Below are 55,184 nucleotides of genomic sequence, written 5' to 3'. Positions count from 1 at the left end.
CGCCCCAACTGAGCCAACGCCGAGCCGCTGTTGAACAGCCCTGCGTTGAAGAAATAGGGACTAGTGCGCCCGGACTTGAGGGTGAACTCACCGAAGCGCAGCACGCCGCGCTCGATGGCAAAACGAATGAAGTCGCGCTGGTACGCCTGCATAAAAAGCCCCAAAACACACGGATTTAGCTGAGGGTTTAGCTAATAAGGATGAGCTCGGGTATCATACACGCACGTGTTTTTGGGGGCCATTTATGCGGATCATCAGTGTGAACGTGAATGGTATTCAGGCTGCAGTCGAGCGTGGTTTGCTCAGTTGGCTGCAAGCGCAGAATGCCGACGTCATCTGCCTGCAAGACACCCGTGCCTCCGCCTTTGAACTGGACGACCCGGCCCTCCAACTGGATGGCTATTTCCTCTACGCCAGCGACGCAGAAGTACCAGACCAAGGTGGTGTGGCGCTGTATTCGCGGTTGCAACCCAAGGCGGTGATCAGTGGGCTCGGTTTCGAGACAGCTGATCGCTACGGGCGCTATCTGCAGGCCGATTTCGACAAAGTAAGTATCGCCACGCTTCTACTTCCTACCGGGCAGAACGGCGATGAGAACTTGAACCAGAAATTCAAGTTTATGGACGATTTCGCCCAGTACCTGGATAAGCAACGGCGTAAGCGTCGCGAGTACATTTACTGTGGCTCGCTGTACGTAGCGCACCAGAAACTGGACGTGAAAAACTGGCGCGACTGCCAGCAAGAGCCTGGTTTCCTGGCGCCTGAGCGGGCCTGGATGGACGAAATTATCGGCACCATGGGTTATGTCGACGCCCTGCGTGAAGTGAATCGCGAAGGTGATCAGTTCAGTTGGTGGCCCAACAGCGAGCAAGCCGAACTGTTAAACCTCGGCTATCGCTACGACTACCAATTGCTCACCACCGGCCTGCGCCGTTTTGTGCGTGGGGCGCGGTTGCCGCGTCAGCCTCGGTTCTCGCAGCATGCGGCGCTGATTGTCGACTACGACTGGACGCTCAGCGTCTGACCCGCACCCAGCGGGCACAAAAAAGCCGGCATCACTGCCGGCTTTTTTGCGTCTGCAATATGCCTATTTAACCGGGCGCCAGCAGAACGGATAGCGGTACGCCTTGCCTTCATTGGCCTTAATGCCGGCAATGATGGTCAGGACCAACGCCGCAATGCCCACCACCCAAATCAGGATGATGCCGATAAACACGAACATCAGCAGGAAGCAGACCAGCATGGCCAGCGCGACCGTAATCTGAAAGTTCAGCGCCTCTTTGCCCTGATCGTCGACAAACGCAGCGGTTTCACGCTTCAGCTGCCAAACAATCAGCGGGCCGAGCAGATTCCCGAACGGGAAAATCATGCCCAGAAATGCCGCAAAGTGACAAAACATAGCCCACTGACGCGCTTCTTTATCAGGGGTGATTACGGGTTCCAAATCCTCGGTCATGCTGCTTCTCCTTGGCCTGCGGGTTGAGTGAGACGGGCTTAATCGGCCAGCGCCACGCGTTGCATTTCGAACAGATCGGTCATGCCCTTTTGCGCGAGCGCCAGCATGGCGGTCAAATCTTCCGGCTGGAACGGCGCGCCTTCGGCGGTGCCTTGTACTTCAATGAAGCCGCCCTGACTGGTCATCACCACGTTCAGGTCAGTTTCGGCGGCGGAGTCTTCCAGGTAATCGAGGTCCAACACCGGCTCGCCCTGATACATGCCCACCGACACGGCGGCGATCATTTGCTTGAGCGGGTCGCCACCTTTGAGGCCGCCACGCTTTTTGATCACTTTCAAGGCGTCGATTACGGCAACCATCGCGCCGGTAATGGACGCGGTGCGGGTGCCGCCGTCGGCCTGAATCACATCGCAGTCGACGTACAGGGTCACTTCGCCCAGTTTCGACATATCCAGCGCGGCGCGCAGTGAACGACCAATCAAACGTTGAATTTCCAGGGTGCGACCGCCCTGTTTGCCGCGGCTGGCTTCGCGCTGGTTACGGTCGCCGGTGGCGCGCGGCAACATGCCGTATTCAGCGGTCAGCCAGCCTTGGCCCTGGCCCTTGAGAAAACGCGGCACGCCGTTTTCCACACTTACTGTGCAGATCACTTTGGTATCACCAAACTCCACCAGCACCGAGCCCTCGGCGTGTTTGGTGTAGTTGCGGGTGATGCGGATCGAGCGCAGCTGGTCAGCGGCACGGCCACTCGGACGTTTCATCAGGAATACCTATTCGGGACGGGAAATCTGCTCGGCATTATAGGGGGGCCGCGCGCCACTCACACGCCAAATTGGGAGCGAACGACGCACTGCGCTACAATCCTGCGCCTTTATAGGCCGTGTGAGATTGCCGCGTAACGCGCCACTTTCCTGCCGCCCGCTGATCAGCCCCATTTTTGCGAGGTCTTCCCATGGTGCACAGCATGACCGCCTTCGCCCGCGTCGAGCGGGCCACTGCCAACGGCACGCTGAGTTGGGAATTGCGCTCGGTTAACCACCGTTATCTGGAACCCCACCTGCGGTTGCCAGAGTCGTTCCGCGACCTCGAAGGCGGCGTGCGTGATGCGCTGCGCCAGGGTCTGTCGCGCGGCAAAGTGGAATGCACCCTGCGCTACACCGAAGAAACCGCCGGCAAGCCGCTGCAAGTGGACCGCGAGCGCGCCGCACAATTGGTCGAAGCCGCGGAAAGCGTGGCTCGCCTGATTGCCTCGCCTGCCCCGCTGAATCCCTTGGAAGTGCTGGCCTGGCCCGGCGTACTGGTGGCTGATGCCGCTGACCCGCAAGCCCTCAATAGCGCCGCCCTCGCGTTATTCAATGACGCCCTGAACGAACTCAAAGCCGGCCGCGCCCGTGAAGGTGCAGAGCTGGCCAAGCTACTCAGCGACCGCCTCGACAATATTGGTGAGGAAGTGGCCGCCCTGCGCGAACTGGTGCCGCAGATGCTCGCCGGTCAGCGCCAGCGCATTCTCGACCGCACCGCCGAAATGCAGGCCGAACTCGATCCCCATCGCCTCGAACAAGAGCTGGTGTTGCTGGCGCAGAAAAGTGATGTCGCCGAAGAGCTGGATCGCCTGGTTACTCACGTCAGCGAAGTGCGCCGCGTCCTCAAAGCCGGCGGCGCTGCAGGCCGGCGTCTGGACTTCCTCATGCAGGAACTCAACCGCGAAGCCAACACGCTCGGCTCCAAAGCCTTTGATACCCGCAGCACGCAGGCGGCGGTGAACCTCAAAGTGCTGATCGAACAAATGCGCGAACAAGTACAGAACATCGAGTAAGGCGGACCCTCTCATGCACGCCACCACCGGCACCCTTTACATCATTTCCGCACCTTCGGGCGCGGGCAAAACCAGCCTGGTCAAAGCGTTGATCGACGCCGAGCCGCACATTCGCGTCTCCGTGTCGCACACCACGCGCGCCATGCGCCCAGGCGAAGCCGACGGGGAGAATTACCACTTCGTCAGCCGCGAAAGCTTCCTGCAAATGCTAGAACACAACGACTTTCTTGAGCATGCCGAAGTGTTTGGCAACCTCTACGGCACGTCGCAGCGCTGGCTGGAAAAAACTCTGGCCGAAGGTTTCGACCTGATTCTGGAAATCGATTGGCAAGGCGCGCAGCAAGTTCGCCGCCTGCTACCCGACGCCCGCTCGATCTTCATTCTGCCGCCCAGCCAGGAAGCGCTGCGCCAGCGTTTGAACAACCGTGGCCAGGACAGCGAAGAGATCATCGAAACGCGTATGCGCGAGGCGGTCAACGAAATGAGCCATTACGTTGAGTACGATCACCTGATCATCAACGACGACTTTGCCGCTGCACTGGAAGACCTCAAATCGATCTTCCGCGCCAACAATCTGCGCCAAGACGTGCAGCAACAACGGCACAAAACCTTGCTAACCGAGCTGTTGGCATAGGGAATAAAGCTTGCCGTCGGGCTGCGTAGGGAAAATCTGCGCTTCCCTAACGGCTGGTTATTTTTTAGACTGCACAGTTCTTCCGCCCACCTGGGCTAAAGTTTTTTGCACTTCTCTTATTTAAGTACCTGTCGCTACGAGGAATACCATGGCCCGCGTTACCGTTGAAGACTGCCTGGACAACGTTGATAACCGCTTCGAGCTGGTCATGCTCGCTACCAAGCGCTCCCGCCAACTGGCTACCGGTGGTAAAGAGCCGAAAGTAGCGTGGGAAAACGACAAACCTACCGTAGTTGCCCTGCGCGAAATCGCTGCCGGTCTGGTTGACTATGACGTGATCGCTGCCGACGAAATCGTCGACGACGAACCGCTCTTCGCCACCTATGAGGAAGAGGCCAACGAGGCCCTCTAAGCCTATGCCAGGTCGATGCTTGTCTAACCAAAGCGACGCGGCGCGAACCTGCGCTTGGCACGGGGCAATCCCATGCCGAGCATAGACGCCCTCGCCGACAGACTTTCGACCTACCTGGGCGGTGAACAGGTCAACCTTGTTCGCCGCGCCTACTTCTACGCAGAGCAAGCCCACGACGGCCAACGCCGCCGCAGCGGTGAAGCCTACGTAACCCACCCGCTCGCGGTGGCCAATATTCTCGCCGATATGCACATGGACCATCAGAGCCTGATGGCTGCGATGCTGCATGACGTTATCGAAGACACCGGCATTGCCAAAGAAGCGCTCACCGCGCAATTCGGCGAAACCGTCGCCGAGCTGGTGGACGGGGTCAGCAAGCTGACCCAGATGAACTTCGAAACCAAGGCGGAAGCCCAGGCGGAAAACTTCCAGAAAATGGCCATGGCCATGGCCCGCGACATTCGGGTGATTCTGGTCAAGCTCGCCGACCGTCTGCACAACATGCGCACCCTGGAAGTGCTGGCCGGCGAAAAACGTCGGCGCATCGCCAAAGAAACCCTGGAAATCTACGCCCCCATCGCCAACCGGCTGGGCATGCACAGCATGCGCGTGGAATTTGAAGAACTGGGTTTCAAGGCCATGCACCCGATGCGCTCCGAGCGCATTCGCCAGGCGGTGAAACGCGCCCGGGGCAACCGCAAGGAAATCGTCAACAAGATTGAAGAATCGCTGACCCACTGCCTCGAACGCGAAGGTATGGAAGGCGAAGTGATGGGCCGCGAAAAGCACCTGTACGGCATCTACCAAAAGATGCGTGGCAAGCGCCGGGCGTTCAACGAAATCATGGACGTGTACGCCTTCCGCATCATCGTCGACAAAGTCGACACCTGCTACCGCGTGCTTGGCGCTGTGCACAATCTGTACAAACCGCTGCCCGGCCGCTTCAAAGATTACATCGCGATTCCCAAAGCCAACGGCTACCAGTCGCTGCACACCACGCTGTTCGGCATGCACGGCGTGCCGATTGAAATCCAGATTCGTACCCGCGAAATGGAAGAGATGGCCAACAACGGCATCGCCGCCCATTGGCTGTACAAATCCAACGACGAAGACCAGCCCAAAGGCACCCACGCCCGCGCCCGCCAGTGGGTTAAAGGCGTGTTGGAAATGCAGCAGCGCGCCGGCAACTCGTTGGAATTTATCGAAAGCGTAAAAATCGACCTGTTCCCGGACGAGGTCTACGTGTTCACGCCCAAAGGCCGAATCATGGAGATGCCCAAGGGTTCCACGGCCGTCGATTTCGCCTACGCCGTGCACACCGACGTCGGCAATTCCTGCATCGCCTGCCGCATCAACCGTCGCTTGGCGCCGTTGTCCGAACCGCTGCAAAGCGGCGCCACGGTGGAAATCGTCACCGCGCCCGGCGCGCGTCCGAACCCGGCGTGGCTGAATTTCGTGGTCACCGGCAAAGCCCGTACCCATATTCGCCACGCGCTGAAACTGCAGCGCCGTTCGGAATCCATCAGCCTCGGCGAACGTCTGCTGAACAAAGTGCTCACCGGCCTTAACAGCCACCTCGACAAAGTGCCCGCCGAGCAGGTGCAGAGCGTGCTGGCCGAATACCGCCTCGAGGTGATCGAAGACCTGCTTGAAGACATTGGCCTGGGCAACCGCATGGCCTATGTCGTGGCGCGTCGGCTGCTCGCCCATGAAAGCGAACAGCTGCCGAGCGCCGAAGGGCCGCTGGCCATTCGCGGCACCGAAGGCTTGGTGCTCAGCTATGCCAAGTGCTGCACGCCGATTCCAGGCGACCCCATCGTCGGCCATCTTTCTGCCGGCAAAGGCATGGTGGTGCACCTGGAAAGCTGCAAGAACATCAGCGACATTCGCCAGAACCCGGAAAAGTGCATCCAGCTGTCGTGGGCCAAAGACGTGGTCGGCGAGTTCAACGTCGAGCTGCGCATTGAGCTGGAACACCAGCGCGGCCTGATCGCCCTGCTCGCCAGCAGCGTCAACGCCGCCGACGGCAACATCGAAAAAATCAGCATGGACGAGCGCGACGGCCGCATCAGCGTGGTTCAGCTGGTCGTCAGCGTGCATGACCGCGTGCACCTGGCCCGCGTCATCAAGAAACTGCGAGCCCTTACCGGCGTGGTGCATATCTCCCGCGTCCGCGCCTGACCCCTTTCGTAACGACGGCCTGCGCTATGCAGGGCTAAACCTCAAGGAGCTTTTTCATGAGCAAGAGCGTCATCACTTCCGAACACGCACCAGCCGCCATCGGCACTTACTCGCAAGCCATCAAGGCCGGCAACACCGTGTACATGTCCGGGCAGATTCCCCTGGACCCGAAAACCATGGAGCTGGTTGAGGGCTTCGAAGCCCAAACCGTTCAGGTATTTGAAAACCTCAAGGCCGTTGCCGAAGCCGCCGGTGGTTCGTTCAAAGACATCGTTAAACTGAACATCTTCCTCACCGACCTTTCGCACTTCGCCAAAGTAAACGAGGTGATGGGCCGCTACTTTGAACAGCCCTACCCAGCCCGCGCCGCTATCGGCGTGGCCGCATTGCCGCGTGGCGCACAGGTCGAAATGGACGCCATTCTGGTCATCGAGTAACCGGACTTTCCAAGGAAGGAACCCGCCATGCGCAACGCCTTCGTCCTGCTCTTGTGCGCCGCCTTCCTGGGCGGTTGCAGCAGCCCTGCGAGCCACGACCCGAACGGCGTCTGGATCAACCAGGCCGCCATCGATGCCGCCTCGCAGGGCGGCAACTTGCGCGAGGCGTTGCTGGCCTATGGGCCGAATCTGGAATGGACCATCGACACCGCGCGCAAAACCGCCAACGTCAGCAATGGCTTTGAGCTGGACGAAGGCCAACTCGTGGACCAGCCCGACGGCCAATGGCGTGTCGACTTCTACGGCGACTTCCACGAACAACTGAACGTCGAGAACGACCGCATGGTTCAGGCCGAAAGCAAAACCGGCCCCGAACAGCGCTTCCAACGCTCGACCCTCGCCTTGCCGCTCGGCGCCCCGCCGGGTAGCAGTTTCGAACAGGCGCTGTACTCGGCCTACCTGGGCGGCATCTGGAAAATCAGCAAAGGGCCGGGGGCCAAAGGCCTGGTGCTGTTCCACCCGGACGGCAAAGTGGAAGGCCTGCCCGGCGCTGACCGCTACGCACTTTGTCTGGCTGGCGACTGCGCAGCCATGAGCGGCGACACCGACAGCCTGTGGCTGCAACTGGGCAACCAAGGCAGCGTGTGGCTGTTCAAACGCGAAGGCGATCAGCTGGAAATCTTCCGCGCCGTGAACCAGGCGCAAGCCAATGAAATGCCTGACTACCTGCCCGGCGTGACCACCTGGGTGTTGGAAAAAGACTAAAAAAGCGAGCCTGAAGCCCCTCCCACAGTCACGCAACCTCGTAGGAGAGGCTTCAGCCTCGATGCTTCTCAGCTCACACCGCCGCCACAAGCAAATAACCACCCAACACCAGCAGCATCCCACCGCACACTCGATCCAGAATCACCACCCGCCGCTGCAACCACACCCGCCACCGCTGAATACTCAACAGGCGCACCAGCGCGGCATCCCACACCAGCACCACCGCCGCCATCCAGGCCATGCACAATGCCAGTCCCCAACCCGGCATCGCCGCGCTATGCAGCACGCCAAACAGGCCGGCATAGAAGATCGGGCACTTCGGATTCAGCAGGCTGGCTGCCAACCCCTGCCAACAGCCGAGCCACCACCGCCCCGCTGCTTGCGCCCCGCCGACAGCCAGATCCAACTGCCGTCGCCCGATAAATGCCTGCGCACCCAGCCACACGAAATACGCGCCGCCCGCCGCCTGCAATGCCCGCCACACCCAACCGCCTTGCGCAGGCATGAGGCTCTGCGCCAGCAACACTGCCAGCATCACCACGACATTCGCCGTCGTAATGCCAAATGCGCAGCCGTAGGCTTGCCGTCGCCCTTGCAGCAAGGCCGTGCGCAACAGCAGAAAGAAGTCCGGGCCAGGCGAGAGCAGCGCGGCAAAGTGGGTGCTGGCAACCAGTAGAAACAACGCAACCATGACGACCTCCGAATGAACGCGGCGGTCAGTCTGTGGCGAAGCTAGAGGGGCGGTATTGGAAAAAACTCAGGTGTGCGCAGTGCGGCGAAAACGTCCGGGCGTCACACCAGTGAAGCGTTTGAAGGTGCCAATAAAATGCGCCTGATCGTAAAAACCCAACTGCAGCGCCACCTCGCTTAGCGGCGCGTCGCCCAGCAGCAGGCGCTTGGCTTCGCGCACCCGGCGTTGCAACAAATACGTGTGCGGCGGTACGCCATAAGCGCGGCGAAACGCCTCGATGAGATGCCGAGGATGACGCTCGCCCACCGCCGCCAATTGTTCCAGGCTCACCGCCTGCTGAAAGTTGGCCTCCAGGTATTCGCGCAGCCGCGCGGTGCTGCCGCCGTCCCGCGCCACGGTTGGCAATGGGCGCATACCGCCATGGCGGATAAACACCAACTCCAGCACCGCCAGCAGCTGACTTTCCAACGCCAGCGCATCGTGGCGCTCGAACTCCTGCACCAGCCCGGCCATACGCTGCGCAACGGCACCGTCGTCTGCCGGGTTGAGCTGATTGAAGCCGCGCGGCAAGCGCTTTCGCCCCAACAAAGCCGGCAGCCGCGCCTCTTCTACGTAAAGCATGTGATAGACCAGCCGTGAAGAAATGGCGTGACCGGTGTGCGGCTCCTCAGGGTTCATTAGCGACAACGTAGCGGCCGGCAAAGCGTGCCGAGCGCCCCGGCATTGGTAGCCGCCAACGCCCTCGATAATGGCGCCAATGGCGAAGGCGTCGTGGCTATGCCGACCAAACGGCTGACCGGAAAAATCGGCCTGAAACAGCTCGACCCCAGCCAGCCAGGGCTGCACCAGCAGCCGGTTGGCGTCCGCGCTCACTGCCCGGCCAATACCGCGGCGTACCCTTCGCGGAACGTGGGATAACGCGGCACCCAACCGAGCGCGCGGGCGCGGGCGTTGCTGCAGCGTTTGCTGCCGGCGCGGCGCACCGTGGATTCCTCGGCCCAGTCGGTCACGCCCATGTAATCGCGCAGCCAGGCCACCACTTCGTGCAGCGGTGCCGGCGCGTCGTCGACGCCGATGTAAAGGTCGTCGAGTTTCTTGCCCGCAGCGTCGGCTTGAAGCAGAAACGCCAGCAAGCCGGCGCAGTCGTCGGCATGCAGGCGGTTGGCGTAGAGCGGCGGCTCGCTGACCACTCGATAACCCATGCGCACTTGTTTCAGCAGCCATTCGCGGCCTGGCCCGTAGATGCCGGTAAGACGCACCACCGTGGCGGGAATACCACTGCCGAGTGCGACCTTTTCGGCTTCCAGCATGATGCTGCCGGAAAAGCGGGTGGGCTCGGCGGGCGAGTGCTCATCCACCCACACACCGCCGTCCTGGGCATACACGCCGCTGCTGGAGACGAAAATCACCCGTTTCGGCGACTGACCACGTTGTTTCAGCCAGCCAAGCACGTTCGTCAATCCATCTACGTAGGCGCGGCGGTAACCGGCTTCGTCGTGGTCGGTGGCAGCGGCGGCATACACCAGGTAATCCAGCGCGCCGTGCGGCCACGCCGGCGGGCAATCGGCAGCGCCCAAATCGCCTGGCACCGGCACGATCTCGGCAGGCAGCGCTGCGACCGATCGCCGCAAACCAAACACCTGCCAACCCGCGGCGTGCAGCTGCGAACCAAGGCGGCTTCCAACATCGCCGCAACCGGCAATCATCAGGGTGGGAACGGCGGACATGCGGCTACCTCAAGGCAAAGCGGCATTCTAGGCAGGCCGCGCGAAAGAAGGGAAAGACTTCAACGGTCATCCAAGCGTTACATTATCACTTTAACAAACAAGAATAGTTTGCAATACTAACTGCCCTTTTGCGCCAGGAGCCTTCGGGCTCCGGTCACCGTTTTTACCCTTTCAGGTCCGGCCAGCATGAATTTCAACGCCTACCGCGCTCCGTCTTTCCGTTTGCAGCCCCGCGCCCTGCTCACCGCTGGCGCGCTGCTTCTCAGCCTGCTGCTGCCAGTGAACAGCTTCGCTGAAGAACCTGCCGCTGCGGCGCCAGCTCCCTCGACTGCACCGGCCGCCACCGCGCCAGCGCCGGCCACCGCCGCCGTGCCGGCGCCCGCTGCCGAGACGCCCGCTGCCGCTGCCCTGCGCGAGAAAATCGCCAGCCTCGGCCCGGACGCGACCCCCGAGCAGATCAGCACCGCCACCAAAGAAGCCCTGGAAGCCAACGGCGCCACGCCCGAGGAAGTGAATCAAGCGCTCGACAACCTGGCCAAGGCCAACGAACTGATCGCCGACGACCAGCTCGCCTTCGCCCACGACCTGTCGCCCTGGGGCATGTACCAGAACGCCGACAACGTGGTGAAAGCCGTGATGATCGGTCTGGCCCTGGCCTCGGTCATCACCTGGACCATCTGGATTGCGAAAGGCTTCGAGCTGATCGGCGCCAAACGCCGCCTGCGCGGTGAGCTGGCCCTGCTGAAACAGAGCCGCTCGCTGAAAGACGCCGCTGACAAGGCGGACAAAAAAGGCAGCCTGTCCCACGTGCTGGTGCATGACGCCCTGGAAGAAATGCGCCTGTCGGCCAACGCTCGCGAGAAGGAAGGCATCAAGGAACGCGTCAGCTTCCGTCTGGAGCGCTTGGTCGCCGCCTGCGGGCGTGAAATGAGCCAAGGCACCGGCGTGCTCGCCACCATCGGTTCCACCGCACCCTTCGTCGGCCTGTTCGGCACCGTGTGGGGCATCATGAACAGCTTTATCGGCATCGCCAAATCGCAAACCACCAACCTCGCCGTAGTTGCACCGGGTATCGCCGAAGCCCTGCTGGCAACGGCCATGGGCCTGGTAGCGGCGATTCCGGCGGTGGTGATCTACAACGTCTTCGCCCGCTCCATCACCGGTTACAAAGCCCAAGTGGCAGACGCTTCAGCACAGGTTCTGCTGCTGGTTAGCCGTGACCTCGACCACCTGCCGGCTGAGCAACGCAGCCAGCCACACGCGGTAAAAGTGAGCTGACATGGGCCTGCACCTCAACGACGGCGGCGATGATCTGGTCGAATCCCACGAGATCAACGTAACGCCCTTTATCGACGTGATGCTGGTACTGCTGATCATCTTCATGGTCGCCGCGCCGCTGGCGACCGTGGACATCAAAGTAGACCTACCGGCCTCCAGCGCCGAGCCGCAACCGCGCCCCGACAAGCCGGTGTACCTGACCGTCAAAGAGGACAAAAATCTCTACCTCGGCGATCAGCAAGTCACCAAAGAACAGCTCGGCCAGGCGCTCGACCAACAGACCAAAGGCAAGAAGGACACCACGATCTTCTTCCGCGCCGACAAAGGCGTGGACTACGCCGATCTGATGGACGCCATGAACAGCCTGCGCGCTGCCGGTTATCTCAAAGTGGGCCTGGTCGGCCTTGAGGCGGTCGGGCAGAAATGACCCTCACGCTGCGCAAAGCTTCCGGTTGGACGGTAAGTTGGCTGCTGGTGCTCGCCCTGCATATCGGTATCGGTCTGTGGGCCTTGTACTGGAAGGCCGAGGCGATTCCGGTGGAATTGCCGCCACCGGCCATGATGATCGAACTGCCGCCGCTGCCCGAAGTGGTGCCTCCCCCGCCGGCTCCGGCGCAAATCATCGCGCCTGAACCTGAGCCGATTCCGGAAGTAGTCGAGGCGCCGAAGCCGAAGATTGTGCTGGAAAAGCCCAAGCCAAAGCCTAAACCCAAGCCGAAGATCAAACCGGTCGAGCCGCCTAAGCCTGCGGAAAAACCCGCTGAGCAGCCGATGCCCGATGCACCGCCCGCGCCGCCGGCGCCGCCCGCTGCGCCAACCGCGCCGCAGCCGAGTAGCACCAGCGCACCGTCGCAGGCGGAGATCACCTGGCAGAGCAAACTGCTCAGCCACCTGGCGCGCTACAAGCGTTACCCGGACGATGCCCGACGCCGTGGCGCCGAAGGCACCAGCCGCATTCGCTTCAGCGTCGATGCCGACGGCAAGGTGCTCAGCGCGTCGCTCGCTGGCTCCTCCGGCAACGCCTCGCTGGACCGCGCCACCCTCGCCATGATCCGTCGCGCCCAGCCGCTGCCCAAGCCGCCGGAAGACATCCTTAATGGCAACAGCGTCGAAGTGGTCGCGCCGTTCGTGTACTCACTGGATCGTCGCTAGCCGTTTTCGCGGTAAAACGGCCGCGCGCTCACCGGACCCGCACCCCGCCAGTGCCCGAAACATCGGGCACATTTAACCTGCGCTGCGGGTTGGTTCCATTGAATACAACCGCTATGCTTTGGCGCAAATCAATGGATAAACACTATGACCCTCACCGAACTGCGCTACATCGTCACCCTGGCACAAGAGCAGCATTTCGGACGCGCAGCCGAGCGTTGCCACGTCAGCCAGCCCACCCTCTCGGTCGGCGTTAAAAAACTGGAAGACGAGCTGGGCATCCTGATATTCGAGCGCAGTAAAAGTGCCGTGCGCCTCACCCCGGTCGGCGAAGGCATCGTCACCCAGGCGCAGAAAGTACTCGAACAAGCCCAAGGCATTCGCGAGCTGGCCCAGGCCGGCAAAAACCAACTGGCCGCGCCGCTCAAAGTCGGCGCCATCTACACCGTTGGCCCCTACCTGTTCCCGCATCTGATTCCGCAACTGCACCGTGTCGCGCCGCAGATGCCGCTGTATATCGAAGAAAACTTCACCCACGTGCTGCGCGACAAACTGCGTAACGGCGAGCTGGACGCGATCATTATCGCCCTGCCGTTCCAGGAAGCCGACGTTCTGACCAAAGTGCTCTACGACGAGCCGTTCTATGTGCTGCTGCCTAGCGGCCACCCGTGGACGGCCAAGCAAACCATCGACGCCGAACTGCTCAACGACAAAAGTTTGCTGCTGCTCGGTGAAGGCCACTGCTTCCGCGACCAGGTGCTGGAAGCCTGCCCCACGCTGCGCAAAGGCGGCGAAGAGCACGCCAAGCACACCACGGTGGAATCCAGCTCGCTGGAAACCATTCGCCATATGGTCGCCTCGGGCATGGGCATTTCGATCCTGCCGTTCTCGGCGGTCGACAGCCACCACTACGCCCCCGGCGTTTTCGAAGTGCGTCCCCTGACGGCGCCCGTGCCGTTCCGCACCGTGGCCATCGCTTGGCGCGCCAGCTTCCCGCGCCCACGCGCCATCGACGTGCTGGCCGACTCTATCCGCCTGTGCTCGGTAGCCAATCCGCTGCCACAAACCGCCTAAGGCTGTGCGCCCATGACTGAATTGGCGGCGGTGCCGGTAACCGCGCTGAAAGGCGTGGGCGCGGCGCTGGAAGAAAAGCTCGCGCGCGTTGGCCTGGAAAACCTGCAAGACGTGCTGTTCCACTTGCCGCTGCGTTACCAGGACCGCACCCGCGTGGTGCCCATCGGCGCCTTGCGGCCCGGGCAAGACGCCGTCGTTGAAGGCGTGGTGGCCGGCGCCGATGTGCTGATGGGCAAACGCCGCAGCCTGCTGGTTCGCCTGCAAGACGGCAGTGGCACCTTGAGCCTGCGTTTCTATCACTTCAGCCAGGCGCAGAAAGACGGCCTGAAACGCGGCACTCAACTTCGCTGCTACGGCGAAGCGCGCCCGGGCGCCTCGGGCCTGGAAATTTACCACCCCGAATACCGCGCGCTGACCGCCGACAGCGACAGTGGCGTCGAGCAAACCCTGACGCCGATTTACCCCACCACAGAAGGCCTGACCCAACAGCGTTTGCGCCAACTCAGCGAACAAGCGCTAGCGCGCCTGGGGCCGCACAGCCTGCCCGATTGGCTGCCGGACGAACTGGCTCGCGACTACCAGCTCAGCCCGCTCGACGAAGCCATTCGTTACCTGCACCGTCCGCCGCCCGACGCCGACGTCGAAGAGCTCGCCGAAGGCCGGCACTGGGCCCAGCACCGCCTGGCCTTTGAAGAGCTGCTTACCCATCAGCTGTCGTTGCAGCGCCTGCGCGAAAGCCTGCGCGCGCAAGAGGCACCGCAGTTGCCGAAAGCGAAAAAGCTGCCGGCGAAATTCCTCAAAAACCTCGGCTTCGCGCCCACCGGCGCACAGCAGCGCGTAGGCGCTGAAATCGCCTACGACCTGAGCCAACCCGAGCCCATGTTGCGCCTGGTACAGGGCGATGTCGGTGCCGGTAAAACCGTGGTCGCTGCGTTGGCGGCGCTGCAAGCGCTTGAGGCGGGCTATCAGGTCGCGCTGATGGCGCCCACCGAGATTCTCGCCGAGCAGCACTTCATCAACTTCACCCGCTGGCTAGAGCCGCTGGGTCTGGAAGTGGCATGGCTGGCCGGCAAGCTCAAAGGCAAAGCCCGCGCCGCCGCCCTGGAAAAGATCGCCGGCGGTGCGCCCATGGTTGTCGGCACCCACGCGCTGTTCCAGGACGAAGTGCAGTTCAAGCGCCTGGCGCTGGTAATCATCGACGAACAACATCGCTTCGGCGTGCAGCAGCGCCTGGCCCTGCGCAAAAAAGGCGTCGAGGGGCGCATGTGCCCGCATCAGCTGATCATGACCGCCACGCCGATTCCGCGAACCTTGGCCATGAGCGCCTACGCGGATCTCGACACCTCAATTCTCGACGAACTGCCGCCCGGCCGAACGCCGGTCAACACCGTGCTGGTAGCCGACAGCCGCCGCTTCGAAGTGATCGAGCGCGTACGTTCGGCCTGCCACGAAGGGCGGCAGGCGTATTGGGTGTGCACGCTGATCGAAGAGTCGGAAGAACTCACCTGCCAGGCGGCCGAAACCACCTACGAAGACTTGTCGGCGGCCCTCGGCGGCTTGAACGTCGGCCTGATCCACGGGCGCATGAAGCCGGCGGAAAAAGCGGCGGTGATGCAGCAGTTCAAAGAAGGCGCGTTGCAGCTGTTGGTCGCCACCACGGTGATTGAAGTGGGCGTCGACGTGCCCAATTCCAGCCTGATGATTATTGAAAACCCGGAGCGTCTGGGCCTGGCACAACTGCACCAATTGCGCGGCCGTGTGGGCCGGGGCAGCGCCGCCAGCCATTGCGTGCTGTTGTACCACCCGCCGCTGTCGCAACTGGGCCGCGAGCGCCTGGGCATCATGCGCGAGACCAGCGATGGCTTTGTGATCGCTGAAAAAGACCTCGAGTTGCGCGGCCCCGGCGAGATGCTCGGCACGCGGCAAACCGGTCTGCTGCAATTCAAGGTGGCCGACCTGATGCGCGACGCCGATTTGCTGCCCGCCGTGCGCGATGCTGCCCAAGCCTTGCTGGAACGCTGGCCGCAACATGTCAGTCCCTTGCTGGAGCGCTGGTTACGCCACGGCCAGCAATACGGGCAAGTGTGAAATAGCTCACAAACGCCCGTCGGCTGACCGGCCAGTCATAATCCCCGCTGGTTATACTCGGGCTAACACATCGCACCGGATCGCACGCTCATGACGGAAGTAGCCCTCGCCACCGATACCTCGCCCCAGCCGCCGATGGTGATTCTGCAGCTACTCGACAAGCTCAGCGTTCCGTATCAAGTCTGCTACGAGCAACCCAAGCTGGCCCTGGCCCAGCGCGTCCAAGCGGTGCTGCTCGACGATGCCATCGGCGCTCTGCTGGTGCTCTACCCGCACACCCAACTGCTCGACCTCAATCGCCTCGCCGAATTGACCGGCCGCAAACTCGCGGCAGTCAAACCGGATCGTCAGGAACGCATGCTCGCCAAGCACAACCTGACCGTGCTGCCCGCACTGCCGCCACTGACCAGCTCGCCCTGCTTGTATGACGAACAACTGCTGCTGGCGCCGACGCTGGTGATCGAATCGGGCCAGGCCGGTGTGCTGTTGGAGATTCCCCGCGACGCCTACAAAACCTTGCTCAGCAAAGCCAGCGCCGCGCGTTTCGGCGAGCCACTGAGCGGCATTCGCCCCAACCTCGACCGCCCGGACGACGACCGCGCGGAAATCACCCAGGCCGTGCAGGCATTCACCGCTCGCCGCATTCAGCAACGCCTGGAAGAAACCATCGAAATTCCACCGCTGCCCGAAACCGCGCAGAAAATCATCAAACTGCGCGTCGACCCGGACGCCACCGTCGACGACATCACCGGCGTGGTTGAAACCGACCCCGCCCTGGCCGCGCAAGTGGTGAGCTGGGCCGCCTCGCCCTACTACGCCGCGCCGGGGAAAATCCGCTCGGTAGAAGACGCCATCGTGCGCGTGCTGGGCTTCGATCTGGTCATCAACCTGGCGCTGGGCCTGGCCTTGGGCAAAACCCTGGCCCTGCCCAAAGACCAGCCGCAACACGCCACGCCGTACTGGCACCAAGCGATCTACACCGCCGCCGTGATCGAAGGCCTGACGCGCGCCATGCCGCGTGCGCAGCGCCCGGAAGCGGGCCTGACGTACCTGGCCGGCCTGCTGCACAACTTCGGCTATCTGGTGCTGGCACATGTGTTCCCGCCGCACTTTTCGTTGATCTGCCGTCACCTCGAAGTGAACCCGCACCTGGATCACAGCTACATCGAACAGCACCTGCTGGGCATTACCCGTGAACAAATCGGTTCGTGGCTGATGCGCTTCTGGGACATGCCGGACGAGCTCGCCACCGCGCTGCGCTTCCAGCACGACCCGGACTACGAAGGCGCTCACTCGGCGTATCCGAACCTGGTGTGCCTGGCCGTGAGCCTGCTGCGCAACCGTGGCATCGGCACCGGTCCGCAGGCTGAAATTCCGCAAGTACTGTTCGACCGCCTGGGCCTGAGCCGCGAGAAGGCCAACGAAGCGATCAACAAAGTGCTGGAAGCTGAAACCGCGCTGCGCGAGTTGGCTGCGCAATTCCCCGCGTAAAAAACGCACTGAAAAAAAGGGGCCCAATTGGGCCCCTTTCTTTTTGCGACGGTTATTTCAACACCGCTCGCCGCGCAGCGAACACCGCGGGCAATTCCTTCACCGCGGCGGCCAGCAATTCGTTCACGGGCCGCTGCTCATACAACGCGGCGTAATCGGCCAGCTCGCCGCTGGGCATTTGGCGGTAGGCGTACAGCATGAAAGTTTCCACGGCTTCGGCGCTGGACATGCGCAAGGGCGTCAGTTGCTGTTCGGTTTGCTTGGCCAGTTCGGCCTCGGTCAGGTTCTGCTTTTTCTCCCGCAGCGCCAGTAAAGCTTGAGTCTTACCGACTTCGTAGCGCAGCAGGGTCGACAGCTCGGTGGTATGCGCGGCGGCGTCCAGGCGGCGGACCAACTCAACACGCGTCGCGCGTGGTGGTTTGCTGCGTACTTGCTCGCGGTAGGTGGCCAAGGCAGCGCCCCCGTCACCCTCGCCCACCGCGCGCTCGGCCACGGTGAACCGCTGGGCCAGCGGGCTTTCCAGCACCTTGGTGGCCTGCTCAACCTGCTCGGCGGTAAAGGCAGGCGCCAGGCGCGAGGCCAAGTCAATGCAGAACGAGTCGGCGTCGAATGCCTCGGCCACGGGCGGTTGCTTCTCTTCCGGCAAACCCCGCGTTACCAAGGGCCCGCTTTGCTCGCAGAGCAAGCGGATGCCGGCCAGCTCGAACACCCGCTCAAACGCCGCAGGCTTGCTCGGTTCGGCCTGGGCGACCGTCGCCAGCAACATCAGGGGTAGGACAAAAGAACTGCGCATGGGATGGCTTCCGCGAGAAATTCACCCCAGCCTAGCTAACGTGCGGCATTCCAACCAGTTGGATGCGGCGATAGCGAGAATCAGGCGGCTTTTTTGTCTGCGGCTTTTTTCTTCTTGGGCATGATGTATTTGGTCAGACCCTGGAACCAGATGACCAACGCCGGGTTGCCCTGAATCTGAATATCTTTGTTCTGAATGCCCTGCATAAACGCGAGCTGCTTGTTCTTCGCGTTCATGGTAGCGAACCCGTAATCGGCATCTTTGAAGCCCAAGGCGAAATCCGGCTGCGCGGCGGGGCCACGTTTGCTGGTCAGGCGTTGGTCTTTAACGATGAAATGACGGGCCACTTTGCCATCGAGCGTGTGCAGCTGAAACACCAGGTCGCGGCCTTCGAGCTGCTGCTGAAACGCAGGATTGGTCTTGCTGGCTTTGGCCATCATGCGGCCGAGCATCCAGAGGAGAAAACGAAATTTCATGCGCGCTGGCCTCAATCAAATAGTGAAACGGCGGCGCATTGTAGCGGTTTGCGGCGTGGACTACAGCCTGCTTTCTGGTGGGTTGTGGCGGGGATTTGCAGCGAATAGGACGTTAAAAGCGGGAAGTGCGCCCGGAGCCGTTCGGCCCCGGGCGTACTGGGCTCAGTTCACCGCGTCTTTCAAAGACTTGCCTGGCTTGAAGGCAACGGTGTTGCTGGCTTTGATTTTCACCGGCTCACCGGTTTGTGGGTTTTTGCCGGTGCGGGCGCCGCGATGACGCTGCACGAAGGTGCCGAAGCCAACCAGGGTCACGCTGTCCTTACGGTTCAGGGCGGCAGTGATTTCTTCGAGCACAGCATTGAGTACACGATTGGCTTGATCTTTAGTCAGATCAGCCTGTTCCGCGATGGCCGCGGCGAGTTCCGGTTTACGCATAAAAAAGCCCCTTAGACGGTTTTTTGTTTTTGTGTCCGTGCTGCCATCCAGCAGCGCTTGGAGGCGCCGCAACAGCTCTGCGCTGCGGCAGACCGGGGGAGGATGGCACGCTCATGAGACCCGCGCCAGTCGTGTCCGACAACTTTCACACGCAACTTCGTGACTAATCCGACAGAACCGGCGCCATTCACGCCAAAAGCGCAGGAAGCTCCTTATTGAGCGCCAACTTGTCCTGCACGGCCGTTCCGGTGAGGGCGTAGCCCAGCAAGCGGCCATCGGCATCGCGACACAGCGCCTTGATGTCGGCACCGCTGCCTTCCACCTGCCATTCCCCACTGGTGCCACGCGGCGGCGGCGAAACCACCACTGGGCAAGCCGGCGTTTTCACCTGCACCGGCATGGCGCCGTACGTGACGGCCGTCGGGTTGCCGGCAAGGGTTTGTGCCAGGGCGCGCGCGCAGGTCATCAGCGGCATGACGTAAAGCAAATTGAGGCCGTCCACCTCAGCGCAATCGCCCAGCGCGAAGATGTTCGCGTGTGAGGTGCGCAACTGCCGATCCACCACCACGCCACGGTTGATGCTCAAGCCCGCAGCGGACGCCAGATCGGTGCGCGGCCGCAAGCCCACTGCCGATACCACGACATCACAGGCCACCCGCGTGCCGTCAGACAAATGCGCATCCAGGCCATCCGCCGTGCGCTGCAAGCTGGCCAACACCGGGCCCAAATGGAAACGTGCGCCCAAGCCTTCCAGCCCCGCTTGAACGGCGGCAGCGGCGGCGGGATGCAGCAAACCTGGCATCACCTGCTCGCACGGGGCCACCAGCTCGACGCTGTAACCGCCAGCGGTCAGGTCGTTGGCGAACTCGCAGCCAATCAGCCCCGCTCCCAGCACTAGCACGCGCTTTTTGCCGGCGGCAGCGGCGCGGAAACGGGCGTAATCCTCAAGATCGTTGATCGGGAAAATCGCATCGGCGGCGTCGCCTTCAACCGGCACGCGAATCGTCTCCGCGCCCCAGGCCAACACCAGATCGCGGTACTCGACCGCCTCCTCGCCGATCCACAAACGTTTGTGCCCCGGGTCGATACCGGTAATGCGCGTGTGCGTGCGGATTTCAGCCTTGAGCTGATCGGCCATAGCGCCGGGTTCCGCCATGCTCAGGCCGTCGGCGTCTTTGTTTTTACCGAAGCCGGTGGACAGCATCGGCTTGGAATAGGAGCGGCCGTCGTCGGCAGTTATCAGCAGCAGCGGTGTCTCGGTGTCGAGCTTGCGAAACTCCTTGGCCACGTTATAGCCGGCCAGGCCGGTGCCGATGATCACCACGGGTGCAGACATGACTCACTCCTGAAACGCGCGGCCGCTGAGGCCGCGCTAAACAAATTTGGGGAAATTGATCAGTTGATTTCGACCATCTCGAAATCCATCTTGCCGACGCCGCAGTCCGGGCAGAGCCAGTCTTCTGGCACATCTTCCCAGCGCGTGCCGGGCGCGATGCCATCGTCGGGCCAGCCTTGGGCTTCGTCGTAAATAAAGCCACACACCACGCACTGCCATTTGCGCATCACGGTTCACCCCTGGGGCCAAATGTGCCAGCGACCCTACCGCAATTGCCCGGCAAGGCCAATAACCGCAGGCGTCAGCCAGCCCATGGTTTGGCGTGTTGGGCAGGGTGGCGAGGCGTCGCGCAATTGCTCGCCCCAGAAACAACAACGGCGACCCTGAGGTCGCCGTTGGTAAACCACTCACGCGTGAATCAAGCGATTTCGATCATCTCGAAATCCAGCTTGCCGACGCCGCAGTCCGGGCAGAGCCAGTCTTCCGGTACGTCTTGCCACAGCGTGCCGGCAGCGATGCCTTCATCCGGCCAGCCAAGGCTTTCGTCGTAAATCAGACCGCAGACCACACATTGCCACTTCTTCATGTTGCTACTACCTCAATTCTTCAGGCTGCTCTTCAGGCTTTTAGGCGCAGCGGTCGATGGTTGAAATGCCGCCAGGCTCCCCGCTTTTTACTGATCGAAGCGCTGGTAATCAAGCGCCATCGGGCGATTCCATGCTTTAGCCCGGGTGCGCCCGGTACGATTCTGAGCAGGGTGAAAACGTAGCACGCTCTTATGCGTAGGCGTATTCGCCGCCTCGTTCCAGCGCCCGCTTGTAGGCGGGACGGGCGTGAATTCGCTCCAGGAAAGCTTTCAACTTCGGCCGACTGGCATCCAGCCCGGCGCGCGATGCGGCGGCTTCCAGCGGGAAGCTCATTTGAATATCGGCGGCGCTGAACGTGTCGCCGGCGAACCACTCGCTCTTGCTCAGCTCGCCTTCGAGGTAGTCGAGGTTTTCACGCAGTCGCGGGTTGATAAAGGTGCTTTTCACCTTGCCGGCAATGCCGCGCGCAATCGGTTTGACGAAGAACGGCATCGGCGCCTTTTCGATGCCGTCGAACACCAGCTTGAGCAACAACGGCGGCATGGCCGAGCCTTCGGCGTAATGCAGCCAGTAGCTGCAACGCAGGCGTTCCGGCGTGCCGTCGGCGGGCAGTAATTGCTGGCCGTAACGGCCGGCCAGGTATTCGATGATGGCGCCAGATTCCGCCAGGGTCAGGTCGCCGTCGGTGATAACCGGCGATTTGCCCAGCGGGTGCACCGCGCGCAATTCTGGCGGCGCCAGCATGGTTTTCGGGTCGCGCTCGTAGCGTTTGATTTCGTACTCCACGCCCATTTCTTCGAGCAGCCAGAGAATGCGCTGCGAGCGCGAGTTGTTCAGATGGTGGAGGGTAATCATGGGCGGCTTCCTGAAGGGCGGTGGTCAGCTCCGGACGTTAGCGCGGCGCGGGCAAAAAGGCCAAACATGCTAAGCTCGCCGCCCCGTTTGCCGCCGATGTATTTGCCGTGCCGCACGCCTCTTTTGCCGATACCGCCGCCTGGCTAACTGCCGATCAACTGCAACCTGCGCCCGCCCCGGCGGTGTTCGACTGGTTGTTCGATGACGGCTCGCTGACCCGCCGCCTCACCGCCCTGTCCCACGACGCCTTTAGCGTCACGCCCCTGAACGAAAGCTGGCAAACCCTGCGCAGCGATGAGTGCGCCGCGCTGAATGTGCGCGACGGCAGCGTCGGCTGGGTGCGCGAAGTGTTTTTGCGTGGCCATGGCGAGACCTGGGTGTTTGCCCGCAGCGTGGCAGCGCGCAGCCAGTTGATCGACTCGGACCTGCATATGGACGAACTCGGCAGCCGCTCCCTCGGCGAATTGCTGTTCAGCGACCAGGCATTCAGCCGTGGCCCGATGCAAGTGTGCCGCTATCCGCAGCACTGGCTGCCCGCCGAGGTCTGCGCCGAGCAACTCTGGGCGCGGCGCTCATGCTTTAGCCGCGATGGCTTGAGCGTGCTGGTGGCCGAGGTGTTTTTACCCTCGTTATGGACCGCTGCCGACGTGGCCGTCTGAACACTGACAAGGAGTTGCGCTCGATGTACACCCGCCTGCTGCAGTCACTCAACCACCTCCACCCGCGCGCGTTCGACTTCATTCAGTTGATGCGCCTGGAGCGCCCCATCGGCATTTATCTGCTGCTGTGGCCGACGCTGTGGGCGTTGTGGATTGCCGCCAAAGGCGTGCCGTCGCTGGGCAACCTGGTGATCTTCGTACTCGGCGTGATTCTGATGCGCTCAGCCGGCTGCGTGATCAACGACTACGCCGACCGCAACTTCGACGGCCACGTGGCACGCACCAAAGGCCGCCCGCTGGCCACCGGCAAGGTCACGCCCAAAGAGGCGCTGATTCTGTTTGCAGTGCTGGTGGCGCTGAGTTTTGTGCTGGTGTTGTTCACCAACCTCACCACCATCCTGATGTCGTTCGGCGCCCTGGCAATCGCCGCCACGTACCCGTTTATGAAGCGCTTCACCTTCTACCCGCAGGTGGTGCTGGGCGCGGCGTTTTCGTGGGGCATGCCGATGGCGTTCACCGCTGAAACCGGCGAATTGCCGAGCGCGGCGTGGCTGCTGTTTATCGCCAACATTGTCTGGACCGTCGGCTACGACACCTACTACGCCATGGCCGACCGTGAAGATGATCTGAAAATTGGGGTGAAATCCACGGCCATTCTGTTCGGTGACGCTGACCGCGTGATCATCCTTATTCTGCAAAGCATCGCCCTGCTCTGCCTGGCGCTGGCGGGCGCGCGTTTCACCCTGGGCATCTGGTTCCTGCTTGGCCTGGCGGCGGCTGCCGGCTGTTTCGTCTGGGAGTTCTGGAGCACCCGTGAGCGGGAACCGCAGGTGTGCCTGGCGGCGTTTCTGCACAACCATTGGGCCGGGCTGGCGATCCTCCTTGGTATCGCGGTCGACTTCGCCATGCGTTAAACGCGGCAACGTTCTGTCACACAGCTGCAATAATTCCGTTATCTAATGCGGCGCAAGACAGATTAAACGACCCGAGGTTGGCTCCATGGTTGGTAAGAACATCCTGATCGTTGATGACGAAGCGCCGATCCGCGAAATGATCGCCGTGGCCCTGGAAATGGCCGGCTACGAGTGCCTCGAAGCAGAGAACACCCAGCAGGCTCACGCCATCATCGTCGATCGCAAACCCGACCTGATCCTGCTCGACTGGATGCTGCCTGGCACCTCCGGCATCGAGCTGGCCCGCCGCCTCAAGCGCGATGAGCTGACCGGCAACATCCCGATCATCATGCTCACCGCCAAGGGTGAAGAGGACAACAAAATCCAAGGTCTGGAAGTGGGCGCCGATGATTACATCACCAAGCCCTTCTCGCCCCGCGAACTGGTTGCCCGCCTGAAAGCCGTATTGCGCCGCGCTGGCACCGGCGACAGCGACACCCCGATCGAAGTCGGCGGCCTGTTGCTCGACCCCATCAGCCACCGCGTCACCATCGACGGCAAACCTGCCGACATGGGCCCCACCGAATACCGCCTGCTGCAATTTTTCATGACCCACCAGGAACGCGCCTACACCCGTGGCCAGCTGCTGGATCAGGTCTGGGGTGGCAACGTGTACGTTGAAGAACGTACCGTCGACGTTCATATTCGCCGCCTGCGCAAAGCCCTGGGCGAGGTGTACGAGAACCTTGTGCAAACCGTGCGCGGCACCGGGTATCGCTTTTCCACCAAAAGCTAGGACGTCCAATCTCCGTGAATCAAGACTGGCGTGGCGTAGTTATCCGCCGCTTGTTACTGCTGATCGCCGGCTGCCTGCTGGTGGGCCTGATCAGTGGTGAATATGCCTGGAGCCTGGTGGTCGGCCTCGGTGCGTACCTGGGCTGGACCCTTTCGCAGTTGCTGCGCCTGCACAACTGGCTGAAACACCACCAAACCGACCAGCCGCCGCCCGATGGCTATGGCTTGTGGGGCGAGGTGTTCGACAGCATTTACCACCTGCAACGCCGCGATCAGCGCGTACGGGGCCGCCTGCAAGCGGTCATCGACCGTGTGCAGGAATCCACTGCGGCCCTGAATGACGCCGTGGTCATGCTCGACAACGACGGCAACCTGGAATGGTGGAACCGCGCCGCCGAAAACCTGCTGGGCCTGAAAACCCCGCAAGACAGCGGTCAGCCGGTGACCAACCTGGTGCGCCATCCGCGCTTCAAAGACTACTTCGAGCAAAGCGCCCATCCGGAGCCGCTGGAGCTGATGTCGCCGGTCAACGACCGCATGCATTTGCAGTTTCACATCACCCAATACGGCAACGGCGAGCACCTGATGCTGGTGCGCGACATCACGCGCATGCACTTGCTGGAACAGATGCGCAAAGACTTCATCGCCAACGTGTCCCACGAATTGCGCACGCCGTTGACGGTCATCGCCGGCTACCTGGAAACCCTGCTCGACAACGTCGACGACGTGAACCCGCGCTGGCTGCGCGCGCTGCAACAGATGCAGCAACAGGGCGGGCGCATGCAAAACCTGCTCAACGACTTGCTGCTACTGGCCAAGCTGGAAGCCACCGATTACCCGTCGGATAACCAGCCGGTGGCCGTCGACTTGCTGCTGCTGTCGATCAAGGGCGACGCCCAGGCGTTGTCCAACGACCGTCACCGCATCAGCCTCGAAGCGGACCACAACATCCGCCTCAAAGGCAGCGAAGCGGAACTGCGCAGCGCGTTCTCCAACCTGGTGTTCAACGCCGTGAAATACACGCCAGATAACGGCGAAATTCGCGTGCGCTGGTGGGCCGATGACCAGGGCGCGCACCTCACCGTGCAGGACAGCGGCATCGGCATCGACGCCAAGCACCTGCCGCGTCTGACCGAGCGCTTCTACCGCGTCGACTCCAGCCGCGCCTCCAACACCGGCGGCACCGGGCTGGGGCTGGCCATCGTCAAGCACGTTTTGCTGCGCCACCGCGCCCGGCTGGACATCAGCAGCGTGCCCGGCAAAGGCAGCACATTTACATGCCACTTTGCCCCGGCTCAGGTGGTCAGACGGTAATCGGCGTTATTGCCACGCTGGGCAAGCGCTTCGCTAGCGGCTAGTCTGCTGATCTGGCGGTGCCGGCTGCACCGCCCAGACCGACGCGTTTAACGCCACTCACTACTTCGAAACCGGACACCCTGAACCACCCTATGGACCCTTCTCCTAGTTACGACGCCGCCACGTATTTCGCTGACTTCGGCCTTATTCTCTTCGCCCTTCTGCTGGTTCTGCTCAACGGTTTCTTCGTTGCGGCCGAATTTGCCATCGTCAAACTGCGCGCCACGCGCGTGGACGCCATCGCCGCCAAAAACGGCTGGCGCGGCCATATTCTGCGCACCGTGCATAACCAACTCGACGCCTACCTGTCCGCGTGCCAATTGGGTATTACCCTGGCATCGCTGGGCTTGGGTTGGGTCGGTGAGCCGGCGTTCGCCGAGCTGCTGACGCCGCTGCTGCACAGCCTGGGTGTGGACTCGCCGCAGTTGGTGCACGGCATCGCGTTTTTCACCGCGTTCTTCATCATTTCGTACCTGCACATCGTGGTCGGCGAGCTGGCGCCCAAGTCCTGGGCCATTCGCCAGCCGGAGCTGTTGTCGCTGTGGACGGCCGCGCCGCTGTACCTGTTCTACTGGGCCATGTACCCGGCCATTTTCATCCTCAACGCCAGCGCCAACGCCATTCTGCGTATCGCCGGCCAGGGCGAACCTGGCCCGCACCACGAACACCATTACAGCCGCGACGAATTGAAACTGATCCTGCACTCCAGCCGCGCCAGCGACCCGAGCGACCAGGACATGCGCGTGCTCGCCTCGGCCGTGGAGATGGGCGAGCTGGAAGTGGTGGACTGGGCCAACTCCCGCGAAGACCTGGTGTACCTGAACCTCAACGCCGCCCTGCACGAAGTATTTGCCGTATTCCGCCGGCACAAATACAGCCGTTACCCGGTGTACAACGAAGAGACCGAAGAATTCGTCGGCGTGCTGCATATCAAGGATTTGCTGCTGCACCTCTCCTTGCTGGAAATGCTGCCCTCGGCGCTGAAAATCAGCGACCTGATGATGCCCGTTGAGCGCGTCACCCGGCACATGCCGCTGTCCAGCCTGCTGGAAGAATTCCGCAAAGGCGGCTCGCACTTCGCCCTGGTGGAAGAAGCCGACGGCAAAGTGATCGGCTACCTGACCATGGAAGACGTGCTCGAAGCGCTGGTGGGCGACATTCAGGACGAACACCGCAAAGCCGAACGCGGCATCCTCGCCTACCAGCCCGGCAAGCTGCTGGTACGTGGCGACACACCGCTGTTCAAAGTCGAACGCCTGCTGGGCGTGGACCTCGACCACATCGAAGCGGAAACCCTGGCCGGCCTGATCTACGAAACCCTCAACCGCATGCCGGAAGAGGAAGAAGTGCTCGACGTGGAAGGGCTGCGCATCATCATCAAAAAGATGAAAGGGCCGAAGGTGATCTTGGCGAAGGTTGTGAAGCTGGATTGAAGCGTTTGAGCGTCGATTGACGGTGCGCCCCCCTGTGGGAGCGGCTTTAGCCGCGATGCTTTTGGCCTTAAGCGACAGACACCAGCATCGCACTTTGGCCAATCGCGGCTGAAGCCGCTCCTACAGAAACAGCGTCAGCCACAATCATCCCCGCCGCGATGCTTTTGAGCTTAAGCGACCGACACTGGTATCGCGCTGTGGCCAATCGCGGCTGAAGCCGCTCCCACAGCAACCTCCCCCGCCACAATTATCCCCGCCGCCTTCTCGCCAATCATGATGCACGGCGCATTGGTGTTGCCGCTGATCAGCGTCGGCATGATTGAGGCATCCGCAACGCGCAAACCTTGCACGCCAACCACCTTCAGCTCCGGCGTCACCACGCTCATGGCATCCATGCCCATTTTGCAGGTGCCTACAGGGTGGAAAACCGTTGCGGCGTATTCACGGATATACGCCAGCAACTGCTCATCACTCTGCACCTCGGCCCACGGCAGCATTTCCTTGCCGCGCAGGGCGTCGAAGCTGCTGTCGGCGAGCACTTTGCGCGCCAGCTTCAGGCCTTCGATCAGTACCTTGGCGTCGTCCATGTCGGCGAGAAAGTTGTAGTCAATCTCCAGTTCCCGTTGCGGGCTCAAGCGCAGTTCGCCGATGGACTTGGGCCGCAGCACGCACGTGTGCACGGCATAGCCATGCCCCCACTCGAACAGGCGCCCGCGATGGCTGCGGTAGCCCGGCACGAAGTGGAACTGCACGTCGGGCAACGCATCAGCCAGCGGCGTGCGGGCAAAGCCGCCCGCTTCCACGTAGTTGGTGGTGAGCCAGCCTTTTTTCTGTAGCAGATACTTGAACGGCGACAGCACGATGGCGGCCAGCGAACCCCAGGAAAACCCGAGGGTCAGCGGACTGGCCGAGCGCACGGTAATCAAACCGTCGAGGTGGTCTTGCAGGTTCTTGCCCACGCCCGGCAGGTCGCACACCACCGGCACGCCCGCCGCTTCCAGTTCGGCTCGTGGGCCGATACCGGAGTTGAGCAGAATCTGCGGCGAGCCCAGCGCGCCGGCGCAAAGAATCACTTCGCGGCTGCACGCCAGGGTCAGCGGTTGGCCGTCTTTGAGCAGGTGCAGGCCGCGCGCGCGGGTTCCGTCCATGTCCAACGACTGCACGGTGCAGCCGGTCAGCACGGTGAGGTTCGGCCGGCCGCGAATGGGCGCGACAAAGGCCCGGTAAGCGGACAGCCGCTTGGCGTTTTTCTGCGTCAGGTTGTAGATGCCTGCGCCTTCCAGCGTGCCGCCGTTGAAGTCGTCGTTGCGCTTGATGCCCACCCGCTCGGCCGCTTTTACAAACAGTGTCGACAGCGGATTCGGGTCTCGGGCGCGGTCCACCAGCAGCTCGCCGAGCGTGCCGTGCAGCGCCGGGTTCTGACCCAGCAGGTTGCGTTCGGATTTCTTGAACAGCGGCAACACATCGGCCCAGCTCCAACCTGTGCAGCCCAGCTCGGCCCAGCGGTCGTAATCCGAGGCATCGCCGCGAATGTAGATCATGCTGTTCATCGAACTGGACCCGCCCAGCGCCTTGCCTCGGGGCGTGTGCACGCGACGGTTGTTCAGCTCTTTTTGCGGCGTAGAGAAGAAATTCCAGCTGAAGATTTTGCTCTTGTACAAGGTGATGGTGCCGGCCGGCGTTTGCACGCGCGGGCTGGCATCGCTGCCGCCGGCCTCAAGCAGGCACACGCGCACGGCTGGGTCGGCGCTCAGGCGATTGGCCAATACGCAGCCAGCCGAACCGGCGCCGACGATGATGTAGTCGTATTGCTCAGACATGTATGGCCTCGGTTCAAACGGTGAAGAGCATCGCGGCTAAAGCCGCTCCCACAGACTCGTGCACTCTGTGGGAGCGGCTATAGCCGCGATGCTTTTAGGTGTCAGTGCACTTCCGCCAAATCATCATGCAGCAGCTCAAGAATCCGCCGTTTCATGCGGATGAACTCGGGCTCCATGACCACGTCCATCGAGCGCGGGCGGTCGATGGGCACGTCGAGCACTTCCTTGATGCGCCCCGGCCGCGCGCCCATGACGTAGATGCGGTCGGCCAGCAGAATCGCTTCGTCGATGTCATGGGTGACGAACACCACGGTCTTCTTGGCGTTGCCCCACACCTGCAACAGCAGCTGCTGCATTTGCAGGCGGGTCTGGCTGTCGAGGGCGCCGAAGGGTTCGTCCATCAGCAAAATCTGCGGGTCGTTGGCCAGGGCGCGGGCGATGGCGACGCGCTGCATCATGCCGCCCGACAGTTGCTTGGGGTAATGCTGGGCGAATTTGCTCAGGCCCACTTCACCGAGGTAGAACTCGACGATGGTGTTGATTTCATCGCCCGGCAGGCCACGGCGTTTGAGGCCGAACTCGATGTTCTGGCGCACCGTCAGCCAGGGAAACAAGGTGTAGCTCTGGAACACCATGCCGCGATCAGCGCCCGGCCCCTGCACCTTTTTGCCGCCCACATAAATGGCGCCGTCGCTGGGTTCAGCGAGGCCGGCGGTGAGGTACAGCAGGCTGGATTTACCGCAGCCCGACGGCCCGACGATCACGGCGAACTGCTGGTCCGGCACTTCGAACGACACGTTATCCAGCGCGGTGAAGGTGTCACCGCTCGGCGATTGATAACGCAGGCTCACGCCTTCCACTTTCAGGCGGCTTTCAACGGCGGCGTACTCGCTCAGCGGCGGCATGATGTAGGGCTTGGTGGAGGCTATTGTGCCCATGCGGCAATCCTCAGGCGGAGCAGACGGAAGAGTTGGTCGGTGATCAGGCCGAGCAGGCCGATGATGGCGATGGCGAGGAAAATCACGTCCACCTGGAAACCGCGCATGGCTTTCAGGCTGATGTAGCCAAGGCCGCTGGAGGCCGCCACCAGTTCGGCGACCACCAGGTAGGTCCAGGCCCAGCCCATGGTCACGCGCAAGGTGTCGAGCACGCCGGGCAACGAGGCCGGGCCGAGTACATGAAACACCACGTCGCGGCGGGTGGCGCCGAGGGTGTAGCTGGCGTTGACGAGGTCTTTGGAAACGCCTTTGGACACGTCGGCAATCATCACCAATTGCTGGAAGAAGGTGCCAAAGATGATCACTGCCACCCGCTGTTCCAGACCGATGCCGATCCACAAAATAAACAGCGGCACGAACGAGGTGACGGGCAGGTAACGAATGAAATTCACCAGCGGCTCAAGCAGCGCCTGCACGATGCGAAAGCTGCCCATCAGCAGGCCCAACGGCACCGCCACCAGCGAGGACAGGGCAAAGCCGATCAGCACCACTTCAAGGCTCGCGCCAACATGTTTGGCCAGCGTGCCGTCGTTGCTCAGGCGCACCGCCGCGTCGAACACGGCGCCCGGCGTGGGCAGAAACATGGTCGGCACCACGCCGCCATAAGACAGGCCCACCCACAGGCCCAACACGGCCAACCAGCACAGCGTGCTGGCCGCAAAAACAAGTTTTACCGGCAGGCCGACCTTGGGGGTCAGGCAGCGGTTTATCCAGGATCGAACAGTGGCCATCACGCCACCTCCACATCAGCAAGGCAGAAAGAAACAAGGCAGAGAAAGCACGCCGCGTGCCGAAACACGCGGCGAGGGGCGTTACGGGGTCACGAACGAGGTGTCCACCAGGTCGTCATAGCTGACGGTGAACGGCTTGCCCTGCAGCTCGCTCCAGGTTTCGTTGGCGAGCTTGATGATTTCGGCGATGTCGCCGGGCTTGCCTTTGGTGCCGAGCAGTTTCTCGCTCATGGCCTGGTCGTAGAACTTCACGCCCTTGGCGGCTTCGGCCAGGTCTTCAGGCTTGGACAGGTAGCCGCCCACGCCTTTGGCCATGATGGTGTAGGCCTCTTTGGGGTGGTCTTTGGTGTACTGCACGGCTTTGTACAAACCGGCGACTAGGGCTTTCACGTCTTCAGGCTGCTTTTCGATCACGTCGCACGACAGCGCCACCACATCGACAATCACGCCGGGCGTGGCGCTGCTGTCGACCAGCACGTTGCCAGCGCCCTTCTGCTTGACCATGGTCAGGTTCGGCTCCCAGGTCACCGCCGCCGGAATACGACCGGCGATAAACGCGCTGGCAGCGTCGTCGGCGGTCATGTTCTGCACCTCGACGTCGGCCATGCTCATGCCTTCTTTCTTGAGCAAGTACGAGAGCCAGAACTGCGACACCGAGCCTTCGTTTACCGCTACCGATTTACCTTTGAGGCCTTTGATGCTGGTGATGTCTTTGGTCACCACCACGCCGTCGCCGCCATGGCTTTCATCGAGTGCGGCCACGGTTTTGAAGCAGAAGTCTTTGGAGCGGTACTTGAGAATTTCGTCGATGGTCGACGCCGAGCCGGACAGCTTGCCGGAGGCTTGAGCGGCCATGTACATCGAGGCTTCTTCGATGGTGGTCAGCTCCAGATCAAGGCCGGCGTCTTTGAAGTAGCCCAGGTCGCGGGCCAGGTACAACGTGCCGTAACCCACCCAGGTGGTGTGGCCGATAGACAACTTGCCAGCCTGCGCGCCGGTAGCGGCAGCGGCGAGAACGAGGGACAGCGAGACACGCTTGAGCAAGGACTTACGCATGGAACACTCCCACAGCCTGAAGGCTTAGTTATTGATTGAATTGCGGGGCAGTAATGGCCAACGGCCAAGTGATTCCGTGACCCGCGCCTCTGTTGGGCTGGGTTCTTGTTCTGCGGTGTTGCGTTGTTCGATGGAGCTTTGTTTGGTGACCTATGGAAATGGGGCTTGGGACTGGAGACCTGTGGGAGCGGCTTTAGCCGCGATGCTTTTGATCGCTAAGAGCATCGCGGCTAAAGCCGCTCCTACAAGGGTTGTGGTGGGTCAAAGAACCCCAATTTCCTGCGCCGTCCGATCCACCGCCCGCTTGGTCTTGCTTACCAGCTCATCCAGCTCGCCACGGGTCGCCACCAGCGCCGGCGCCATGATCATGCGGCCCAGGGTCGAGCGAATAATCAGGCCTTCTTCAAAGCCAATGCTGCGGCAGCGCCAGGCGATGTCGTTTTCGTTGGCGAAGCGTTTGCGGGTGGTTCTGTCTTCGGCAAATTGCAAGGCGGCCACCAAGCCGGCGCCCTGGATATCGCCCACCAGCGGGTGATTGCCGAACACTTCGCGCAGGCAGCTTTGCAGGTACGGGCCGGTGTCGGTTTTCACCTGGCTGACCACGCCTTCATCACGCAGCGCCTTAAGGTTGGCAATCGCCACCGCTGCTGCCACCGGGTGGCCGGAGTACGTCAGGCCGTGGGCGAACACGCCGCCCTGCTCGACCAACACTTCGGCCATGCGCTTGCTCAGCACCAGGCCGCCCATGGGGATGTAGCCGGAGGTCAGGCCCTTGGCGATGGACAGCGTGTCGGGCTGAAAACCGAAGTATTCGTGGGCGAACCACTCGCCGGTGCGGCCGAAGCCGCCGATCACTTCGTCAGCGCACAGCAGCACGTCGTATTGGTGGCAGATGCGCTGAATCTCCGGCCAGTAGCTTTCCGGCGGGAAGATCATGCCGCCGGCGCCCTGGAACGGTTCGGCGATAAAGCCGGCGACGTTATCGGCGCCCAGTTCGAGAATCTTTTCTTCCAGCTGACGCGCCGCCCGCAGGCCAAATTCAGCGGGCGTCAGGTCGCCTTCGTGGGCATACCAGTACGGTTCGTCGATGTGCTCGACATCGGGAATCAGCCCGCCCATTTCGTGCATGAACTTCATGCCGCCGAGCGCCGTCGCGGCCAGGGTCGAGCCGTGGTAACCGTTCCAGCGGCCAATCATGATTTTCTTCTGCGGCTTGCCGAGAATCTGCCAGTATCGGCGCACGGTGCGGATCAGCACCTCGTTGGCTTCGGAGCCGGAGTTGGTGTAAATCGCGTGGCTGTAATGGCTGGGCAACAGGCTGAACAGCAGCTCCGACAACTCCACCACCGCCGGGTGGGTGGTGTGGAAAAACATGTTGTAGTACGGCAGCTGCTCCAGCTGTTGGCTCGCGGCGGCAGCGAGATCCTTGCGGCCATAACCGAGGTTGGTGCACCACAGGCCCGACATGCCGTCGAGGAAGCGGTTGCCGTCGTTGTCCCACAAATGCAAACGCTCGCCCCGCACGATCACCCGCGGCCCTTCGGCGTTCAGCGCTTTCTGGTCGAGAAAGGCATGGATGTGGTGAGCGGCGTCAGAGGCTTGGTAGTCACTGGTTTCGCGTTTGGGCAGTGGGGCAGTCATAAAGGGCTCCGGATCTTTTTCTTATTTCAGTTGAAACCAGGTGGTCTTCAGCTGGGTGTATTTGTCGAAGGAGTGAAGCGACAGGTCGCGGCCAAAACCCGACTGTTTGCCGCCACCGAACGGCACGGTCACGTCCAGGGCATCGACGGTATTCACCGACACGGTGCCGGCGCGCAATTGCCGGGCCACGCGGTGGGCGCGGTTGAGGTCGTCGGTCCACAGCGAGGCGGCCAGGCCGTAGATGCTGTCGTTGGCCAGGCGCAGCGCTTCTTCTTCGCTGTCGAATGGGATCACTGCCAGCACCGGGCCGAACACTTCTTCGCGGGCCAGACGCATGTCCGGCGTTACGCCGGTAAAAATGGTCGGCTGCACGAAGTTGTGGCTGCCGTTGATGTTCACTTGCTCGCCACCGCACACAAGGCGCGCGCCCTGCTCATGGGCGCCGCGGATGTAGTTCATCACCCGCTCGGTTTGTCGCGTTTCAACAATGGCGCCTGCCGTGCTGGCCGGGTTTAGCGGGTCGCCCGGCTGCCAGGCTTGTGCCTTGGCGCACAGGCGCTCGACGAATTCGTCATGGATGGAACGCTGCACCAGCACGCGGGAGTTGGCCGAACAGACTTCGCCCTGGTTGAAGAAGATGCCAAACGCCGCCTTTTCGGCGGCCAGATCGAGGTCGGTGCAGTCGTCAAAGACCAGGTTCGCGCTCTTGCCGCCGCACTCCAGCCACACCTGCTTGAGGTTCGACTGCGCCGAGTACTGCATAAAAAATTTGCCCACTTCCGTGGAGCCGGTGAAGGCCAGGCAGTCGATATCGGCGTGCAAGCCCATGGCCTTGCCGGCCTGCTCGCCCAGGCCCGGCACCACGTTGAGCACACCAGCCGGAATGCCCGCCTCAAGCGCCAGCTCGCCCAGGCGCAAGGCCGAGAACGGCGACTGCTCGGCCGGTTTCAACAGCACCGAGTTGCCGGCCGCCAGTGCCGGGGCGAGTTTCCAAGCGGCCATATCCAGTGGGAAATTCCACGGCACCACGGCCGCGACTACGCCGAGCGCTTCGCGGGTAATAGTGGCGAGTACGTTGTGGGCGCTGGGGGCGATTTGGTCGTAGAGCTTGTCGAGGCTTTCGGCGTACCAGCGAAACACGCCGGCGGCGCCGGGCACGTCGATGTTGTAGGCATCCATTACCGGCTTGCCCATGTTCAGCGAATCGAGCAGCGCCAGCTCTTCGCGGTGCTCCAGAATCAGCTCGGCCAGGCGCAGCAGCACCGCCTTGCGCTCGGCCGGCGAACGACGCGCCCACACGCCGGACTCAAACGCCTGACGCGCCGCCCGAACGGCTGCATCGACATCGGCATCACCACACGCAGCCACCTCGGCCAGCACCGCGCCGGTGGCCGGATTGACGGCCGCAAAGGTCGCCCCGGATTGCGCCGCAACCGCCTGACCATCGATCAGCGCCAGGGTAGGAAAGCGCTGAGCCGCCGCCCGTTGTTGCCAGTCATTAAGCTCAAACACCCCAACGCCCTCGTGCCGATTAGTGAGAGCGATGGTGGCGGAACGGGCTGCATAGGAAAATTATTAAATATGTGTTCGGGGTATATGAAAAAGCTGCTTTGGGGCGCACCGAGGTGGGGCGGAGTGCGAGATAAAAGTGCATCGGTGTTTGAGTGTGGGAGCGGCTTCAGCCGCGATGCTTTTGATCAAGAGCATCGCGGCTGAAGCCGCTCCCACAGGGTTATGAATGGCTATAGATCTCCGGGCGCCGGCCGGCGAGGTAGGGAAAGGTGCTCTCCTGCGCGGCGCGCTGGCCGTGGTCGAGATCAACCACCAGCAACGCCTCGCCATTGGCCGCACTGGCCAGTTTGCTGCCATCTGGCGCCGCCACGCACGAGCCGCCGAGAAAGACCAGGCCGGCTTCCACGCCGCTGTGATTGCAGTAGGCAACGAACAGCTGATTCTCCACGGCGCGGGCCGGCACGATGAGGTCGGGCACGGCGCGGTATTCCGGCGTAAGCGCGGTGGGAATCAGCAGCAGCTCGGCGCCCTCCAGCGTCAGCTTGCGTACGTTCTCGGGAAATTCGACGTCGAAGCAAATCAGCAAACCGATGGACCAACCGGCGAACTCGAACGGCGCCTGCAAGTGCTCGCCGGGGGTGAACAAGGTGCGCTCGAAGGCACCGAACAGATGGGTTTTGCGGTAGTTGCACAGGCGCGTGCCCTGGCCGTCGATCAGTTGCGCGGAGTTGTAGGGTTTGCCGCCGCTGTCGTGGGTTTCGGCATAGCCGTAGCAGATGCCAATGTTGTGCTCGCGCGCGAGTTCGGCGATGCGTTGCGCCGAGGGCCCGTCCGCCGCTTCGGCCGGCTGCGCCCGCAGGTTGTAGCCGCCCAGCCATAGCTCGGAACACAGCAGCAACTGCGCGCCAGCTGCTGCCGCCGCGCGCACCTGGGTGGCCAGGTCGGCGAGGTTGGCGGCGACGTCGCCGGGGTGTCCTTCGGTTTGCCAGAGCGCCAGACGCATGCAATGTCCTCCTGTGTTTTTAGGCTGTGTACGGGTTTTGCTAGCAACACTCTAGCCGCTGCTTGTGCATCTTCAGCAAGCCGCCGGCCAAGAAAAAATATGCCCATTGCCGCGCAAAAAGGTGGTCATGCCAGACCGTTACGGCTGCACCAACGCGGTAAGGTGTGCACGGAAATGTCTTATCTGAGGTTTGTCGTGGCTGCCTATACCCTGCGCCAACTTAAATACTTCGTCACCACTGTAGAGTGCGGCAGCGTTGCCGAGGCCTCGCGCAAGCTGTACATCGCCCAGCCGTCGATTTCCACGGCCATCAAGGGCCTGGAGGAAAGCTTTGGCGTGCAGCTGTTTATTCGTCACCACGCCCAGGGCGTGTCGCTAACCCCCAGCGGCGCACGCTTTTATCGCAAGGCGCAGGAACTGCTGCGCATGGCCAAGGAGTTCGAGCAGAACGCCCTGGCCGACAACGACATCATTGCCGGGCAGATCGATATCGGCTGCTTTGAAACCGTGGCGCCGTTGTACTTGCCCCGCCTGATTGCGGGCTTCAACGCGCTGTACCCGGGCGTGGAAATACGCATACGCGACGGCGAGCAACAGGAGCTGGTGCAGGGCCTGACCTCGGGCAGTTTTGACCTGGCGATTCTCTACGACCACGACCTGGACGGCACCATTGAAACCCAGGAATTGATGCCGCCGCAGCGCCCTTACGCGCTGTTGCCGGCCGACCACCGTTTCGCCCAGCAGGCGCAGGTATCGCTGCGCGACCTGGCGCTTGAGCCGATGATTCTGCTCGACGTGCTGCCGAGCCGAACCTATTTCGTCAGCCTGTTCGAAGAGCTCGGCCTAACGCCCCATATCGCCTTCAGCTCGCCCTCCATCGAGATGGTGCGCGGCATGGTCGGGCAAGGGTTCGGCTTTTCCGTGCTGGTCACCCGCCCGCACTCGGAATGCACCTATGACGGGCAGAAAGTGGTGACGGTAAATATTGCCGAGAACGTCACCGGCTCAGGGCTGGTGGCGGCGTGGTTGAAGCGTTCGCAGCTGACCAAGTCGGCGCAGTTGTTTGCCGATTATTGTCAGCAGCAGTTGAGTGGCGGACCCGATGCGGTGAAACCGTAGGCGCGATGGTTTGATGGTGTTTGGTCTAGCCTATCGAGGCTGAAGCCTCTCCTACAGAAAGCTTTATGCCTGCATCCATTTCGCCAAGCGCCGCAGCATGGCGTCGCACTGGCTTAGCTGCTCAAGGCTGACAAATTCGTCCGGCTTGTGCCCTTGGTCCATGCTGCCCGGCCCGCAGACCACGGTGGCAATGCCGGCCTGGTCGAACAGACCGCCTTCGGTGCCAAAGGCCACGGTGCCGAAATCGTCCGAACCGCTGATCAGCGCCAGCAATTGCGCGGCCTCGCTGTCGGCGGCAGTGGCTAATCCCGGATAAGCACTTATCGGCGTGAAGCGTATGCCGGTTCCGGGCTGTACGGCGTTCATCTGCGGCACCAGCTCGGCGGCGTAAGCCTGCAGTTCGCTGGCGATGGTCTCGGCGTTGTCGGCCGGCAAGGTGCGCACTTCAAAGTCGAAGCGGCAGTGTTCGGGCACGATGTTCAAGGCGCTGCCGCCGCTGATGGTGCCGGTTTGCACGGTGGAATACGGCGGGTCGAAGCGCGCGTCGTGGCGCTCTTTGGCGGCCAGGCGCTGGCCGATTTCGCCGAGGCGGCTAATCAACTTGGCGGCGTATTCAATGGCGTTTACGCCTTGCGGCGCGTAGGCCGAATGGCAGGCGGCGCCGTGGACTTCGCAGCGCATGCCGAGCTTGCCTTTATGGCCGAGCACCGGGCGCATAGAAGTCGGTTCGCCGATGATGCACAGGCTCGGCCGCTCCGGCCGATGCGCCAGGGCCTCGATCAGGCTGCGCACGCCCAAGCAGCCGACCTCTTCGTCATAGGAAATCGCCAGGTGCAACGGCACGCGCAACGGGCTGGCCAAAAAGGCCGGCAAGGCGGCGAGCACGCAGGCGATGTAGCCCTTCATGTCGGCCGTGCCTCGGCCATAAAGCTTGCCGTCGCGCTCGGTGAGGGCGAACGGCGGCAGCGTCCAGGCCTGGCCATCTACCGGCACCACGTCGCTGTGGCCCGACAGCATCACTCCGCCCGTGCCGGCTGGACCGATACGCGCGTAGAGATTGGCCTTGCGGCGGTCATCGCTGTAGATCAGCTCGCTGTCGATGCCCAGGCCGGCCAGGTAGTCGCGGACGAACTCAATCAACGCCAGATTCGACTCGCGGCTGACGGTGTCGAAGGCGATGAGGTGGGAAAGCAGGTCGCGGCTCACATACATGGCGCAGGTCCACAGGTGTTCATTCGTCCCCCGGCACCCCATAACTCGGCGCCTTGGTGGGGTCCAGGGCGCGGGTGACGTAGTCCTGCATTTGCGGGCGGTAGGCGGTCCAGAGCTTGCCCAGCTCGCCTATTGGGTCGTGCTCGGCCCAGTCCACGCGCAAGTCGACAATCGGCCAGAGCAAATCGCTGACCACCGACATCGCCGCCGAATGCACCGGCCCCGCTTCGCCACCGGCGGCCATCGCCGCGTTCATGGCGGCCAGCAGGCGGTCGGCCAGTGCTTCGCCTGTGCTGGCGTCAAACGCTGAAACCATGGCTTCAATGACCTGCGGGCTGGAGAGCAAATTGCCCGCTGCCACGCATTGGTCGCCCGCTACGGCGTTGTGCACGCCGAGGGCTTCGCTGCCGGTGAACAAGGCGGTGGCGCCGTGGTGATCTATCACCGTCACTTGCCGGTACTGGCTGAAGCCGTGGGTGGTCAGGGCTTTGTCCAGCGCTTCGCTGGCGCCGGCGCCTTGTTCCAGCAGGTCGAGAATTTCCGGGCCCAGGGCCGGCAGCGTGATGTTCTGCGTGCTGACCGCGCCAATACCACCGCGCACCCACGGGCAACGGGCGCCCACGGCAATGCTGGAGGAGCTGATGGCGATGCCCAGTTGGCCGGTTTCGGCGCAGCGGCCGACGATTGAGAAGGTCATTAATGCTCCTGCATAAAAAAGAAAAGCGTCACGAGCGCCGGCGAGACAAGGCGAAAGTCGATGAGGAAGCGGAGTTGACTGTAGTCAATGAGCATTCCGAAGAGGCTTTCAACGCCGTATCGCCAAGCGCAGTAGCTTTTAGTCCGGAATGACGGCAATTACGTCGATCTCCATCAGCCACTGTGGCTGTCCCAACGCAGAAACCACCAGACCAGTGGAAATGGGAAACACACCCTTCAACCACTTCCCCACTTCCTGATACACCGGTTCGCGGTAACGCGGGTCGGTGAGGTAGGTGGTGGTTTTGACGATATGGCTGAGGTCGCTGCCCGCCTCTTCCAGCAGTTGCTTGAGGTTTTTCATGGCCTGTTCGGCTTGGGCGCGGGGGTCGCCGAGGCCGACCAGATTGCCGTCGAAGTCGGTGCCCACCTGGCCGCGCACGTACACGGTATTGCCGGCACGCACGGCCTGGCACAGGTCGTTGTCAAGGGTCTGGTTGGGGTAGGTGTCCTTGGTATTGAACATGCGAATGCGGGTGTGGGTCGGTGTGCTCATGGGACGCCCTGGTTTGCCGTGGGAAAAGCCCCTCTCCCTAACCCTCTCCGGTAAACGGGCGAGGAGACTGGAGCGGAGTTCGACGATCAGTTGCGGTCTGCCCCCTCGCCCGCTCGCGGGAGAGGGCTGGGGAGAGGGCGCTTTTGCAGCACCCACGACCAATGCCCGCATTCTGTCCACGCACCGGCCATAGCGAAATTAGGTTTTTTGTCGTCGTTGGTTAGGCAAAAACTGGGGTGCGGTTCAGCCGGCGTGGCGCTGGATGTTGAACACGCGCCATTGGCCGTCGGCGCCGCGGCGCATGCTCACCAGCAGCAGGCAGTCGCCTTCGAATTCGACTGCCACTTCCGGCATTTCGATGTCGACGCCGCGCCACCAGCGGCGCAGGCGGTTGCCGTTGGTTTGCGGTGGTGAGGTCCATTCCACTCGGTCAACGCGGCAGCGCTGAGCCCACATGCGGTCGGCGAATTCTTCCGGCGTGCGGCCCATGTACTCGTTGCTCATGGCCATGGCCTGGGCTTGATCCATCTGCCCGGCTTCAAGAAGGGTGATAAAGGCTTGGGCGCGGTCCACCACCTCGGCGGGGTAATACTCGGCTTTGGCCCACAGGTACGCGCCCGCAGGCAAGGTCAGGGCGACAACAATCAGCAGTACCCAGCGGGCCATGGGGGAACATCCGTTTCCAGGAATTAAGCGGGCCGGCGCAGCACACCAGCCGACAGTCGTTGTACGCCATCGACCGCGCGGTACACGGTGAGGTTAGCCAGTTTTTTCCACATACCGGCCAGCCCCACTTCGATAAAGCGATTCATGCAGAACGCCACGACCAGCACGATGCCGATGGCCAGCGGGTACATCCAGGCGCGGTTTTCGTCGGTGGCGAAGCGGCTGAGGAACATGTAACCGAAGTGGGCGTGAATCAGGTACACGGGGTAGGTCAGCGCGCCGAGGGTTTTCGAGAACGGCAGGCGCAGTTGCTGCACTTTTTCCACGTTCAGGGTGAGGAAGAAGGCGAAGAACAGGCAGATCATGCTCGCCACTACCACGGGCGAGAAATACGCGCCGGACTCCACTGCTTTTTCCCCGGCCACTTCCAGCGAGAAGCGCACGCACAAGCCAAACGCCAGGGCCAGCGAGGCCGCGCTTTTCCAGTTGGCTTTTTCTTTGAGAATGGCGAACAGCGCACCGGCGGCAAAGTAGCTGAAATAGCCGCCCAGCAACGGCGCCCGGTTGAGGCCGACCAGCAAGGCCACCAGCATGACGACCGGCCACCAACTGAACAGAATTTCCAGGCGGTCCTGCCAGCCCACGAACAGGCACAGCAGCACCAGCACGTAAAACTGCACTTCCAGCACCAGCGTCCAGTACACGCCGTCCACATGGCCGATGCCGAGGTACGACTGGAACATGCTCAGGTTCACCAGGGTTTGCAGCGGCGTGACTTGCATCTGCGTGCTCGCCCATTGCCAGGCGATGGCGCTGGTGAACAACACGGCGAACCAGTACGAGGGATAAAGACGAATCGCGCGGGAGGCGGCGAACTGCGCGGCGCTGCGGTTGCGCGCGGAGTAGAAGATGACGTAGCCGCTGATCATAAAGAACAGCTCGACGCCCAGATAACCGTATTTAGTGAACTCGATCAGCTCGGGAATATGGCTGAGAGAACTGAGCTTGCCATTGGCAATGCCGTTAAAGGTGTAGTGGTAAAGCACCACCATGATGGCGGCGATAAAACGGCCGTAGTCCAGTAGTTCGAGGCGCTTCATAGCGAATCCCTGCAGTCGTTTGTTGCGGTGAAACTGCCCATGGCCAGCGTCACGCGCGGGCCGTTCCTGTTCATCCTTGCGCCTACTGCGGCGAGCCGTGGGCAACCCGTTTGACTGCAGCTAAACGGGCCGTCCGAGCGGTCGCTGATGGCGGTGCGCCGGTAACACGCACCTACAGACCCCGGCCGCGCTTTATTAGTTCAGGCGCGCGCCGTTATGCCGATCAACGCGACGATTGCGCGGTCGGTGAATTGTGCCAATGGGGTTTGGTATAGGGCTCTTCGGCGCCCGACAGGGTGATGGCGAAGTGGTTGAGCAAGCCCTCGGCGGTGTACTTGGGCAAGCTGGCGCACACGGCGATCACGGTGAAACCCATGGCCATGGCGCGCGCCGGCAGCGGGCGAATTTCGGCGCGCTCGGCCAGGGCCAGGAAGGTCATGGAGCCCAGGCCGCCGATCAGCGCGCCAGCAATGGCTTCGGGCAAGGGGTGCACATACGGCGCGACCACGGTGACGCTGAAGTACCAACCACCGATCAACGCCGCACCGGCAGCGGGCCAGCGCAGCAACGGATGCCATTGGCGAGCCAGCAGGCTCACAAGCACCGGCGTTACCAAGCAGGCGTTCATGGCGTGGCCACTGAACACCGCAATGTTCAACGCTTCCCAGCCATGGCCCCAGCCTTTGAATGCCAGTTTACTGAACATCACCGCACCATAGGCGAGCACCACCACCGTCAGCCACAGCACCGCGACGCGTCGCGAGGCGCTGTAATTGAGCCAGGCGGCCACCAACAGCACGGCCGGAATCATCACGGTAATGCCCGCATAGGGCGCAATAGATAGAGCGAATTCCACGTTATCCCTCACAGACACACACAGCCACGGCCGGTCACTCGGCGGCGGCGATTATTCACGATTCAGAAGTAAGCAGATTGTTTTTATTAGAAGGGGGTGACGCTACCCAGCGTGAAAAGCAAGTTCCACGCCGGGCATGGGTAAGACCGGACGGTTGGCGGTTAGTTGCGGCCAACCCCAATCAAAAGCTCGAGGCTGAAGCCTCTCCTACACCAGCGGTGGGGAGGCTTCAGGCTCGATTGCTGGAGCCGCCGATTGCCGCCTATAACGCCAACGGCTGCGTACGCGTCAATTGCTCGAGGAGTTCCAAATCGGTGCTCATGCCCGAGGTTTCGCGAATGCGCGCCAGTATCTCGCGTTTGAGCTTAAGAAACTCAGCTGACAGTTTCATGTCTTGATTGCGCTCGGCCGGCAGCGGCACGTCGTAGATGGTGTCGATGCGCCCAGGACGCGGCGCCATCAGCACCACGCGACCGCCCAGGTAAATGGCCTCTTCCACGTCATGGGTGACGAACAGAATGGTGCTCTTTTCCAGGCGATGAACGTGGCGGATCAGGTCGTGCATCACTTCGCGGGTTTGCGCATCCAACGCGCCGAAGGGTTCGTCCATCAGCAGAATTTCCGGCTTGGGCATCAAGGCGCGCGCAATCGCCACACGTTGCTGCATGCCGCCGGAGAGCTGATTGGGGTACGCCTGGTGAAACGCCGACAGGCCCATCAAATTCAACAGCGCATCGGCGCGGCCGCTGGCCACTTCGACATCGCCGTCGCTTTTCACCGTGTCGGCCACCACCTTCAGTTGCCGACAAAACTTGATGTTCTGCATCACGTTCAGCCACGGGTACAGGCTGTAGTGCTGAAACACCATGGCGCGGTCGATGCCCGGCCCGTTCACGGCACGGCCGTCGAGCAGAATTTCGCCACGGCTGTGCTGTTCAAGCCCGCCAATGCTGCGCAACAGCGTGGACTTGCCGCAGCCCGAGGCGCCGACAAAGGTGATGAATTCGTTGCGCTGAATATCCAGGTTGATGTCTTGCAGCGCCTGCACGTCGCGGTTACGGGTTTTGAAAACTTTGCTGACCTGGCGAATTTTGATCTTAGCGTCGCTCATGGCTCACCTCTTCAACCAGGGAAAGGCCGCGCGGCCGAGCCAGCGAAACGCCTGGTCGGTGAGCAGGCCGATAACGCCGATCAGAATGATGCCGGCGAAAATCTTGTCGGTTTGCATATAGCGCTGGGCTTTGAGAATGGCGTAACCCAGGCCCGAATTCGCGGCCACCAGTTCGGCCACCACCAGGTACGTCCAGGCCCAACCGCAGGTGATGCGCAGCGTGTCGAGCAGCGCCGGGCGCGCCGAGGGCAGCACCACCAGCTTGACGATTTCGCTGCGGCTGGCGCCCATGGTCTGCGCCGCTTCGATTTGCGCCATCGGCACACGGCGCACGTCTTCGGCGACCATCAGCACCATTTGGAAAAAGGTGCCGATAAAGATGATCAGCACTTTCGAGCTTTCATCGATCCCGACCCACAGCATCACCAGCGGAATAAACGCCACGGCCGGCATGTAGCGGATGAAGTCGGTCAGCGGTTCGAGAAACGCCTGCACCGGCCGGTAGGTGCCGATGTACAACCCCAGCGGCAAGGCGAACAGCGCCGAGGCGAGAAAGCCGGTCATCACGCGGTACACGCTGATGCCGATATCGGCGAGCAAGCCCTCGTCGCTCCACCAGCGCCCTACCCGCGCCAGCACCGCGTCTGGCCCTGGCATGAACATCGGGTTGGCCAGCCCAGCGGCGGTATAGGCCCACCAGATGAGCAACGGCAGCAGCAAACCTGCGGTGGCCAGGCCCCAGATCGCGGCGCGCGGCAATTCACCGCGAATAACCCACCAGCGTTGGCGGGCCGGCCGGGTGGGCGCCTGAACCTCAGGCAAGGGTTGATGCGCGCTCATAGCACGGCCTCCTCGGCTAACGGAAAAACGGGGTGCTCGCGCAGGCGCCAACCGCCGATCGGCGGCACGTGGCCGAGTTGTTCCAGCCTGTCGGCCGCGCAGAGTTGGCTGCTGTCATCCGGGCTGACGCTGGCGGGCAACAACACATCGCCGACGCGCTCTGGAATGGTCGACAGGGCAATCAGCCATGGCGTCTGGCCGTTTCCATGCCAGCCAAACGACAGCTCGCACTCGAGCAGGCGCTCGGCGTTGCCGCCCTCATCCAGCAGAGCTTGCAGCGAGGGCGCCGGGGCCAGCGGTTTTGGCCGCCCGGCAACAAACAAAAAGCAGTCACCGGCCAGCAATAGGCAGCCCTGGCGGTCATCTGCCGCCACCAGCCACACGCCCCAGTTGCGGCCGAGCGATTCGGGCAAGCGCTCCCACACTTCGTGGTAGCTGGCGTCGAGGCCGTCTTCGAGTACGCAATCGGCATGTTGGAAGCGCATGTAGCCGATGTCTTCGCTGCCGCGCGGCGGTTGGAAGTCCACGGCGCGGTGCCATTGGCAGATTTCCTTGTCGCCCTGCTGACTTACTTCGGTCACGCCGGCAAAACCGCCCTGCGCCGTCAGCTCACGCACGCTGTAGGGCGTTGGTAGCGGAATGCGCAAGTCGGCAAACAGCCGCGCGGTTTGCAGCCAGTACACGCGGGTGCTGGTGTCGTGCACGCCGTCGGTGGTGGTCAGCAAGGTGCGCTGCCACACGCCCAGGTAACGCTCGGGTAGGGGACTGCAGGTTAATGGCGAACCGCTCATGGGCGTGCCTCCAATTCAGTGATCAAACGCGCGCTGTCGCACACGCGGCCGAACAAACCGCCTTCCACATCCACCATCGCCAGCGCCGCTGCATGCAGTTCGGGATAAGCCGACCCGCAGGCATCGCTGACCAGCGTGCAGGCGTAGCCCAAATCCACGGCGCTGCGCAGGGTCGAAGACACACACACTTCGGTGGTCACGCCGGTAATCAGCAGTTCGCTGATGCCACGGTTGCGCAGCAGCAACTCCAGGTCGGTGCTGGCAAAGGCGCTGTAGCCGGGCTTGTCGATGACCGGCTCGCCGGGCAGCGGTTGCAGCTCGTCGATCAGGTCGTGACCAAACTCGCCGCGCACCAGCAGGCGCCCCAAGGGCCCTGGCTGGCCAATCGGTGCGCCGGCGTGTTCAGCGCGGCGGCGTTTGGGTTCGGGTAAATCGCTGAGGTCCGGGCGATGTCCTTCGCGGGTGTGCACCACCAGCAGCCCTTGCGCACGGGCGCAGGCGAGCAGGCGCTGGATGGGTTCGATAGGCGCGCGCAGAAGGCTGATATCCAGCCCGGCCTGATCGGCGTAGCCGCCGGGCGCGCAGAAGTCGCGCTGCATGTCGATCACGATCAGCGCCTTGCTCACAAGCGGAACTCCTTGCGCACGGCCTGGGCGATGCCCTGGGTGATGTCGCCGGCCATGCGCGCGCCCTTCTCCGCCGTCGAGCCTTTGGCCGACGAAAGCACGCCCGAAGCCGGCACCCACTCGGTGCGGCTCGGGTACATGTCATACGGCGGGAAGTCGGCCGGTGGCTCGTCGGGAATCAGGTCGATGCGCACCAGGTTGGGCAGGTAATGCAGCATCAGCGAGGTTTCGATGACGGCCGCATGTTCCAGGGCAAAACCGGGGAAGCCGTTGGGAAATACCGCTGCCAAGGTTTGCTCGGTGCAGAAATCCCAATGCTCCAGGCGCATCACTTCCAGGGCCGTGTCTTTACCCAGTTCGCGCATGGCCAGCTCGATGCCTTCGGTGACGAACCACTGGTTTTCGTAGTGGCCGTCGACCAGCACCAGCCGCTTCACGCCATGGCGGGCGAACTCGCGCACGGCGTCACGTACCAGGGCGATCAGAGTTTGCCCGTCGAGGCTGGTGGTGCCGCAAAAGTGATTTCCGCCGCCGCACTTGGGCTGCGACTTGTAGCCGTAGGACAGCGCCGGCGCCACCAGGCCGCCAACCTTGGCGGCCACGTCTTCGCACAAGGCGCTGGCCAACAGCGCGTCGGTGCCCAGCGGCAAGTGCGGGCCATGTTGCTCGGTGGCGCCGCAGGGCAAAAACACCACGGGCGACAGCTCGCGCACGCGGCGCTCGTATTCCACCCAACTGAGTTGGTCCATGCGTACGGTTGCGTTGGGTTCGACGCTCATCGGCTTGCCTCACAGGAAATAAGAGAAGGTTCACGGGGCGGCCGGGCGGCGATCAGCGCGGCCACCAACACCAGGGCGCCGCCACACCATTCGCGCAGGCCCAATTCGCGGTCGCCAAACCAGGCGGAACTGAGCACGGCGGCCACCAGTTCGATAACGGCCAACACCGCCGCGCGGCTGGCTTCCACATGGGTAAAACCGTATTGCGCGGCGCCCATGGCCAGCAGCCAGAACACGCCAAAGAGGGCGATCTTGGCCCAGGTGAAGGCGTCCATTGGCGGCACGCTGCTGCCTTCGGCCAGGCAGAACAGCCAGGCCAGCAGCGCGCTGCCGATAAAGGCCACCACGGCTTTGCTGGCCAAGGGAATCTGTTCGGCGTGGCGGGTGGCGAGGTTGTTAAGGGCGAAGGCCAGACCGGCACTGAGGGCCAGCCAGTCGCTGCTGCCGAAGGCACTGAAACTGTCGCGGCTGACGCCCAGCGTCAGGCCAATGCCGAGCATCGCCAGCACCAGCGCGCCAACCCGCAGCAGCGTCAGGCGCTCACCGAGCAACAGCCAGCCGCCGAGCATCGCCCACACCGGCGCCAGGTAGAACAGCAGCATGGCGCGCACCACTTCGCCCTCGGACAAGGCGCCGACCAGCCCCGCCGTGGCCCAGCCGCCAAACACGGCGATTGCCAGCAAGGCATAGCGCTGAGGCCACCAGGCACGGCGCTGCCACAGCAGAATGGGCACCGCCACCACGCAGAGCAAACCGTAAGTGGCCAACACCACCGGCATACCGCGCAGGCCCAGACCGCTTAGGTGTTGCAGCGGCATCCAACCCAGGCCCCAGATGGCGGCGGCGAGCAGCAAAATGCTTTCCGGTTTAAGCAGGAGTCTGATCATCAGCCCATCCACGCGCCGCCATTGGCGCCGAGCATTTGGCCTTGGAAGAAACTGGCCTGAGGCGACACCAGAAACAGCACGGCGGCGGCAATTTCCTCGGGCTTGCCGAGGCGGCCAGCGGGAATGGCGACCTCCTTGGCGATCATTTCGGCGCTCATGTGTTCTGCGCTGACCATGGGCGTGTCCACGGGGCCGGGCGCCACGCCATTGATGCGAATGGCCGGGGCGAATTCGCGGGCCAGCGATTTGGTCAGGCCGATGACGCCGGCCTTGGCGGTGCAGTACGCCGCGTATTTCTCGCGCCCCAGGTGGCCGAGTTCCGAGGCGATATTGACGATGCAACCCGAGCCACGCGGCTGCATATGCCCCAGCGCATGGCGGCAGCAGCGGTACACGGCGCTGAGGTCGACGCCGAGCAGGTTGGCCCAGTCGTCCTCGGTGGTTTCGAGAAAGGGTTTTTCCAGAATGATGCCGGCGTTGTTGACCAGAATATCCAGCACGCCAGCGGCGAATATTTCCTCGAACATGGCCGCCACTTGCGGCGCCGATGACACATCGGCCTCCACCGCCCCCGCCCAGCCGCCGGCCGAGGTGATGCGCGCCACCAAGCCGATGGCGGCGCGTTCCTGGTCCAAGTGATTGATCCACACCTTGGCGCCCGCCGCAGCCAAGGCCAATACCGTGGCGCGCCCGATGCCCGTGGCGGCGCCGGTAACCAGGGCTACCTGGCCTTTTAGCGGTAAGTCGGTCATCAGTGCATAACCTCGCCGTGGCTGACCGACAACGCCTGCCCGGTCAGTGGCAGGGCCAGGGCGCTGCCGAGAAACAAAAAGGTGCCTGCCAGGTCAGCCGGCGTCAGCAATTCCGGCACCGCCTGGGCGGCGAGGATGAGCGCCAGTTCTTCAGCTTCACTGCGCCCGTTACTGGCCGCCATGACCGCCAACGAGCGCATGGCCGCCTCGGTGCCGATCCAGCCGGGGCACACGGCGTTCACCCGAATGCGCCGAGGGCCAAGTTCCCAGGCCAGTGACCGGGTCAGGCCGATGACGGCGTGCTTGCTCGCCACATAGGCGCTAAAGCCCGGCACGCCTTTCAGGCCCCAGATCGAGGCCTGGTTGATGATGCTCGCGCCGGCTTTGAACTGGCCTTGCAGTGCGCGGGTCAGGCGCAGCATGGAGGCCACGTTGTTATCCAGCAGCGCTTGCCAATGAGCGTCGGCAGCGGCGCCGGTGTCGCTCAGCGGCGTGGCGTACTCGACGCCAGCGTTATTGATGAGCACATCCAGCGGCCGTTCGGCGCGGCTGGCGGCGTAGGCGGCAGCGGCTTCGCTGTCGGCCAGATCCAGCACATGGGTGCTGACCCGCGTCAGGCGTTGCAACTCGTCGGCCACGGCCGCCAGCGCGTCGCCGCTGCGGTCGAGCAATTCCAGGCGTGCGCCCTGCTCGGCAAAAGCGCGGGCCAGCCCCTTGCCGATACCGCTTGCGGCGCCGGTGAGCACCACGGTTTTGCCAACGTAATCGAGGCTCATGGTTTACACCGCCGTCAGAAACGACACGCCCACCGCGCCGTAAAAGCCATCGGCGCGCCGCTGTTGCTCGGGCGCCGCCACTTCGCCGTAGTGGTCATCCAGCACGCGGCGCAAACGGTGCTCATGGAAGCTTTTGAGCAGCAGGCGCATCGGCAGCACCTGGGCGTAATCGCTGCCATACAGCTCGCGGTGCAACGCCGGCAGGCGATACCACGGCGCCACCGGTTTTTCGTGGTGAGCGTTGTGGTACGAGAAATTCAGCAGCAACAGATTGAGCGCCGGCCAACGGGCCGAGACCACGTTGCTGTAGGTGTTGTGCTGCTCGTAAACGCGGTCGCGCACTTTGTCTTCGGGAATGGCGCCGCCGTCTTCGAGCACGGCAAAGGCGTCGTAGGTGTGCTGATAGGCGTCGGCAAAACGCAGCACTGTGAGCATCAACATCCAGGCCACGGCGTAGAGCACCAGCGCTTTCACCGACACCGCCGCCAGCAGCGCGAACAAGGCCGAGCGGATCGCCAGGGTCAGCAGCACTTTCTTGCGATTGGCGCGGTGTTTTTCGTCGGTGGTGATAAAGGGCAGCACCACCACGTAGTAATGCATCACCAGTTCGATGGCCGGGATGTACATCCACTCGGCCGCCAGAATGATGCTGCGCAGCCAGGCCGGGCAGGCGTTCATAAACGCCTTGGTGTCGAAGGTGATGACGTCGGCGCGGTCGACGTGGTGGCGCATGTGTTTCTTGCGCAGGTACTGAAACCCCGCGTAGCAACTGCCACACAGCCAACTGCACACCTCGCCCGCCCATTCGTTGTGCTTGGGCTTCGCGAAAATGGTGCCGTGGGCGAATTCGTGAATCAGATAGGCCGCGATGATCATGCCGTGGCCGAGCAATAAGGTGCCGAGCAGGTTCAGCCCCAGGTGGGCGGGAAACAGCAGGGCGAGGCCGCCGAAGTAGGCGGCGAATACATAGGCGAACGCCAGTGAATTGGGAATTTTCCCGTCGGCGTAGCGGAAAATCTGAGCAGACATGATGGCTCCTGTCTCATCGGCGTTGCGTGGGTGCGCAGGGGGTTGCGCACCGGCAACGTGACATCGATACCGGCTTACTTAGCCAGCGCCTCGACAAAGGACGCGTCAAACGTGGCGGCGAAATCCGGCACGGCGGGAATCTGGCCGTTGTCCTTGAGCAAGGTGCCAATCACCGCGCCGCTGCCAAAGAAGGAGCTGGTAGCGTCGGACTTTTCGAAGTTCTTGCTCATCTCCGCCAGCGGAATGTTGTACACGCCGCTCATTTGCACGGTCGCTTCCTTGGCGCTGACGCCGAGCACCTTGCCGATGATTTCGGCGGACTCTTCCGGGTGGCTTTTGATATACGCCAGACCGTCGACATAGCCCTGCATCAGCGCGTTGATGGCGACTTTGCGTTTGGCGATGACTTTTTCGTCAAACACCAGCACGTCGGTGATCAGGCCCGGGGCGTCTTTGGAGGAATACACCACGTGAAACTTGTCGCCCGGCATGCCAAGAATCTGCGACACGTTTGGCTCGTAGGTCACGCCAACCGGCAAGCTGCCAGACGCCATGGCGCCGGGAATACCTTCGGGGGTCATGTTCACGGGGCTGATGTCTTTCTCGGTCATGCCGTTGGACTTCAACGCATAGGCGAGCAGAAAGTCAGAGGGCGACAGCGGGTTGTAGCCGACTTTTTTGCCCTTGAAGTCCTTCACCGAAGCGATGGATTTGTCAGCCACGATGGCATCGCCACCGTTGGAGAAGTCGATGGGCATGACCACTCGGTGCTTCAGGCCCTTGGCCACGCCGCCGACGACCTGGTCGTAGGTCAACATGCCGCCATCGAGCGCGCCGCCGACCATGGCGGTGGGAATCAACGCTGGGTCGTTGAAAAACTGCAGCTCGACTTTCAGGCCGTGGGGTTTGTAAAGGTCGAGCTTGTCGGCCACGTAAAACGGCGCGTAACCGGCCCAGACAACGGTGCCGATTTTCAGTTTTTCAACGGCGTGAGAAGTGACCGGCAACAGGCTGGCGGCAGCGGCCAGGCAAGCCCCGAGCAGGCTTTTGCGCAACAGAGGAAGCTTGAAGCGAGACAACGGCGTGGTCATGGCAACACTCCTACACGTTAGGGAAACAGGCACGGGATGACATCACGTCTCCCGGGCTTTTCTCCCGCCGTGTAGCCCTCTTCCTTAGGGCCGGAAAACTCTCGGACCAGCGTCCACTTCTGTGGACCGGAACCCTAGTTCGCCTCTGGTTACAGCTCCTGTGTGCCAAGCGTCATGAGCAGCGTTGTGACGGCGGTGCCGACGCGAATAACTCATCCCGTTCGGGTAGGGATGTAGCAAGGTCGGTGCCAGGGTTTTGCTGAGGGGGAAAACCTGCGGGTTTTCAAGGGGTTGTTGGGGAGGCTGGGAAGCGTAAGGCCGGCGTTGCCTGGAGATGGCGCACCAGGCGCTGGCAAGGCGCATGGTTTCAGTGCGTTTGAGCGAAGGTGTCTCGAACAAAGGCCCCTCACCCCCAGCCCCTCTCCCGCAAGCGGGCGAGGGGTGACGTAACGCCACCACCGCGTCCACACCTGGCCCGCCCCCTCTCCCTCAGGGAGAGGGCTGGGGTGAGGGGCTTTTGATCTTGATGTTGACCTTGATCTTGATCTGCCCGCCCCATTCATCGCAGGCCGAGTAGAGTCGACGTGGAGGGGGTTGAGCGGCCGGGAGCCGCGAAAGGCGTGTCGGGCCAAGGATGGCCCGTCTCGCCGTGCCCCCGGAGCGGCGGCGGAATGAGGGAACCCGCAGCGCAGCGGAGGGCCAAGGTAGGGGCAAGCCGTTTTTGGTTACTTTTTAGGGCGACTGCTAAAAAGTGACTCGCGCGTAAGGCGCGAAAGCAAACGCTCAGCCACACGCGGTAATGAATACCTGCGCCTCGGGTAACGTTGGGCTTCGCATTCGCTCAACCCAACCTACGTGCACCGGAGCGGCGATGCTCGCACCCTTCAAGCCGGCAACGGCGCCACGCCCTGAACCTGGTTGCGCCCGCCCTGCTTGGCGGCGTACAGCGCCCGATCCGCTGCGCTCAGCAGCGCCTGCACATCCAGCGCTCGCTCAGGCGAGTTGCACGCCACGCCAATACTCACGGTGAGTTGCACGGGCTCTACGCCGCTGTCGAGGGTTATGCCCGCTACGGCCTGGCGAACTTGTTCGGCCAGTTCAAACGCGTCTTTGGGGTTGCTGTCGCGCAGCAACACTACAAATTCCTCACCGCCATAACGCGCGGCCAAATCGGCACTGCGCCGTGTGGCTTGTTTGAGCACCTGCGCCACGGCGCTGATGCAGGTGTCGCCGAATGGATGGCCGTAGGTGTCGTTGATGCGTTTGAAGTGGTCGATGTCGATCATTAGCACCGCCAACGCCGGGTCGTTCAGATGCGCCAGTTGCTGGTCGCAGTAGCGGCGGTTGGCCAGTTGCGTGAGGGCGTCGGTGTGGCTGATGCGGGTCAGTTCGGTGTTGGCTTGTTCGAGGTCGAGCTTGGTGCGTTGCAGCGCGGCGGTGCGTTCTTGCACGCGCAGTTCGAGTTCTTCGTTGGTGCGCCGCTGCACGTCGAGCATTTGCTGTTGGGTGCTCAAGGCCTGTTCGCGGGCTTCGAGCAGGCTGTGTTGGGCTTTCACCCGCGCGGCCCGCTCGCGGTTGAGGCGGTCGGCCAGGGCGACGGAGAGCAGAATAAATTCGACGAAAAAGCCCAGCGTTTGCATGCGCAGGGTCACTTGGTTAATCGGCAGCAGGCCTTCCAGCGCCGCCACATGCACGAAGGTGCAGACGATCAGAAACGTCCAGGCCAGGATAAACATCGGTGCCGAGCCGTTGCCACGTCGCCAGGCGAATACCGCCACCACCAAGGCCAAAATGCACGAGGCCAGGGCGACCTGGTTGACGCCGATCCAGTAGACCCAATCCGGCTCGACCACCACCAACACCAGGGCCGCCAGCCAATAGAAGGCCAGCAGGTTGTTGGTCCACAGCGGCCAGCCGCCGTAGCGCGACAGACGCAGGAAGGCGCGCACGAACATGGCGGCGGCAAAGAAGCTCCAGATCGCCGACAGCGCGTAGATCTGCCGCGCCGGTTCGCCCAGGTCGGGCCACACGTAGAGCGGGCCGACACCGCTGATGCTCAGCTCGTAGATGATCACGCCCAGCAGGTACAAGGTGTACCAGATGTAGCTGCGGTGTTTGGTGAACAGGTACAGCGCGGCGTTGTAGAGCAGGATGGCGAGCATGGCGCCGAAGAACATGCCGAGCAGCATGCGCAGGCTTTTTTCCTGGGCCTGAAATTGCGTTTCGCTGAACAGTTGCATGGGCACCAGCACGTTTTCTTTGCTGCTGATGCGCATGTAGACCCAGGCTTCCTCGGCCTTTTCCAGCTTCAGGGGAAACACCAGTTGTCGCTCGGCCATGGGCCAATTGCTGAAGGGAATGTGGTCGCCAGCAGACTGCACATTTCCCCAGCTGCGGCTTTCGGGGTAGTACAGGCGCACGTCGGCGCGGTCGAGAATCGGCCATTCCACCACTAGCAGCCAGTTGTTTATGGCGGCGAGGTTGAGCAGGTGCATGCGCACCCACACCGGTTGTTCCTGATGGCCGAGGTTCAGCGATTCGGCGTTCACGGCTTGCCAGCCGCGCGAGCGCTGGGCGTCGACGAATTGCAGCGGTTGCTGGGGAATCAGGTATTCAAGCTGTGGGCCGAGGCGCACGGGCTCGCTGTCGTCTTGCAATTGCACCAGTGCGGCATGGCAGCTGAACGCTGCCAGCCAGCACATCAACAGGCTTATGACTTGTACACGTACCCGCATTGCTCACCCTTTGCCTCGGTGTCGGTTCATGGCTAAAACCGACGTTCTGCCCACAGGCTAGCAGGCCCGTTCACTCACCGCCCACGGCAAAGTTGGGCAAGGTGTCGACCGGCTGCACGAAGTCGAAGGGAATCGACTCCAGCGCCAGGCCCATGTTGCGCTGAATCACGAAGTGCAGGTGCGGGCCGCTGCTGTTGCCGGTATTGCCGGAGCGCGCCAGCGGCGTGCCGAGGGCAATGCGCTGGCCTTCGTTGACCACCACCGAGCCGCGCATCAGGTGCAGGTACACGCCCATGGTGCCGTCGTCGTGCAGCACCCGCACAAAGTTGCCCGAGGGGTTATTGCCGCGCCCGCTCTGGCTGTTTTCCACTTTCACCACCGTACCGGCACGGGCCGAGACGATAGGCGTGCCTTCGGGCATGGCGATGTCGATGGCAAAGCGCCCCTTGGGCGTGAAGTGGCTGTATTTGCCGTTGGCGCCCTGGCTCTGCCGGAACGGCCCGCCGACCCACGGCAGCGGGTAGTCGTAGGCAATCGGCAGCAAGCGCGGGTCGCCCAGCGCCGTGCGCAGTTTGGGTTTGTAGCGCATGGCTTGGTTGGGGTCGCGCGGGGCCAGGGTGAGCAGGCGAATTTTGCTGCGCGGCGGCAATACCCAGTGAATCGGTTTATCCGGCATACCGGACACGTTCACGGCGTTGTTCACGCTCAGTTCGATTTCCACGGGCGCGTAGAGGTCGTTGCGTACCAAGAGGGTTTCGCCGGCGTCGTGTTTTTTGGTTTCCAGCTTCACCTGGGTGTCGAGGCGCTCGACCATGCGGTCGCGAAACACGAACACCTGCGCGCCGGGCGCGGCTTTGTCGGTGTAGGTCACCACGCCATTGGCGTCGGTGTATTTGTAGATGGTCAATGCCGCTGCCGGGTTGGCAGCCGCGAGCGTCAGACCACAGAGAAAGATAAGGCGCCCTAGCATAACGGCATCGTTCTAATGGGTTCTTGGACGGAGAAGATTAGCAGCGCCGCGCGGGGCCCGCGAGACACCAGCCGTCGCGATGTGAACCGCCTCGCGCCATCGGTCGGCTGACGCGGCTAGGCGCCCGGACTGAAATGCTTCTGCGCCGAACCACGGGCGATCAGGCGCGAAAGGTAGTCGAGCTTTTGCGGGTCGCGGTCGACGAAGCGGAAGATCAGTTGCAGCCATTCGCTGTCGGGTTTGGGTTCGAAGGCGGCGACCGAGTGCAGGTAGCCGTTGAGGCGCGCCACTTCGCCACCGTCGCCCTGCTCCAGGTCAAGCACGGCGCTTTCCAGCACTTGCGGCAAGGTGTCCAGGCGTTTCACCAACAACGAGGCCTCTTTCAGGCTCAGCGCTTTGATCACGCACGCCAGGCTGCCACTGGGCAGGCGCAGTTGCCCTTGGCCGCGACCGGATGGTGCGGCAGCGGCCGGCGCCGGTTTGGCGGCGCCGCCCAGAAGCGCGGCGGCCGAACCGGTGGGCGCCGGCGCAGCAGGTTTTGGTTTGACCACTTCGGCTTTGCCGCCGGTGAGTGCAGACAGCGAGTCGTTGCCAAAGGGCGAGGCGGCGGTTTTCGGGGCGCCGCCCATTAGGGCTTCCAACTTGCCAGCTTTGTGCAGCGCTTTTTTGACTTTGGTGACCAACTGCTCGTTGGTGAAGGGCTTGCCGATAAAGTCGGACACGCCGGCCTGAATGGCCTGGACTACGTTCTCTTTATCGCCACGGCTGGTGACCATGATGAACGGGGTGGTTTTCATCTCGGGCTGTTCGCGGCACCAGCTGAGCAATTCCAGGCCGGAGAGTTCGGGCATTTCCCAGTCGCACAGGATCAGGTCGAACGCCTGTCGCCCAAGAATTTGCTGGGCTTTGCGACCGTTAACCGCGTCTTCAATCTGGATGCCGGGGAACGCATTGCGCAGCCCTTTCTTCACCAGATCACGAATAAACGGCGCGTCATCCACCACCAGCACGCTG

Annotated in this window: 58 protein-coding genes and 1 riboswitch (2 of these 59 running past the window's edge); of the genes, 19 read left to right on the top strand and 39 right to left on the bottom strand. The window is 62.5% G+C overall.

Going from position 1 to position 55,184, the window contains the following annotated elements; all coding sequences use genetic code 11:
- On the bottom strand, positions 1-152 hold the start of the coding sequence (pyrE, locus tag ACZZZU_RS15445) for an orotate phosphoribosyltransferase (RefSeq protein ID WP_122492405.1). It extends 490 nt beyond the left edge of the window; only the first 152 of its 642 coding nucleotides appear in the window; it begins with the start codon at positions 150-152; its stop codon lies beyond the left edge, outside the window.
- Between the two features lie 92 nt (positions 153-244).
- Between pyrE and ACZZZU_RS15440 the strand changes: the two genes are divergently transcribed.
- Complete coding sequence (locus ACZZZU_RS15440) at positions 245-1,024, top strand: exodeoxyribonuclease III (RefSeq protein WP_122449787.1); 780 nt, start codon at positions 245-247, stop codon at positions 1,022-1,024.
- A gap of 63 nt (positions 1,025-1,087) precedes the next feature.
- Here ACZZZU_RS15440 and ACZZZU_RS15435 read toward each other — a convergent pair whose 3' ends face one another.
- Together ACZZZU_RS15435 and rph are read right to left on the bottom strand one after the other, a co-directional pair.
- Positions 1,088-1,456 carry a DUF4870 domain-containing protein gene (locus ACZZZU_RS15435; protein WP_463384426.1) on the bottom strand — a complete coding sequence of 123 codons (369 nt, stop codon included), beginning with the start codon at positions 1,454-1,456 and terminating at the stop codon, positions 1,088-1,090.
- A 38-nt stretch (positions 1,457-1,494) separates the two neighbouring features.
- Positions 1,495-2,217 carry a ribonuclease PH gene (gene rph / locus ACZZZU_RS15430; protein ID WP_122449789.1) on the bottom strand — a complete coding sequence of 241 codons (723 nt, stop codon included), beginning with the start codon at positions 2,215-2,217 and terminating at the stop codon, positions 1,495-1,497.
- A 191-nt stretch (positions 2,218-2,408) separates the two neighbouring features.
- Here rph and ACZZZU_RS15425 point away from each other — a divergent pair, with 191 nt between their 5' ends.
- From ACZZZU_RS15425 to ACZZZU_RS15400, 6 genes are all read left to right on the top strand, one after another.
- On the top strand, positions 2,409-3,272 hold the full coding sequence (locus tag ACZZZU_RS15425) for a YicC/YloC family endoribonuclease (RefSeq protein ID WP_463551113.1): 864 nt from the start codon (positions 2,409-2,411) through the stop codon (positions 3,270-3,272).
- Between the two features lie 13 nt (positions 3,273-3,285).
- Positions 3,286-3,906 carry a guanylate kinase gene (gmk, locus tag ACZZZU_RS15420; protein ID WP_463551112.1) on the top strand — a complete coding sequence of 207 codons (621 nt, stop codon included), beginning with the start codon at positions 3,286-3,288 and terminating at the stop codon, positions 3,904-3,906.
- 148 nt (positions 3,907-4,054) lie between these two features.
- On the top strand, positions 4,055-4,318 hold the full coding sequence (rpoZ, locus tag ACZZZU_RS15415) for a DNA-directed RNA polymerase subunit omega (protein WP_122449792.1): 264 nt from the start codon (positions 4,055-4,057) through the stop codon (positions 4,316-4,318).
- 72 nt (positions 4,319-4,390) lie between these two features.
- Positions 4,391-6,499 (top strand): bifunctional GTP diphosphokinase/guanosine-3',5'-bis pyrophosphate 3'-pyrophosphohydrolase, encoded by a 2,109-nt coding sequence (gene spoT, locus ACZZZU_RS15410; RefSeq protein WP_122492401.1) that lies wholly within the window; start codon positions 4,391-4,393, stop codon positions 6,497-6,499.
- 56 nt (positions 6,500-6,555) lie between these two features.
- On the top strand, positions 6,556-6,936 hold the full coding sequence (locus ACZZZU_RS15405; RefSeq protein WP_108095077.1) for a RidA family protein: 381 nt from the start codon (positions 6,556-6,558) through the stop codon (positions 6,934-6,936).
- A 27-nt stretch (positions 6,937-6,963) separates the two neighbouring features.
- Positions 6,964-7,701, top strand: a complete 738-nt coding sequence (locus ACZZZU_RS15400; protein ID WP_463551111.1) for a putative periplasmic lipoprotein — start codon at positions 6,964-6,966, stop codon at positions 7,699-7,701.
- Between the two features lie 73 nt (positions 7,702-7,774).
- On the opposite strand, the gene ACZZZU_RS15395 is transcribed toward ACZZZU_RS15400, so the two are convergent.
- The 3 genes from ACZZZU_RS15395 to ACZZZU_RS15385 form a co-directional block, all read right to left on the bottom strand.
- A complete protein-coding gene (locus ACZZZU_RS15395; RefSeq protein ID WP_463551110.1) occupies positions 7,775-8,392 on the bottom strand; it encodes a LysE family translocator in 618 nt (205 codons plus the stop codon).
- Between the two features lie 66 nt (positions 8,393-8,458).
- The gene (locus ACZZZU_RS15390) at positions 8,459-9,265 is read right to left on the bottom strand and encodes a helix-turn-helix transcriptional regulator (RefSeq protein WP_463551109.1); all 807 of its coding nucleotides are present in this window, start codon (positions 9,263-9,265) and stop codon (positions 8,459-8,461) included.
- Positions 9,262-10,119: an NAD-dependent epimerase/dehydratase family protein gene (locus tag ACZZZU_RS15385; protein WP_463551108.1), complete on the bottom strand. Its 858-nt coding sequence runs from the start codon at positions 10,117-10,119 to the stop codon at positions 9,262-9,264. Before ACZZZU_RS15385 ends, ACZZZU_RS15390 begins: the two co-directional genes overlap by 4 nt.
- Positions 10,120-10,305: 186 nt before the next feature.
- Here ACZZZU_RS15385 and exbB point away from each other — a divergent pair, with 186 nt between their 5' ends.
- The 6 genes from exbB (at position 10,306) to ACZZZU_RS15355 (ending at position 17,199) form a co-directional block, all read left to right on the top strand.
- Complete coding sequence (exbB, locus tag ACZZZU_RS15380) at positions 10,306-11,397, top strand: tonB-system energizer ExbB (RefSeq protein ID WP_463551107.1); 1,092 nt, start codon at positions 10,306-10,308, stop codon at positions 11,395-11,397.
- A 1-nt stretch (position 11,398) separates the two neighbouring features.
- Positions 11,399-11,824, top strand: coding sequence for a TonB system transport protein ExbD (exbD, locus tag ACZZZU_RS15375; protein WP_122492395.1), 426 nt, complete (start codon positions 11,399-11,401; stop codon positions 11,822-11,824).
- Positions 11,821-12,549, top strand: a complete 729-nt coding sequence (locus ACZZZU_RS15370; protein ID WP_463551106.1) for an energy transducer TonB family protein — start codon at positions 11,821-11,823, stop codon at positions 12,547-12,549. The genes exbD and ACZZZU_RS15370 overlap by 4 nt, the downstream gene beginning before the upstream one ends.
- A gap of 144 nt (positions 12,550-12,693) precedes the next feature.
- On the top strand, positions 12,694-13,620 hold the full coding sequence (locus tag ACZZZU_RS15365; RefSeq protein ID WP_122492393.1) for a hydrogen peroxide-inducible genes activator: 927 nt from the start codon (positions 12,694-12,696) through the stop codon (positions 13,618-13,620).
- Between the two features lie 12 nt (positions 13,621-13,632).
- Positions 13,633-15,708, top strand: a complete 2,076-nt coding sequence (gene recG / locus ACZZZU_RS15360) for an ATP-dependent DNA helicase RecG (RefSeq protein WP_463551105.1) — start codon at positions 13,633-13,635, stop codon at positions 15,706-15,708.
- A 90-nt stretch (positions 15,709-15,798) separates the two neighbouring features.
- Positions 15,799-17,199 carry an aminoacyl-tRNA deacylase and HDOD domain-containing protein gene (locus ACZZZU_RS15355; protein WP_122492391.1) on the top strand — a complete coding sequence of 467 codons (1,401 nt, stop codon included), beginning with the start codon at positions 15,799-15,801 and terminating at the stop codon, positions 17,197-17,199.
- Positions 17,200-17,251: 52 nt separating this feature from the next.
- On the opposite strand, the gene ACZZZU_RS15350 is transcribed toward ACZZZU_RS15355, so the two are convergent.
- From ACZZZU_RS15350 to ACZZZU_RS15320, 7 genes are all read right to left on the bottom strand, one after another.
- Positions 17,252-17,992 carry a hypothetical protein gene (locus ACZZZU_RS15350; RefSeq protein ID WP_463551104.1) on the bottom strand — a complete coding sequence of 247 codons (741 nt, stop codon included), beginning with the start codon at positions 17,990-17,992 and terminating at the stop codon, positions 17,252-17,254.
- 80 nt (positions 17,993-18,072) lie between these two features.
- On the bottom strand, positions 18,073-18,468 hold the full coding sequence (locus tag ACZZZU_RS15345; protein WP_122492389.1) for an SCP2 sterol-binding domain-containing protein: 396 nt from the start codon (positions 18,466-18,468) through the stop codon (positions 18,073-18,075).
- 162 nt (positions 18,469-18,630) lie between these two features.
- Positions 18,631-18,903, bottom strand: a complete 273-nt coding sequence (locus tag ACZZZU_RS15340) for an HU family DNA-binding protein (protein WP_463384778.1) — start codon at positions 18,901-18,903, stop codon at positions 18,631-18,633.
- A gap of 187 nt (positions 18,904-19,090) precedes the next feature.
- Complete coding sequence (locus ACZZZU_RS15335) at positions 19,091-20,239, bottom strand: NAD(P)/FAD-dependent oxidoreductase (RefSeq protein ID WP_463551103.1); 1,149 nt, start codon at positions 20,237-20,239, stop codon at positions 19,091-19,093.
- 59 nt (positions 20,240-20,298) lie between these two features.
- Entirely contained in the window at positions 20,299-20,466 is a 168-nt protein-coding gene (locus ACZZZU_RS15330; protein WP_122492387.1) for a rubredoxin, read from the bottom strand.
- 191 nt (positions 20,467-20,657) lie between these two features.
- Positions 20,658-20,825: a rubredoxin gene (locus ACZZZU_RS15325; protein WP_108095207.1), complete on the bottom strand. Its 168-nt coding sequence runs from the start codon at positions 20,823-20,825 to the stop codon at positions 20,658-20,660.
- A 190-nt stretch (positions 20,826-21,015) separates the two neighbouring features.
- Positions 21,016-21,681 (bottom strand): glutathione S-transferase, encoded by a 666-nt coding sequence (locus ACZZZU_RS15320; protein ID WP_122492386.1) that lies wholly within the window; start codon positions 21,679-21,681, stop codon positions 21,016-21,018.
- 107 nt (positions 21,682-21,788) lie between these two features.
- On the opposite strand from ACZZZU_RS15320, the gene ACZZZU_RS15315 reads away from it, so the two are divergent.
- The 5 genes from ACZZZU_RS15315 (at position 21,789) to ACZZZU_RS15295 (ending at position 26,817) form a co-directional block, all read left to right on the top strand.
- The gene (locus ACZZZU_RS15315; RefSeq protein ID WP_463551102.1) at positions 21,789-22,340 is read left to right on the top strand and encodes a chorismate--pyruvate lyase family protein; all 552 of its coding nucleotides are present in this window, start codon (positions 21,789-21,791) and stop codon (positions 22,338-22,340) included.
- Between the two features lie 23 nt (positions 22,341-22,363).
- The gene (gene ubiA, locus ACZZZU_RS15310; RefSeq protein WP_463551101.1) at positions 22,364-23,254 is read left to right on the top strand and encodes a 4-hydroxybenzoate octaprenyltransferase; all 891 of its coding nucleotides are present in this window, start codon (positions 22,364-22,366) and stop codon (positions 23,252-23,254) included.
- A gap of 85 nt (positions 23,255-23,339) precedes the next feature.
- A complete protein-coding gene (gene phoB / locus ACZZZU_RS15305) occupies positions 23,340-24,029 on the top strand; it encodes a phosphate regulon transcriptional regulator PhoB (RefSeq protein WP_108095202.1) in 690 nt (229 codons plus the stop codon).
- 14 nt (positions 24,030-24,043) lie between these two features.
- On the top strand, positions 24,044-25,342 hold the full coding sequence (phoR, locus tag ACZZZU_RS15300; RefSeq protein ID WP_122492383.1) for a phosphate regulon sensor histidine kinase PhoR: 1,299 nt from the start codon (positions 24,044-24,046) through the stop codon (positions 25,340-25,342).
- A 134-nt stretch (positions 25,343-25,476) separates the two neighbouring features.
- The gene (locus ACZZZU_RS15295; protein WP_122492382.1) at positions 25,477-26,817 is read left to right on the top strand and encodes a hemolysin family protein; all 1,341 of its coding nucleotides are present in this window, start codon (positions 25,477-25,479) and stop codon (positions 26,815-26,817) included.
- Positions 26,818-26,987: 170 nt separating this feature from the next.
- Here ACZZZU_RS15295 and ACZZZU_RS15290 read toward each other — a convergent pair whose 3' ends face one another.
- The 7 genes from ACZZZU_RS15290 to ACZZZU_RS15260 all read right to left on the bottom strand — a co-directional run bounded on the left by ACZZZU_RS15290 (position 26,988) and on the right by ACZZZU_RS15260 (position 35,578).
- Entirely contained in the window at positions 26,988-28,637 is a 1,650-nt protein-coding gene (locus tag ACZZZU_RS15290) for a GMC family oxidoreductase (protein ID WP_463551100.1), read from the bottom strand.
- A gap of 101 nt (positions 28,638-28,738) precedes the next feature.
- Positions 28,739-29,542 (bottom strand): ABC transporter ATP-binding protein, encoded by an 804-nt coding sequence (locus ACZZZU_RS15285; protein ID WP_463542270.1) that lies wholly within the window; start codon positions 29,540-29,542, stop codon positions 28,739-28,741.
- Between the two features lie 20 nt (positions 29,543-29,562).
- Entirely contained in the window at positions 29,563-30,366 is an 804-nt protein-coding gene (locus tag ACZZZU_RS15280; protein WP_122492379.1) for an ABC transporter permease, read from the bottom strand.
- An 81-nt stretch (positions 30,367-30,447) separates the two neighbouring features.
- A complete protein-coding gene (locus ACZZZU_RS15275) occupies positions 30,448-31,422 on the bottom strand; it encodes an ABC transporter substrate-binding protein (protein ID WP_463551099.1) in 975 nt (324 codons plus the stop codon).
- A 261-nt stretch (positions 31,423-31,683) separates the two neighbouring features.
- Positions 31,684-33,063 carry an aspartate aminotransferase family protein gene (locus ACZZZU_RS15270; protein ID WP_463551098.1) on the bottom strand — a complete coding sequence of 460 codons (1,380 nt, stop codon included), beginning with the start codon at positions 33,061-33,063 and terminating at the stop codon, positions 31,684-31,686.
- Positions 33,064-33,084: 21 nt separating this feature from the next.
- Positions 33,085-34,575: an aldehyde dehydrogenase gene (locus ACZZZU_RS15265; RefSeq protein WP_463551097.1), complete on the bottom strand. Its 1,491-nt coding sequence runs from the start codon at positions 34,573-34,575 to the stop codon at positions 33,085-33,087.
- 220 nt (positions 34,576-34,795) lie between these two features.
- Entirely contained in the window at positions 34,796-35,578 is a 783-nt protein-coding gene (locus tag ACZZZU_RS15260) for a carbon-nitrogen hydrolase family protein (RefSeq protein WP_463384407.1), read from the bottom strand.
- A gap of 195 nt (positions 35,579-35,773) precedes the next feature.
- On the opposite strand from ACZZZU_RS15260, the gene ACZZZU_RS15255 reads away from it, so the two are divergent.
- Positions 35,774-36,697 (top strand): LysR family transcriptional regulator, encoded by a 924-nt coding sequence (locus tag ACZZZU_RS15255; protein WP_463552141.1) that lies wholly within the window; start codon positions 35,774-35,776, stop codon positions 36,695-36,697.
- 63 nt (positions 36,698-36,760) lie between these two features.
- Here the strand turns inward: ACZZZU_RS15255 and argE are convergent, their stop codons facing one another.
- From argE to ACZZZU_RS15160, 19 genes are all read right to left on the bottom strand, one after another.
- Positions 36,761-37,909, bottom strand: coding sequence for an acetylornithine deacetylase (argE, locus tag ACZZZU_RS15250; RefSeq protein ID WP_463551096.1), 1,149 nt, complete (start codon positions 37,907-37,909; stop codon positions 36,761-36,763).
- A 19-nt stretch (positions 37,910-37,928) separates the two neighbouring features.
- Complete coding sequence (locus tag ACZZZU_RS15245) at positions 37,929-38,606, bottom strand: DUF1028 domain-containing protein (protein ID WP_463551095.1); 678 nt, start codon at positions 38,604-38,606, stop codon at positions 37,929-37,931.
- 138 nt (positions 38,607-38,744) lie between these two features.
- Positions 38,745-39,161, bottom strand: a complete 417-nt coding sequence (locus ACZZZU_RS15240; protein ID WP_463384403.1) for a RidA family protein — start codon at positions 39,159-39,161, stop codon at positions 38,745-38,747.
- Positions 39,162-39,404: 243 nt separating this feature from the next.
- Positions 39,405-39,827, bottom strand: coding sequence for a hypothetical protein (locus ACZZZU_RS15235; protein WP_463551094.1), 423 nt, complete (start codon positions 39,825-39,827; stop codon positions 39,405-39,407).
- A 23-nt stretch (positions 39,828-39,850) separates the two neighbouring features.
- A complete protein-coding gene (locus ACZZZU_RS15230) occupies positions 39,851-40,927 on the bottom strand; it encodes an acyltransferase family protein (RefSeq protein WP_463551093.1) in 1,077 nt (358 codons plus the stop codon).
- A gap of 223 nt (positions 40,928-41,150) precedes the next feature.
- Entirely contained in the window at positions 41,151-41,783 is a 633-nt protein-coding gene (locus ACZZZU_RS15225) for a hypothetical protein (RefSeq protein WP_463384400.1), read from the bottom strand.
- A gap of 262 nt (positions 41,784-42,045) precedes the next feature.
- Positions 42,046-42,894 carry an ABC transporter ATP-binding protein gene (locus tag ACZZZU_RS15220; protein WP_463551092.1) on the bottom strand — a complete coding sequence of 283 codons (849 nt, stop codon included), beginning with the start codon at positions 42,892-42,894 and terminating at the stop codon, positions 42,046-42,048.
- Between the two features lie 3 nt (positions 42,895-42,897).
- Positions 42,898-43,734 (bottom strand): ABC transporter permease, encoded by an 837-nt coding sequence (locus ACZZZU_RS15215; protein WP_463384398.1) that lies wholly within the window; start codon positions 43,732-43,734, stop codon positions 42,898-42,900.
- On the bottom strand, positions 43,731-44,525 hold the full coding sequence (locus tag ACZZZU_RS15210; protein WP_463551091.1) for a hypothetical protein: 795 nt from the start codon (positions 44,523-44,525) through the stop codon (positions 43,731-43,733). Before ACZZZU_RS15210 ends, ACZZZU_RS15215 begins: the two co-directional genes overlap by 4 nt.
- Complete coding sequence (locus ACZZZU_RS15205; RefSeq protein WP_463551090.1) at positions 44,522-45,151, bottom strand: cysteine hydrolase family protein; 630 nt, start codon at positions 45,149-45,151, stop codon at positions 44,522-44,524. Before ACZZZU_RS15205 ends, ACZZZU_RS15210 begins: the two co-directional genes overlap by 4 nt.
- The gene (locus tag ACZZZU_RS15200; protein ID WP_122492366.1) at positions 45,148-45,930 is read right to left on the bottom strand and encodes a creatininase; all 783 of its coding nucleotides are present in this window, start codon (positions 45,928-45,930) and stop codon (positions 45,148-45,150) included. Before ACZZZU_RS15200 ends, ACZZZU_RS15205 begins: the two co-directional genes overlap by 4 nt.
- On the bottom strand, positions 45,927-46,817 hold the full coding sequence (locus ACZZZU_RS15195; RefSeq protein WP_463551089.1) for a DMT family transporter: 891 nt from the start codon (positions 46,815-46,817) through the stop codon (positions 45,927-45,929). Before ACZZZU_RS15195 ends, ACZZZU_RS15200 begins: the two co-directional genes overlap by 4 nt.
- On the bottom strand, positions 46,817-47,569 hold the full coding sequence (locus ACZZZU_RS15190; protein ID WP_463551088.1) for an SDR family NAD(P)-dependent oxidoreductase: 753 nt from the start codon (positions 47,567-47,569) through the stop codon (positions 46,817-46,819). Before ACZZZU_RS15190 ends, ACZZZU_RS15195 begins: the two co-directional genes overlap by 1 nt.
- Positions 47,569-48,345 (bottom strand): SDR family NAD(P)-dependent oxidoreductase, encoded by a 777-nt coding sequence (locus ACZZZU_RS15185; RefSeq protein WP_463551087.1) that lies wholly within the window; start codon positions 48,343-48,345, stop codon positions 47,569-47,571. The genes ACZZZU_RS15190 and ACZZZU_RS15185 overlap by 1 nt, the downstream gene beginning before the upstream one ends.
- 3 nt (positions 48,346-48,348) lie before the next feature.
- Positions 48,349-49,374 carry a fatty acid desaturase family protein gene (locus ACZZZU_RS15180; protein WP_463551086.1) on the bottom strand — a complete coding sequence of 342 codons (1,026 nt, stop codon included), beginning with the start codon at positions 49,372-49,374 and terminating at the stop codon, positions 48,349-48,351.
- Positions 49,375-49,448: 74 nt separating this feature from the next.
- Positions 49,449-50,465 carry an ABC transporter substrate-binding protein gene (locus tag ACZZZU_RS15175; protein ID WP_463551085.1) on the bottom strand — a complete coding sequence of 339 codons (1,017 nt, stop codon included), beginning with the start codon at positions 50,463-50,465 and terminating at the stop codon, positions 49,449-49,451.
- A gap of 46 nt (positions 50,466-50,511) precedes the next feature.
- Positions 50,512-50,614: riboswitch (guanidine-I (ykkC/yxkD leader) on the bottom strand.
- Between the two features lie 735 nt (positions 50,615-51,349).
- Complete coding sequence (locus tag ACZZZU_RS15170) at positions 51,350-53,200, bottom strand: diguanylate cyclase domain-containing protein (protein ID WP_463551084.1); 1,851 nt, start codon at positions 53,198-53,200, stop codon at positions 51,350-51,352.
- Between the two features lie 70 nt (positions 53,201-53,270).
- On the bottom strand, positions 53,271-54,170 hold the full coding sequence (locus tag ACZZZU_RS15165; protein WP_463551083.1) for a peptidoglycan DD-metalloendopeptidase family protein: 900 nt from the start codon (positions 54,168-54,170) through the stop codon (positions 53,271-53,273).
- Between the two features lie 116 nt (positions 54,171-54,286).
- Positions 54,287-55,184 carry the 3' portion of a response regulator gene (locus tag ACZZZU_RS15160; protein ID WP_122492358.1) on the bottom strand. It continues 11 nt past the right edge of the window, so only the last 898 of its 909 coding nucleotides appear in the window; the start codon falls outside the window, past its right edge — the gene reads right to left on this strand; its stop codon occupies positions 54,287-54,289.

It is taken from the genome of Pseudomonas sp. AC136, assembly GCF_979258585.1.
Note: the sequence above shows the minus strand (reverse complement) of the source record. Positions and strands in the feature narration are given on the sequence as shown.

Coding starts and splice junctions, on each gene's coding strand:
- ACZZZU_RS15440 (WP_122449787.1), top strand. CDS start 245: ATGCGGATCATCAGTGTGAACGTGAATGGTATTCAGGCTGCAGTCGAG.
- ACZZZU_RS15435 (WP_463384426.1), bottom strand. CDS start 1,456: ATGACCGAGGATTTGGAACCCGTAATCACCCCTGATAAAGAAGCGCGT.
- rph (WP_122449789.1), bottom strand. CDS start 2,217: ATGAAACGTCCGAGTGGCCGTGCCGCTGACCAGCTGCGCTCGATCCGC.
- ACZZZU_RS15425 (WP_463551113.1), top strand. CDS start 2,409: ATGGTGCACAGCATGACCGCCTTCGCCCGCGTCGAGCGGGCCACTGCC.
- gmk (WP_463551112.1), top strand. CDS start 3,286: ATGCACGCCACCACCGGCACCCTTTACATCATTTCCGCACCTTCGGGC.
- rpoZ (WP_122449792.1), top strand. CDS start 4,055: ATGGCCCGCGTTACCGTTGAAGACTGCCTGGACAACGTTGATAACCGC.
- spoT (WP_122492401.1), top strand. CDS start 4,391: ATGCCGAGCATAGACGCCCTCGCCGACAGACTTTCGACCTACCTGGGC.
- ACZZZU_RS15405 (WP_108095077.1), top strand. CDS start 6,556: ATGAGCAAGAGCGTCATCACTTCCGAACACGCACCAGCCGCCATCGGC.
- ACZZZU_RS15400 (WP_463551111.1), top strand. CDS start 6,964: ATGCGCAACGCCTTCGTCCTGCTCTTGTGCGCCGCCTTCCTGGGCGGT.
- ACZZZU_RS15395 (WP_463551110.1), bottom strand. CDS start 8,392: ATGGTTGCGTTGTTTCTACTGGTTGCCAGCACCCACTTTGCCGCGCTG.
- ACZZZU_RS15385 (WP_463551108.1), bottom strand. CDS start 10,119: ATGTCCGCCGTTCCCACCCTGATGATTGCCGGTTGCGGCGATGTTGGA.
- exbB (WP_463551107.1), top strand. CDS start 10,306: ATGAATTTCAACGCCTACCGCGCTCCGTCTTTCCGTTTGCAGCCCCGC.
- exbD (WP_122492395.1), top strand. CDS start 11,399: ATGGGCCTGCACCTCAACGACGGCGGCGATGATCTGGTCGAATCCCAC.
- ACZZZU_RS15370 (WP_463551106.1), top strand. CDS start 11,821: ATGACCCTCACGCTGCGCAAAGCTTCCGGTTGGACGGTAAGTTGGCTG.
- ACZZZU_RS15365 (WP_122492393.1), top strand. CDS start 12,694: ATGACCCTCACCGAACTGCGCTACATCGTCACCCTGGCACAAGAGCAG.
- recG (WP_463551105.1), top strand. CDS start 13,633: ATGACTGAATTGGCGGCGGTGCCGGTAACCGCGCTGAAAGGCGTGGGC.
- ACZZZU_RS15355 (WP_122492391.1), top strand. CDS start 15,799: ATGACGGAAGTAGCCCTCGCCACCGATACCTCGCCCCAGCCGCCGATG.
- ACZZZU_RS15350 (WP_463551104.1), bottom strand. CDS start 17,992: ATGCGCAGTTCTTTTGTCCTACCCCTGATGTTGCTGGCGACGGTCGCC.
- ACZZZU_RS15345 (WP_122492389.1), bottom strand. CDS start 18,468: ATGAAATTTCGTTTTCTCCTCTGGATGCTCGGCCGCATGATGGCCAAA.
- ACZZZU_RS15340 (WP_463384778.1), bottom strand. CDS start 18,903: ATGCGTAAACCGGAACTCGCCGCGGCCATCGCGGAACAGGCTGATCTG.
- ACZZZU_RS15335 (WP_463551103.1), bottom strand. CDS start 20,239: ATGTCTGCACCCGTGGTGATCATCGGCACCGGCCTGGCCGGCTATAAC.
- ACZZZU_RS15330 (WP_122492387.1), bottom strand. CDS start 20,466: ATGCGCAAATGGCAGTGCGTGGTGTGTGGCTTTATTTACGACGAAGCC.
- ACZZZU_RS15325 (WP_108095207.1), bottom strand. CDS start 20,825: ATGAAGAAGTGGCAATGTGTGGTCTGCGGTCTGATTTACGACGAAAGC.
- ACZZZU_RS15320 (WP_122492386.1), bottom strand. CDS start 21,681: ATGATTACCCTCCACCATCTGAACAACTCGCGCTCGCAGCGCATTCTC.
- ubiA (WP_463551101.1), top strand. CDS start 22,364: ATGTACACCCGCCTGCTGCAGTCACTCAACCACCTCCACCCGCGCGCG.
- phoB (WP_108095202.1), top strand. CDS start 23,340: ATGGTTGGTAAGAACATCCTGATCGTTGATGACGAAGCGCCGATCCGC.
- ACZZZU_RS15295 (WP_122492382.1), top strand. CDS start 25,477: ATGGACCCTTCTCCTAGTTACGACGCCGCCACGTATTTCGCTGACTTC.
- ACZZZU_RS15290 (WP_463551100.1), bottom strand. CDS start 28,637: ATGTCTGAGCAATACGACTACATCATCGTCGGCGCCGGTTCGGCTGGC.
- ACZZZU_RS15285 (WP_463542270.1), bottom strand. CDS start 29,542: ATGCCGCCGCTGAGCGAGTACGCCGCCGTTGAAAGCCGCCTGAAAGTG.
- ACZZZU_RS15280 (WP_122492379.1), bottom strand. CDS start 30,366: ATGGCCACTGTTCGATCCTGGATAAACCGCTGCCTGACCCCCAAGGTC.
- ACZZZU_RS15275 (WP_463551099.1), bottom strand. CDS start 31,422: ATGCGTAAGTCCTTGCTCAAGCGTGTCTCGCTGTCCCTCGTTCTCGCC.
- ACZZZU_RS15270 (WP_463551098.1), bottom strand. CDS start 33,063: ATGACTGCCCCACTGCCCAAACGCGAAACCAGTGACTACCAAGCCTCT.
- ACZZZU_RS15260 (WP_463384407.1), bottom strand. CDS start 35,578: ATGCGTCTGGCGCTCTGGCAAACCGAAGGACACCCCGGCGACGTCGCC.
- argE (WP_463551096.1), bottom strand. CDS start 37,909: ATGTATGTGAGCCGCGACCTGCTTTCCCACCTCATCGCCTTCGACACC.
- ACZZZU_RS15245 (WP_463551095.1), bottom strand. CDS start 38,606: ATGACCTTCTCAATCGTCGGCCGCTGCGCCGAAACCGGCCAACTGGGC.
- ACZZZU_RS15240 (WP_463384403.1), bottom strand. CDS start 39,161: ATGAGCACACCGACCCACACCCGCATTCGCATGTTCAATACCAAGGAC.
- ACZZZU_RS15235 (WP_463551094.1), bottom strand. CDS start 39,827: ATGGCCCGCTGGGTACTGCTGATTGTTGTCGCCCTGACCTTGCCTGCG.
- ACZZZU_RS15230 (WP_463551093.1), bottom strand. CDS start 40,927: ATGAAGCGCCTCGAACTACTGGACTACGGCCGTTTTATCGCCGCCATC.
- ACZZZU_RS15220 (WP_463551092.1), bottom strand. CDS start 42,894: ATGAGCGACGCTAAGATCAAAATTCGCCAGGTCAGCAAAGTTTTCAAA.
- ACZZZU_RS15215 (WP_463384398.1), bottom strand. CDS start 43,734: ATGAGCGCGCATCAACCCTTGCCTGAGGTTCAGGCGCCCACCCGGCCG.
- ACZZZU_RS15210 (WP_463551091.1), bottom strand. CDS start 44,525: ATGAGCGGTTCGCCATTAACCTGCAGTCCCCTACCCGAGCGTTACCTG.
- ACZZZU_RS15200 (WP_122492366.1), bottom strand. CDS start 45,930: ATGAGCGTCGAACCCAACGCAACCGTACGCATGGACCAACTCAGTTGG.
- ACZZZU_RS15195 (WP_463551089.1), bottom strand. CDS start 46,817: ATGATCAGACTCCTGCTTAAACCGGAAAGCATTTTGCTGCTCGCCGCC.
- ACZZZU_RS15190 (WP_463551088.1), bottom strand. CDS start 47,569: ATGACCGACTTACCGCTAAAAGGCCAGGTAGCCCTGGTTACCGGCGCC.
- ACZZZU_RS15185 (WP_463551087.1), bottom strand. CDS start 48,345: ATGAGCCTCGATTACGTTGGCAAAACCGTGGTGCTCACCGGCGCCGCA.
- ACZZZU_RS15180 (WP_463551086.1), bottom strand. CDS start 49,374: ATGTCTGCTCAGATTTTCCGCTACGCCGACGGGAAAATTCCCAATTCA.
- ACZZZU_RS15175 (WP_463551085.1), bottom strand. CDS start 50,465: ATGACCACGCCGTTGTCTCGCTTCAAGCTTCCTCTGTTGCGCAAAAGC.
- ACZZZU_RS15170 (WP_463551084.1), bottom strand. CDS start 53,200: ATGCGGGTACGTGTACAAGTCATAAGCCTGTTGATGTGCTGGCTGGCA.
- ACZZZU_RS15165 (WP_463551083.1), bottom strand. CDS start 54,170: ATGCTAGGGCGCCTTATCTTTCTCTGTGGTCTGACGCTCGCGGCTGCC.